Source organism: Mesorhizobium salmacidum (SeqCode), from assembly GCF_037179605.1.
Classification (GTDB): Bacteria; Pseudomonadota; Alphaproteobacteria; order Rhizobiales; family Rhizobiaceae; genus Mesorhizobium; species Mesorhizobium salmacidum.
The window spans coordinates 1-54291 of sequence record NZ_JAPYKS010000027.1; the positions used below are offsets into that span (position 1 = coordinate 1).

The 54291-nt window shown below is 63.4% G+C and carries 59 protein-coding genes and 2 pseudogenes; 33 read left to right on the forward strand and 28 right to left on the reverse strand.

Annotated features, from left to right (window positions below):
* Positions 1-6: 6 nt before the first annotated feature.
* From O7A60_RS26825 to O7A60_RS26835, 3 genes and pseudogenes are all read left to right on the forward strand, one after another.
* A pseudogene (locus tag O7A60_RS26825) lies at positions 7-2037 on the forward strand (SAM-dependent methyltransferase); the annotation flags it as partial.
* Entirely contained in the window at positions 2034-3023 is a 990-nt protein-coding gene (locus O7A60_RS26830) for a glycosyltransferase family 2 protein (protein ID WP_337108756.1), read from the forward strand. The pseudogene O7A60_RS26825 and the gene O7A60_RS26830, both read left to right, overlap by 4 nt.
* Entirely contained in the window at positions 3020-4834 is a 1815-nt protein-coding gene (locus O7A60_RS26835) for an ABC transporter ATP-binding protein (protein WP_337108757.1), read from the forward strand. Before O7A60_RS26830 ends, O7A60_RS26835 begins: the two co-directional genes overlap by 4 nt.
* A gap of 62 nt (positions 4835-4896) precedes the next feature.
* Here the strand turns inward: O7A60_RS26835 and galE are convergent, their stop codons facing one another.
* Together galE and O7A60_RS26845 are read right to left on the reverse strand one after the other, a co-directional pair.
* Positions 4897-5868, reverse strand: a complete 972-nt coding sequence (galE, locus tag O7A60_RS26840; protein ID WP_337108758.1) for a UDP-glucose 4-epimerase GalE — start codon at positions 5866-5868, stop codon at positions 4897-4899.
* Entirely contained in the window at positions 5865-6839 is a 975-nt protein-coding gene (locus O7A60_RS26845; protein WP_337108759.1) for a UDP-glucuronic acid decarboxylase family protein, read from the reverse strand. The genes galE and O7A60_RS26845 overlap by 4 nt, the downstream gene beginning before the upstream one ends.
* 371 nt (positions 6840-7210) lie before the next feature.
* Between O7A60_RS26845 and O7A60_RS26850 the strand changes: the two genes are divergently transcribed.
* On the forward strand, positions 7211-8707 hold the full coding sequence (locus tag O7A60_RS26850) for an aldehyde dehydrogenase family protein (RefSeq protein ID WP_337108760.1): 1497 nt from the start codon (positions 7211-7213) through the stop codon (positions 8705-8707).
* A gap of 133 nt (positions 8708-8840) precedes the next feature.
* The gene (locus O7A60_RS26855) at positions 8841-9119 is read left to right on the forward strand and encodes a hypothetical protein (protein ID WP_337108761.1); all 279 of its coding nucleotides are present in this window, start codon (positions 8841-8843) and stop codon (positions 9117-9119) included.
* A gap of 78 nt (positions 9120-9197) precedes the next feature.
* On the opposite strand, the gene O7A60_RS26860 is transcribed toward O7A60_RS26855, so the two are convergent.
* Both O7A60_RS26860 and O7A60_RS26865 read right to left on the reverse strand, forming a co-directional pair.
* A complete protein-coding gene (locus O7A60_RS26860) occupies positions 9198-9698 on the reverse strand; it encodes a peptide deformylase (RefSeq protein WP_337108762.1) in 501 nt (166 codons plus the stop codon).
* 84 nt (positions 9699-9782) lie between these two features.
* Positions 9783-10868 carry a CaiB/BaiF CoA transferase family protein gene (locus O7A60_RS26865; RefSeq protein WP_337108763.1) on the reverse strand — a complete coding sequence of 362 codons (1086 nt, stop codon included), beginning with the start codon at positions 10866-10868 and terminating at the stop codon, positions 9783-9785.
* 118 nt (positions 10869-10986) lie between these two features.
* Here O7A60_RS26865 and O7A60_RS26870 point away from each other — a divergent pair, with 118 nt between their 5' ends.
* The 3 genes from O7A60_RS26870 (at position 10987) to O7A60_RS26880 (ending at position 13100) form a co-directional block, all read left to right on the forward strand.
* On the forward strand, positions 10987-12009 hold the full coding sequence (locus O7A60_RS26870) for an LLM class flavin-dependent oxidoreductase (RefSeq protein ID WP_337108764.1): 1023 nt from the start codon (positions 10987-10989) through the stop codon (positions 12007-12009).
* 49 nt (positions 12010-12058) lie between these two features.
* On the forward strand, positions 12059-12703 hold the full coding sequence (locus tag O7A60_RS26875) for a ThuA domain-containing protein (protein WP_337108765.1): 645 nt from the start codon (positions 12059-12061) through the stop codon (positions 12701-12703).
* 61 nt (positions 12704-12764) lie between these two features.
* A complete protein-coding gene (locus tag O7A60_RS26880) occupies positions 12765-13100 on the forward strand; it encodes a hypothetical protein (protein ID WP_027145624.1) in 336 nt (111 codons plus the stop codon).
* 14 nt (positions 13101-13114) lie between these two features.
* Here O7A60_RS26880 and O7A60_RS26885 read toward each other — a convergent pair whose 3' ends face one another.
* From O7A60_RS26885 to O7A60_RS26895, 3 genes are all read right to left on the reverse strand, one after another.
* A complete protein-coding gene (locus tag O7A60_RS26885; protein ID WP_337108766.1) occupies positions 13115-13534 on the reverse strand; it encodes a VOC family protein in 420 nt (139 codons plus the stop codon).
* A gap of 52 nt (positions 13535-13586) precedes the next feature.
* Positions 13587-15614 (reverse strand): amidase, encoded by a 2028-nt coding sequence (locus tag O7A60_RS26890; RefSeq protein WP_337108767.1) that lies wholly within the window; start codon positions 15612-15614, stop codon positions 13587-13589.
* Positions 15615-15722: 108 nt separating this feature from the next.
* The gene (locus O7A60_RS26895; protein ID WP_337108768.1) at positions 15723-16649 is read right to left on the reverse strand and encodes a LysR substrate-binding domain-containing protein; all 927 of its coding nucleotides are present in this window, start codon (positions 16647-16649) and stop codon (positions 15723-15725) included.
* An 84-nt stretch (positions 16650-16733) separates the two neighbouring features.
* Here O7A60_RS26895 and O7A60_RS26900 point away from each other — a divergent pair, with 84 nt between their 5' ends.
* The 5 genes from O7A60_RS26900 (at position 16734) to O7A60_RS26920 (ending at position 20607) form a co-directional block, all read left to right on the forward strand.
* Entirely contained in the window at positions 16734-17564 is an 831-nt protein-coding gene (locus O7A60_RS26900; protein ID WP_337108769.1) for a class I SAM-dependent methyltransferase, read from the forward strand.
* 11 nt (positions 17565-17575) lie between these two features.
* A complete protein-coding gene (locus tag O7A60_RS26905; protein ID WP_337108770.1) occupies positions 17576-18088 on the forward strand; it encodes a hypothetical protein in 513 nt (170 codons plus the stop codon).
* Positions 18089-18110: 22 nt separating this feature from the next.
* Positions 18111-18473 carry a hypothetical protein gene (locus O7A60_RS26910; protein ID WP_337108771.1) on the forward strand — a complete coding sequence of 121 codons (363 nt, stop codon included), beginning with the start codon at positions 18111-18113 and terminating at the stop codon, positions 18471-18473.
* A gap of 79 nt (positions 18474-18552) precedes the next feature.
* Entirely contained in the window at positions 18553-18753 is a 201-nt protein-coding gene (locus O7A60_RS26915) for a hypothetical protein (protein ID WP_337108772.1), read from the forward strand.
* Positions 18754-18903: 150 nt separating this feature from the next.
* A complete protein-coding gene (locus tag O7A60_RS26920) occupies positions 18904-20607 on the forward strand; it encodes a phospholipase D-like domain-containing protein (RefSeq protein WP_337108773.1) in 1704 nt (567 codons plus the stop codon).
* A 58-nt stretch (positions 20608-20665) separates the two neighbouring features.
* On the opposite strand, the pseudogene O7A60_RS26925 reads toward O7A60_RS26920, so the two are convergent.
* Together O7A60_RS26925 and O7A60_RS26930 are read right to left on the reverse strand one after the other, a co-directional pair.
* A pseudogene (locus tag O7A60_RS26925) lies at positions 20666-21084 on the reverse strand (amidohydrolase family protein); the annotation flags it as partial.
* A gap of 127 nt (positions 21085-21211) precedes the next feature.
* Positions 21212-21517 carry a hypothetical protein gene (locus O7A60_RS26930; RefSeq protein WP_337108774.1) on the reverse strand — a complete coding sequence of 102 codons (306 nt, stop codon included), beginning with the start codon at positions 21515-21517 and terminating at the stop codon, positions 21212-21214.
* Between the two features lie 224 nt (positions 21518-21741).
* Here O7A60_RS26930 and O7A60_RS26935 point away from each other — a divergent pair, with 224 nt between their 5' ends.
* Positions 21742-22248, forward strand: coding sequence for a GNAT family N-acetyltransferase (locus O7A60_RS26935; protein WP_337108775.1), 507 nt, complete (start codon positions 21742-21744; stop codon positions 22246-22248).
* A gap of 66 nt (positions 22249-22314) precedes the next feature.
* Here O7A60_RS26935 and O7A60_RS26940 read toward each other — a convergent pair whose 3' ends face one another.
* Entirely contained in the window at positions 22315-23337 is a 1023-nt protein-coding gene (locus O7A60_RS26940) for an aminopeptidase (RefSeq protein ID WP_337108810.1), read from the reverse strand.
* Positions 23338-23629: 292 nt separating this feature from the next.
* On the opposite strand from O7A60_RS26940, the gene O7A60_RS26945 reads away from it, so the two are divergent.
* Both O7A60_RS26945 and O7A60_RS26950 read left to right on the forward strand, forming a co-directional pair.
* On the forward strand, positions 23630-24382 hold the full coding sequence (locus O7A60_RS26945) for an SDR family NAD(P)-dependent oxidoreductase (RefSeq protein WP_337108776.1): 753 nt from the start codon (positions 23630-23632) through the stop codon (positions 24380-24382).
* Positions 24379-25305 carry a sigma-70 family RNA polymerase sigma factor gene (locus O7A60_RS26950; RefSeq protein ID WP_337108777.1) on the forward strand — a complete coding sequence of 309 codons (927 nt, stop codon included), beginning with the start codon at positions 24379-24381 and terminating at the stop codon, positions 25303-25305. Before O7A60_RS26945 ends, O7A60_RS26950 begins: the two co-directional genes overlap by 4 nt.
* 80 nt (positions 25306-25385) lie before the next feature.
* On the opposite strand, the gene O7A60_RS26955 is transcribed toward O7A60_RS26950, so the two are convergent.
* The 3 genes from O7A60_RS26955 to O7A60_RS26965 form a co-directional block, all read right to left on the reverse strand.
* On the reverse strand, positions 25386-26009 hold the full coding sequence (locus O7A60_RS26955) for an FMN-binding negative transcriptional regulator (protein ID WP_337108778.1): 624 nt from the start codon (positions 26007-26009) through the stop codon (positions 25386-25388).
* Positions 26010-26138: 129 nt separating this feature from the next.
* A complete protein-coding gene (locus O7A60_RS26960) occupies positions 26139-27287 on the reverse strand; it encodes an amidohydrolase (RefSeq protein WP_337108779.1) in 1149 nt (382 codons plus the stop codon).
* A 98-nt stretch (positions 27288-27385) separates the two neighbouring features.
* Positions 27386-27616: a hypothetical protein gene (locus tag O7A60_RS26965; protein ID WP_337108780.1), complete on the reverse strand. Its 231-nt coding sequence runs from the start codon at positions 27614-27616 to the stop codon at positions 27386-27388.
* A 439-nt stretch (positions 27617-28055) separates the two neighbouring features.
* Between O7A60_RS26965 and O7A60_RS26970 the strand changes: the two genes are divergently transcribed.
* From O7A60_RS26970 to O7A60_RS26985, 4 genes are read left to right on the forward strand one after another with little or no spacing between them, the layout of a single operon-like run.
* Positions 28056-28916, forward strand: coding sequence for an FAD binding domain-containing protein (locus O7A60_RS26970; protein ID WP_337108781.1), 861 nt, complete (start codon positions 28056-28058; stop codon positions 28914-28916).
* A complete protein-coding gene (locus O7A60_RS26975; protein WP_337108782.1) occupies positions 28916-29392 on the forward strand; it encodes a (2Fe-2S)-binding protein in 477 nt (158 codons plus the stop codon). Before O7A60_RS26970 ends, O7A60_RS26975 begins: the two co-directional genes overlap by 1 nt.
* A gap of 10 nt (positions 29393-29402) precedes the next feature.
* Positions 29403-31667 carry a xanthine dehydrogenase family protein molybdopterin-binding subunit gene (locus O7A60_RS26980; protein ID WP_337108783.1) on the forward strand — a complete coding sequence of 755 codons (2265 nt, stop codon included), beginning with the start codon at positions 29403-29405 and terminating at the stop codon, positions 31665-31667.
* A 17-nt stretch (positions 31668-31684) separates the two neighbouring features.
* Positions 31685-31930: a MoaD/ThiS family protein gene (locus O7A60_RS26985; protein ID WP_337108784.1), complete on the forward strand. Its 246-nt coding sequence runs from the start codon at positions 31685-31687 to the stop codon at positions 31928-31930.
* Positions 31931-32090: 160 nt separating this feature from the next.
* Here the strand turns inward: O7A60_RS26985 and O7A60_RS26990 are convergent, their stop codons facing one another.
* Positions 32091-32993 carry a hypothetical protein gene (locus O7A60_RS26990; protein WP_337108785.1) on the reverse strand — a complete coding sequence of 301 codons (903 nt, stop codon included), beginning with the start codon at positions 32991-32993 and terminating at the stop codon, positions 32091-32093.
* Positions 32994-33406: 413 nt separating this feature from the next.
* On the opposite strand from O7A60_RS26990, the gene O7A60_RS26995 reads away from it, so the two are divergent.
* A complete protein-coding gene (locus O7A60_RS26995; RefSeq protein ID WP_337108786.1) occupies positions 33407-34486 on the forward strand; it encodes a thymidylate synthase in 1080 nt (359 codons plus the stop codon).
* Complete coding sequence (locus tag O7A60_RS27000) at positions 34467-35405, forward strand: alpha-glutamyl/putrescinyl thymine pyrophosphorylase clade 3 protein (protein WP_337108787.1); 939 nt, start codon at positions 34467-34469, stop codon at positions 35403-35405. Before O7A60_RS26995 ends, O7A60_RS27000 begins: the two co-directional genes overlap by 20 nt.
* Here the strand turns inward: O7A60_RS27000 and O7A60_RS27005 are convergent.
* From O7A60_RS27005 to O7A60_RS27025, 5 genes are all read right to left on the reverse strand, one after another.
* A complete protein-coding gene (locus O7A60_RS27005; RefSeq protein WP_337108788.1) occupies positions 35402-36514 on the reverse strand; it encodes an ImmA/IrrE family metallo-endopeptidase in 1113 nt (370 codons plus the stop codon). The genes O7A60_RS27000 and O7A60_RS27005 overlap by 4 nt on opposite strands.
* Entirely contained in the window at positions 36511-36834 is a 324-nt protein-coding gene (locus O7A60_RS27010) for a hypothetical protein (RefSeq protein ID WP_337108789.1), read from the reverse strand. The genes O7A60_RS27005 and O7A60_RS27010 overlap by 4 nt, the downstream gene beginning before the upstream one ends.
* A 102-nt stretch (positions 36835-36936) precedes the next feature.
* Entirely contained in the window at positions 36937-37125 is a 189-nt protein-coding gene (locus O7A60_RS27015; protein ID WP_337108790.1) for a hypothetical protein, read from the reverse strand.
* Positions 37126-37267: 142 nt separating this feature from the next.
* Positions 37268-38233, reverse strand: coding sequence for an ornithine cyclodeaminase family protein (locus tag O7A60_RS27020; RefSeq protein ID WP_337108791.1), 966 nt, complete (start codon positions 38231-38233; stop codon positions 37268-37270).
* 66 nt (positions 38234-38299) lie between these two features.
* Positions 38300-38746 (reverse strand): DOPA 4,5-dioxygenase family protein, encoded by a 447-nt coding sequence (locus tag O7A60_RS27025; protein WP_337108792.1) that lies wholly within the window; start codon positions 38744-38746, stop codon positions 38300-38302.
* A gap of 212 nt (positions 38747-38958) precedes the next feature.
* On the opposite strand from O7A60_RS27025, the gene O7A60_RS27030 reads away from it, so the two are divergent.
* Positions 38959-39102 carry a hypothetical protein gene (locus O7A60_RS27030; RefSeq protein ID WP_337108793.1) on the forward strand — a complete coding sequence of 48 codons (144 nt, stop codon included), beginning with the start codon at positions 38959-38961 and terminating at the stop codon, positions 39100-39102.
* 12 nt (positions 39103-39114) lie between these two features.
* Here O7A60_RS27030 and O7A60_RS27035 read toward each other — a convergent pair whose 3' ends face one another.
* Together O7A60_RS27035 and O7A60_RS27040 are read right to left on the reverse strand one after the other, a co-directional pair.
* On the reverse strand, positions 39115-41328 hold the full coding sequence (locus O7A60_RS27035) for a cation:proton antiporter domain-containing protein (RefSeq protein WP_415926862.1): 2214 nt from the start codon (positions 41326-41328) through the stop codon (positions 39115-39117).
* Between the two features lie 216 nt (positions 41329-41544).
* Complete coding sequence (locus O7A60_RS27040; protein ID WP_337108795.1) at positions 41545-42237, reverse strand: DUF2270 domain-containing protein; 693 nt, start codon at positions 42235-42237, stop codon at positions 41545-41547.
* A 280-nt stretch (positions 42238-42517) separates the two neighbouring features.
* Here O7A60_RS27040 and O7A60_RS27045 point away from each other — a divergent pair, with 280 nt between their 5' ends.
* The 7 genes from O7A60_RS27045 (at position 42518) to O7A60_RS27075 (ending at position 45996) form a co-directional block, all read left to right on the forward strand.
* Complete coding sequence (locus O7A60_RS27045; protein WP_337108796.1) at positions 42518-43246, forward strand: gamma-glutamylcyclotransferase; 729 nt, start codon at positions 42518-42520, stop codon at positions 43244-43246.
* 375 nt (positions 43247-43621) lie between these two features.
* Positions 43622-43945 carry an ArsR/SmtB family transcription factor gene (locus O7A60_RS27050; RefSeq protein ID WP_027146469.1) on the forward strand — a complete coding sequence of 108 codons (324 nt, stop codon included), beginning with the start codon at positions 43622-43624 and terminating at the stop codon, positions 43943-43945.
* A complete protein-coding gene (locus O7A60_RS27055) occupies positions 43942-44373 on the forward strand; it encodes an SRPBCC family protein (RefSeq protein WP_337108797.1) in 432 nt (143 codons plus the stop codon). Before O7A60_RS27050 ends, O7A60_RS27055 begins: the two co-directional genes overlap by 4 nt.
* Positions 44374-44451: 78 nt before the next feature.
* Positions 44452-44844, forward strand: coding sequence for a VOC family protein (locus O7A60_RS27060; protein ID WP_337108798.1), 393 nt, complete (start codon positions 44452-44454; stop codon positions 44842-44844).
* Positions 44845-44885: 41 nt separating this feature from the next.
* The gene (locus O7A60_RS27065; protein WP_337108799.1) at positions 44886-45107 is read left to right on the forward strand and encodes a hypothetical protein; all 222 of its coding nucleotides are present in this window, start codon (positions 44886-44888) and stop codon (positions 45105-45107) included.
* Positions 45108-45119: 12 nt separating this feature from the next.
* Positions 45120-45563 (forward strand): DUF1801 domain-containing protein, encoded by a 444-nt coding sequence (locus O7A60_RS27070; RefSeq protein WP_337108800.1) that lies wholly within the window; start codon positions 45120-45122, stop codon positions 45561-45563.
* Positions 45564-45597: 34 nt separating this feature from the next.
* Positions 45598-45996, forward strand: a complete 399-nt coding sequence (locus O7A60_RS27075; RefSeq protein ID WP_027146464.1) for a DUF1801 domain-containing protein — start codon at positions 45598-45600, stop codon at positions 45994-45996.
* A gap of 188 nt (positions 45997-46184) precedes the next feature.
* Here the strand turns inward: O7A60_RS27075 and O7A60_RS27080 are convergent, their stop codons facing one another.
* From O7A60_RS27080 to O7A60_RS27100, 5 genes are all read right to left on the reverse strand, one after another.
* The gene (locus O7A60_RS27080; protein ID WP_337108801.1) at positions 46185-48167 is read right to left on the reverse strand and encodes a glycoside hydrolase family 127 protein; all 1983 of its coding nucleotides are present in this window, start codon (positions 48165-48167) and stop codon (positions 46185-46187) included.
* 22 nt (positions 48168-48189) lie between these two features.
* On the reverse strand, positions 48190-49047 hold the full coding sequence (locus O7A60_RS27085; protein ID WP_337108802.1) for a carbohydrate ABC transporter permease: 858 nt from the start codon (positions 49045-49047) through the stop codon (positions 48190-48192).
* On the reverse strand, positions 49047-49973 hold the full coding sequence (locus O7A60_RS27090; protein ID WP_140508459.1) for a carbohydrate ABC transporter permease: 927 nt from the start codon (positions 49971-49973) through the stop codon (positions 49047-49049). The genes O7A60_RS27085 and O7A60_RS27090 overlap by 1 nt, the downstream gene beginning before the upstream one ends.
* Before the next feature lie 376 nt (positions 49974-50349).
* A complete protein-coding gene (locus tag O7A60_RS27095; RefSeq protein WP_140718433.1) occupies positions 50350-51597 on the reverse strand; it encodes an ABC transporter substrate-binding protein in 1248 nt (415 codons plus the stop codon).
* A 75-nt stretch (positions 51598-51672) separates the two neighbouring features.
* The gene (locus tag O7A60_RS27100) at positions 51673-52716 is read right to left on the reverse strand and encodes a LacI family DNA-binding transcriptional regulator (RefSeq protein WP_337108803.1); all 1044 of its coding nucleotides are present in this window, start codon (positions 52714-52716) and stop codon (positions 51673-51675) included.
* 361 nt (positions 52717-53077) lie between these two features.
* Between O7A60_RS27100 and O7A60_RS27105 the strand changes: the two genes are divergently transcribed.
* From O7A60_RS27105 to O7A60_RS27115, 3 genes are all read left to right on the forward strand, one after another.
* Complete coding sequence (locus O7A60_RS27105; RefSeq protein ID WP_337108804.1) at positions 53078-53284, forward strand: hypothetical protein; 207 nt, start codon at positions 53078-53080, stop codon at positions 53282-53284.
* A gap of 4 nt (positions 53285-53288) precedes the next feature.
* Entirely contained in the window at positions 53289-53480 is a 192-nt protein-coding gene (locus tag O7A60_RS27110; protein ID WP_337108805.1) for a hypothetical protein, read from the forward strand.
* A 73-nt stretch (positions 53481-53553) separates the two neighbouring features.
* A complete protein-coding gene (locus O7A60_RS27115) occupies positions 53554-53772 on the forward strand; it encodes a DUF6500 family protein (RefSeq protein WP_337108806.1) in 219 nt (72 codons plus the stop codon).
* Here the strand turns inward: O7A60_RS27115 and O7A60_RS27120 are convergent, their stop codons facing one another.
* Positions 53773-54039 carry a DUF1488 family protein gene (locus tag O7A60_RS27120; RefSeq protein ID WP_337108807.1) on the reverse strand — a complete coding sequence of 89 codons (267 nt, stop codon included), beginning with the start codon at positions 54037-54039 and terminating at the stop codon, positions 53773-53775. It abuts the gene before it with no gap.
* Positions 54036-54290 (reverse strand): hypothetical protein, encoded by a 255-nt coding sequence (locus tag O7A60_RS27125; protein ID WP_337108808.1) that lies wholly within the window; start codon positions 54288-54290, stop codon positions 54036-54038. The genes O7A60_RS27120 and O7A60_RS27125 overlap by 4 nt, the downstream gene beginning before the upstream one ends.
* Position 54291: the final 1 nt, after the last annotated feature.

Here is a 54291-nt window from a genome sequence, read left to right on the forward strand (position 1 = left end):
AGCGGGCTGATCATCGAACTCGGCCAAGTCTGGGGCGATCCCTTGGCGGGTCGTCGCGTCCAGTATCATCTTGAGCAAATGCTTCTCGATTTCGACGATCTTGCCGCGCCGCGCCCGCTGGCGCTAACGCTCGGCATTCGCGTCGATGCTCGAAATCCGACCTCGACCGAATTGCCGGAAGGGATCGATCAAATCTACGCCTACCTGATGATCGACGGCAAGATCGAGGCTCTGGTGCAGTTCGGTGCGCTCGGGAGAGTGACAAGGCGTCATTGGATTGAACTGCTTCTGAATTTCGTGCCTCCTGAGAAGGTCATACGCGGCCTGTCCGGCTATCAGCGCATGGCGTTTCGCCTCTGGAAGGGCGCCGCGCGGCTGGCGGGCCGATCGCCTGTACCAGGTCTGCAACAGAACGGTGGAGCCGACAAGACGGATAGGTTCGCAGCGAAGGCATTGCTGTCGGCGGCGGGACGCCGGTCTGATCCGGGCAGCCACTACGACAGACTGGCGCGGTTAGCAGCGGAAGCCGAAGAACTGGTGCGTTCGAGTGCCGAGGCGATAGAACCTCTTGCGCCGCCGCGCCGTGTCCGGGCCGAGGGTGGGCGCGACAATGATCGCGCGTCGTTCTGGGATCGCCATTTCGCGACTGAGGATCCCTGGAACTACGGTTCGGCCTATGAGCAGGAAAAATACGAGCGGCAGCTCGAAATTCTGCCGGCCGGTCCCATAGGGCGGGCGCTTGAACTGGCCTGCGCGGAGGGCCACTTCACGCGGCAACTGGCGCCGCTGGTGGGTCATTTGACCGCAACCGACATTTCCGCCGTCGCCATCGAACGGGCGCGCGCGCGCTGCTCGGATCAACTGAATGTCGAGTTCGCCGTGCTGGATTTCGCCGCGGATATCCTGCCGGGTGGAATGGACCTGATCATTTGCTCGGAGGTGCTTTATTTCCTGGACGATCCCGCCGAATTGCGGCACCTCGCCTCAAAACTCGTCGCGGCGTTGGCGCCTGGCGGCAGTCTTGTCAGCGCAAACGCATTCGTGCTTCGGGACAATTTGGAACGGACGGGCTTCGATTGGGATAACAAATTCGGCGCACAAGTGATCTCGGAGACGTTGGCAGCGACGGAGGGCCTCATCCTCGAGCGATCGATCCAGACCGATCTCTACCGCATCGACCGCTTCCGCCGCGTGTCACCTGAGGATGTGGCAACGGAATCGACGATCGACCATGTCCCAATCCGCGCGCCGATCGAAATGGAGGTCGCGCGAAATATCGTCTGGGGCGGGGCGCGGGCGCTGCGCCGCGAGGTCGCGCGCAGCGAGCGGCGGCAACGCATCCCCGTTCTCATGTATCACAGCATCTGCGATGACGGTCCGGCCGCGCTCGCCCGTTATCGGTTGACGCCCGCCGCGTTTGCCGACCAGATGGCATGGCTGCGCGCCAATGGCTTTCACACGATCATTTCCGATCAGCTGGAATGGTTCGTCGCCAACCGCCATCCTTTCGTTGGCCGCCCGGTACTCATCACCTTCGATGATGGTTTCCAGAACTTTGCCGACCAAACCTGGCCGATCTTGCGAGCGAACGACTTGACCGCGGAGGTCTTCCTGGTGACGGACCTGGTGGGGGAAAGCGCGCGGTGGGATGCCGACTTTGGTCCACCGGCGCCGCTCATGGACGCCGGGACGGTGCGTCGCCTCGCCACCGAAGGTGTGTTCTTCGGAAGCCATCTGGCTACGCATCGCGCGATCGATGGTCTTTCGAGCTCCGATCTGGCCGGTGAGCTGTTACGCTCACGGATGTTCATCGAACGGTGGACCGGCCGGCCGACGAAGGCGTTCGCGGCACCTTTCTCGGTCACCGACCGACGGCTTGGCCGGCTGGCCAAGGAGTGCGGCTATCGGATCGGCTTTGGCGGCGGACATGGGCCGGCGGACCTCGATTGCGATCCGATCGACCTTCCCCGCATCGAGATTCGCGGCGATCGTTCGCTCGATGACTTTGTTGCCATTATAGAGGCCGTCCTTCAATGAACGGCGAACCGGTCAGCGTCATCATCCCCGCCTATAACGCGCAAGATACGATCGACGAGACGCTCCGCAGCGTTCGCTCGCAGTCCTACAAGGCGCTTGAGATCATTGTCGTCGACGATGGCTCGCGCGACCAGACTGTTGCCATTGCCCGGCGTCACATGGAGATCGACCCCCGCGTGCGGCTGATCGAGCAGGCAAACGCCGGCGTGGCCGCTGCCCGCAACAGGGGATGGCAAGCGGCGCGATCTGATATGATCGCATTTGTCGATGCCGACGATCTCTGGGCGCCGACCAAGATCGAGCGGCAGATGGCTGTGTTCGATCGGACGGACGAGACAGTAGGGCTCGTCTACTGCTGGTATCTGGTGGTCGATGCCCAGGGTGCGGTAACCGATGACCGGCATCGGCCAAACTGGCGGGGCGATGTGCTTGAACGCCTCTTCCACGGCAATTTCGTTGGCAACGGCAGCGCCGCCCTGGTACGCCGACAGGCACTGATAGACGCCGGCGGTTTCGAGAGCGGGCTGCGCGAGGCCGGCGCGCAGGGTTGTGAAGATATCCTCTTCTACTGCCGCGTCGCCGAAGGGTACCACTTCGAAGTCGTCGAAGAGCCGCTGGTCGGGTATCGCTATCTGCCGGGAAATATGTCGAGCGACATGACTCGCATGCTGCGATCCTGGATGCTCGTGGTGGACGAGATGCTCGGCCGCCACCAGGATGCGGCACCGACGCTGCGTGAGGGCCTGCATTTCTATTCGGCCTGGCTCCTGGAGCGAACGTTGCTCCAGAGGCAACCGCGCTATGTGCTCCCGATCCTGTCACTGTTGCTGCGCCACCATCCGGTGATCGCCATGCGGATAATCGCCTTCGATTTGCCGTGGATCGGTACGCGTCTGGCCAAGCGCGTCGTGACGAGGCTGGCGCGCGGTCGGGGGCCGATCCGCCCGCAGGTGACCACGCGCTTCCCGATCGGGGACCTGAAATGAGCGACGCCAAGGACGCCATACGCCGCGGTGCGGTCCGTGCTTCGTTGCGCGATCTTTCACACCTGCTTCGCATCGTTGGAAAGCCGCGCTGGGCGACCCCCGTGCTGCTGGCGCTTGGTTTTCTGTCGTCCTTGGCCGAGACGCTCGGCATCACCCTGATCCTGCTGTTCCTCTATCTGGTGTCCAACCGGATCACGGAGGCAGGAGGTGGCCTTCAAGGTCGAGCGCTGGGCCTGGCAGTCGCCTGGTTCGGTAGTCCTACCCGGCTCGCCTTGGCGATCCTGCTGCTCATCCTCGTGCGTGGTGCACTGGCGCTGGTATATTCGTTGATCAGCTCCAGCATTGGCGAACGGATCAGCGAACGGTCGCGAAACCTCGTCCACCAACAATATCTCAGGGTCGCTTTCGGAACCATCCAGCAGCACGAGCAATCGCAACTCATGGAGGTGCTCGGGACGGAATCGTGGTTGGTCGCGCAGGCTTATGGCGCGGTCACCCGGCTCATCATAAATAGCTGCTCGATCGTCGTGTTCGCTGTCTTCCTGCTCACGATCTCCTGGAAGATCCTGCTGATCGCAGCCCTCGGCTCAATCGCGATCTCCGCGATCTTGCGCATCTTTTCGCGGCCCGCGCGAGACCTGGGCCATCAGGTGAAGAAGATCCACCAATTGCTCGGCGAGCACATGCTCATGACGCTCCAGGCGTTGCGCACCATCCGCGCCTACGGACAGGAGGCGCTTCATCAGCGCCGCTTCGTGCAATCGTCGGCGGCCGCGCGCAACGCTTCGTTGTCCATGATCCGCCTGTCGTCATGGATCGGGCCAACCACCGAGATCGGCTATCTCGGAATGTTGGGCTCCATCGTTCTGGTCTCGGGGTGGTGGCACATCAGCTTCGAGGTGACGCTGGCCGCGGTCGCGCTGCTGTATCGATTGCAACCGCATACCCAGGAATTCGAAAGCAACCTGCTGTTTCTGGCGCAGATGCAGCCGCAACTGCGCTCGGTGCTGGAGATGATCCAGTCCGAAGACAAGGAATATCCATCGCAGGGAACGATCGCGCTCAGGAATTTGGACGCGAGTATCGTCTTCGAGCGCGTCACCTTCGGATATGATCCAAACGCGCCGGTGCTCACGGACCTGTCGCTCGAGATTCCAGCCGGAGTAACCACGGCCCTGATCGGCGCAAGTGGCGCCGGCAAGACCACGATCGTCAATCTCCTCCTGCGGCTGTACGAACCAACCTCCGGAGAGATCAAGATCGACGGTACCCGGCTCCAGGATATCAGGCGGGACGATTGGCTTTCCAAGATCGCGGTGACCGGGCAGGACGTCGACCTGGTCGAGGGCACGGTGACGGAGAACATCCGAATGGCCAAAGCCGATGCGACCGAAGAAGAGATCCTTGCCGCCGCCCGCAGTGCGGGTGTCGCGGCATTCGTCGAGGACCTTCCCGACGGTTACGACACCTGGATCGGACAGGAAGGACTGCGATTTTCCGGTGGCCAGCGGCAGCGCATCGGCCTCGCGCGAGCTGTACTGCGCGATCCGGACTTCCTGATCCTGGATGAGGCGATGAACGCGCTCGATACCGCGCTCGAGGACCAGGTGCGGCGTGCGATTGATAGAAAGCTTGGCAACAGGACCATTTTGCTGATCACGCACCGCATCGAAACGGCGCGTGACGCCGCAAACGTCATTTGGATAGAGGACGGCAGAGTGAACAGCCAAGGGCCCGCTTCTCTCGTCGTTCCTCAATATCAACGTCGCCAGCACGAAATCGTATGTGCCTCCGAGGCCGAGGGTAAGTGATCCCTCCTCGAAGACGCCGCTTTCTGGATGGTGGCGTAGGGCCACCCGGCCGTCTGGCGTAGCTATCGGCTGCGATACCAAGCCAATGCCGTCTCGACGATCCTGTCGATTCCAGATTGCTCGGGCACCCAGCCGAGTTCCCGGTACGCCTTGCCGGCCGCGGCCACGAGCGCTGGCGGGTCACCAGCCCTGCGCGGACCGTAGGCCACCGGAACGCGCGATCCCGAAGCCCGGTTCACCGCATCGACCAATTCCTTCACCGTCGTTCCGGTTCCGGTTCCGAGATTGTAGACGTCGACACCCTTGTCGCGGAGAAGCTTCTCCCCTGCCAGGACGTGGGCACGCGCGAGATCGGTGACATGGACATAGTCCCGCACCGCGGTTCCATCGCGGGTGTCGAAGTCGGTGCCGTTGACGGTAAAGATCCGGCCCGGCCTGACCGCCGCCTCGATAGCGAGCGGTATGACGTGTGTTTCCGGTTCATGCCGTTCACCGATCTCGCCGTCGGGATCGCATCCGGCCGCGTTGAAATACCGGAGCACGACCGCGTTCAGACCATGGGCGAACGACAGGCTGTCCACCATCCGTTCTATGATGAATTTCGACCATCCATAGGGATTGATGGGCGACTGCGGATGCATTTCGTCAATCGGCGAGCGAACCGGTACGCCATAGGACGCGCAAGTGCTGGAAAAGATCAGCTTGTCGGCGCCGACCTTCAGCATTTCCTCGAACAGAACCAGCGAGCCGAAACTGTTGTTTCGGTAATAGAGTTCCGGGCGCTCGACAGACTCGCCCACATAGGCGTAGGCGGCGAAATGCGCCACCACATCGGGCTTGTATTGCCGCAGCGCCGCCGACACGGCCGCGGCGTCGCAAATATCGCCCTCGACGAGCGGCCCCCATTTGACCGCGTCGCGCCAACCGCGCGAGAGATTGTCATATGCAATGACGGACCAACCGGCTTCGGCGAAAGCCTTGCAACAATGTGATCCGATATAGCCGGCCCCGCCGGTGACCAGGACTGTCTTCATTCGGCGGCCGCGGGCCGCAAATGCCCAGACGAAGCCAAGCCTTCGAAATAGGCGATGGTCTTGGCAAGACCATCTCGCAATGCGGTTTCCGGCCTCCAATTCAACTCGTGCAAGGCTGTCCCGATATCGGGTTGTCGCTGTTTTGGATCGTCGATCGGCAGCGGCATAAATTCGATAGTCGACCGGCTTCCAGTGAGCTCGATCACAAGATTCGCGAGTTCGAGCATCGTAAATTCGACCGGATTGCCAAGGTTGATCGGACCGGTAACATCGTCAGCCGTCTGCATCATGCGAACCAGACCTTCGATGAGATCGTCGACATAACAAAATGAACGTGTTTGCTGGCCCGTGCCGTACACTGTTATCGGCTCGTTCTGCAGTGCTTGCACGATGAAGTTGGAAATGACGCGGCCGTCGTCCGGACGCATCCTCGGGCCGTATGTGTTGAAGATGCGCGCGACTTTGATCCGCAGCCTGTGCTGTCGCCAATAGTCGAAAAACAGAGTTTCGGCACATCTTTTGCCTTCGTCGTAACAGGAACGAGGTCCTACCGGGTTTACCCGGCCCCAATAGTCCTCGGTCTGCGGGTGAATTTCGGGGTCGCCGTAAACTTCCGACGTGGACGCCTGAAGAATTTTTGCGTAAACGCGCTTGGCGAGGCCCAGCATGTTGATTGCCCCGTGGACGCTGGTCTTGGTCGTCTGGACCGGATCGAACTGGTAGTGAACCGGGCTCGCAGGGCAGGCGAGATTGTATATCTCATCAACTTCTACGTAGAGTGGAAACGTGACATCGTGGCGGATGATCTCGAAGGACCTGTTGTCGAGCAAATGCGAGACGTTTCTTCGGCTTCCGGTGAAGAAATTGTCGACACATATAACCTCGTGACCTTCGCCAAGCAGTCGCTCGCACAAGAACGATCCCAGGAAACCCGCGCCTCCAGTGACCAGGATTCGTTTTGCCACCTGCATTTTGGGATCTCCAGGCCGATTTAGGACAGGTCAGGAACTAGCCTGACAGTTGGGCGACTTTCCAGCCTACCGCTTTCAATTTACATTACCGACAAGACATGTTGCCTAAGTGCGCGCCCAGCGGTGACTCGGCATTGTTCGGATCACATGAAGGGCATGGGTTGGCTAACTGCCTGCTAGCCCATTGATTTTCCAAGGGCTTCCCGCCCCGCGGGTCCACCATCAGCCTTGACTTAAGAGGCCCGCGCGGGCCGATGCGGATGCGCTGCGTCCCCCCGGTCATGGCCGCCAAAACGCCTTTTCAGCTTTCCTTGTTTGAGGTCGCCCGCGCCGGGAGTATTAGTCGCCACGGAATTCGTGAGGAGGAAGAGATGACGCCGAATTTCGACCCGAGGGCGAAGGCCACGACGCTCTATCATGGCGAATTCAGGCCGATGTTCATCGGCGGCATGTGGGTCGCGGCGCAGTCCGGCGAGGAGATGCAGGCGCTGAACCCGGCGACCGGCGAAGTGCTGGCGACGGTGCCGCGTGGCGGAGCTGCCGATGTCGACGCGGCGGTGGCGGCGGCGCGCGCGGCGTTCGAAGGTCCCTGGTCCAAGTTCTCGCCCTACGAGCGGCAGTGCGTGCTGCTCAGGATCGCCGACCTGTTCGAGGTACATTGGGAGGAGCTCAGCGTCTCCGACACGCTCGACATGGGGCTGCCGATCACGCGCACGCTTGCCAACCGGCGCCGCGTCATCGGCATGCTGCGCTTCTATGGCGGCATGGCGACCGCGCTGCATGGCGAGGCGATCGACAATTCCATTCCCGGCGAGATCGTCACCTTCACAAGGCGCGAACCGGTCGGCGTCGTTGGCGCGATCATTCCCTGGAATGCGCCGACCGCGGCCTCGATCTGGAAGATCGCGCCGGCGCTCGCCACGGGCTGCACTGTCGTGCTGAAACCTTCGGAGGATGCATCGCTGACGCCGCTGCTGATCGCCCGGCTGATGCAGGAAGCGGGCGTACCCGACGGCGTCGTCAACATCGTCACCGGAACCGGCGCCGAAGCGGGTGCGCGGCTCGCCGAACACCCCGACGTCAACAAGATCGTCTTCACCGGCTCGACGCTGACAGGCCAAGCGATCGCGCGGGCTGGGGTGACCAATCTCAAGCGGGTTTCGCTGGAGCTGGGCGGCAAGTCACCGATCATCGTCTGCCGCGACGCCGATATCGACAAGGCCGTTCCGATCGCGGCGATGGCGGTGTTCGTGCATTCGGGCCAGATCTGCATTGCCGGCTCGCGCCTGTTCGTGGCGCGCGAAATCCATGACGAATTCGTGCGCCGGCTGGCCGAGTTCGCCGGCAGGCTGCGCGTCGGCCACGGCATCGAGGCGGAAACCGAAATCGGACCTCTCATCAATGCCAGGCAAGCCGGCAAGGTGGACGGCTACATCAAGGCCGGCAGCGACGAAGGCGCCGAACTGGTCGCCGGCGGCTCGCGGCTGACAGGCGAACTCTATGATGGCGGCAACTTCATCGCGCCGACCGTGTTCGGCGCGGTGTCGGACACCATGACCATCGCGCGCGAAGAGATTTTTGGGCCGGTCATTTCGGCGATGCCGTTCGATACGCTCGACGAGGCCGTCACCCGCGCCAACGCAACGCCTTACGGTCTGGCCGCCGGCATCTTCACAAGCCATCTCGGCACCGCCCACAAGCTGGCGCGCCGCATCAAGGCCGGCTCGGTCTGGGTCAACATGTACCATGCCATCGACCCGGCGGTGCCGTTCGGTGGCATGAAGATGTCCGGCTATGGTCGCGAAGGCGGCGTCGAGCATCTGCACGAGTATCTGGAGACCAAATCGGTCTGGATCCAGACCGACTAGGTCTCCCGACATTCAGGTGAGGCCGGGCGGCATTGCGTCCGGCCGCAAATCGCTGGCAACGCCCTGGTCCAGGAACTTCTCGTCATCTGAGGATTTGAATATAAGATGGAATCCAAACAGAAGGGTGCTTGCGATGACGACCAAACGGTTAGCGATCTGCGCTCTTGCCCTCGCAATGGGCTTCGGCATGTCTCCGTCGGCATTCGCGGGGGCCAAGCACCGTCATTACCAACGGGGCGAACAGGAACGCTACGTTCCCGCGAACGACGATCTCATCGATTTCCTGTTCGGCGGCCCGCGCTATTACGACCAGCAGTTGTTCACGACGGCTGCGGGGGCCTGCTCCTACCACCGGACTGGTCCGGACGGGTTTGCGATAAACAAGATCAACGATCACCACTGCGGGAAATAGTCGGCTGCCGGCCATCAGGCCAGCACGGCGGGAACGTGACACGATCCGCCGGTGCCGCTTCTCGTGCGGGTACGGCGCCTACGAGGCTCGCATCAGCTTGCCGTAGCGCTTGATCAGCCGGTCGCGCTTGAGGCGCGTCAGCCTGTGCGTCCAGAACAGCCCGTCGAGCTGATCGATCTCATGCTGGTGGCAAACCGCCAGCAGGCCCTCGGCATCCTCGAACCGCTCATTGCCATCCAGATCCTGATAGCCGACGCGTATGCGGGCGTGCCGCTCGATGTCCTCGGTGACGCCGGGCATCGAAACGCTGCCTTCCGCGTGACGGATCATCTCGGTGGAGGCCTGGATGACAGATGGATTTACATAGATTCCCGGCTTTGCGGCGGAAGGAAGCTGGATCACGACCAGGCGTTTCAAGAGGCCGATATGCGGGCCGGTGATGCCGATCCCGGGAGCCGCGTGCATGGTGTCGATGAGATCGCCGGCCAAACCGTGCAGGTCCCTGTCGAACAGCTCTACAGGCTCTGCGACGGCACGGAGGAGGGGATTGGGGAACTTTATGATCGGTCGAACCGCCACGGACCTCGTCCTATCTGCCAATTATCTTCGCCCGGTGAGACCGTAGGCGACCGGCGAACACAGGCATAGCCTGGCACGGCGCCATCACGGTTCCGCCAGGCCCGCACGGATTTCGGCATCGTGCTCGCCGCGCGCCGGGCTCTTGGTCGGTGTCCACGGCGCGCCTGCGGAAAAGCGCGGCGCGGCCGCAGTCTGAAGCGCGCCGTCCACCGTCTGCCATGTGCCACGGGCCGCCATGTGCGGATGCCGGGCGGCTTCATGGGGGCTGAGGACTGGACCGACGCAGGCGTCGGACCCTTCGAACAGTTTGGCCCATTCATCGCGAGGTCTCGTGGCAAAAATCGCTGCAAGCCGGTCGCCGAGCGCCGGCCAGAGATCGCGATCGAACTGGTTGGCGAATTGCGAATCGGCGGCGAGGCCAAGCCTGGCGAGGAAGAGCGCGTAGAATTTCGGCTCGATGCACTGGACGCTGATGAAGCCGTCATCCGATGTCCGGTAGACGCGGCACCAATGCGGTCCATCGAGCAGGCTTTGACCGCGCTCGGCTGCGAGCGCGCCGGACTGGCCGAGCGACATCAGCAGGTTCATCATGTGGGCCGAGCCGTCGACGATCGCGGCATCGACGATGGTGCCTTTGCCGCCGGCGCGGGCATTCATGATGCCGGCCAGCATGCCGATCACCAGGTAGAGCCCGCCGCCGCCTATGTCGCCGACCAGCGTCGGCGGCGCCATGGGCGGTTCTCCCGGCAAGGAGGCGTACCAGAGCGCGCCCGACAGGCCGATATAGTTCATGTCATGCCCTGCGGTGGAGGCCAGCGGTCCGTCCTGGCCCCAGCCGGTCATGCGGCCGTAGACCAGGCGCGGGTTGGCCGCGAGGCAGGCCTCCGGGCCGAGCCCGAGACGCTCCATCACGCCGGGCCGGAACCCCTCGATCAGCCCGTCGGCGGTGGCGATGAGGCGCATCAGCACGGCCGCGTCGTCATCATTCTTCAGGTCGAGCGCGATGGAGCGCTTGCCGCGATCGAGCAGCGAGCGCTCAGGCTGACCAGGTACAGCTGGGTGCTTGCGGTGGACGACGATGACGTCGGCGCCGTGATCGGCGAGCAGCATGCCGGCGAAAGGCGCCGGCCCCAGCGCCTCGATCTCGACGATGCGGATTCCCCTGAGCATCCCATCCTCCACAGCGTTGGTGCTTGGTATTGCGAACTTTTGGCACCGAGAGGGCGACGGTGTGTAACCCCGCTCTTTTGCCATTGAAGCACGTGCCGCTCGCATATACTTCACGGCGATGAAGAAAATCGGTTTCCTGTCATTCGGGCACTGGACGCCCTCGTCGCAATCGCAGGTGCGTTCAGCTTCGGACGCGCTGCTGCAATCCATCGATCTCGCGGTCGCGGCCGAGCAGCTCGGCGCGGACGGCGCCTATTTCCGCGTGCATCACTTCGCCCGCCAGCTCGCATCGCCATTCCCGCTGCTGGCGGCCGTCGGCGCCAAGACCAGCCGCATCGAGATCGGTACGGCGGTCATCGATATGCGCTACGAAAATCCGCTTTACATGGCCGAGGATGCGGGTGCCGCCGACATCATCGCCGGCGGACGCCTGCAGCTCGGCATCAGCCGCGGCTCGCCCGAGCAGGTGATCGATGGCTGGCGTTACTTCGGCTACGTGCCGCAGGAAGGCAAAAGCGACGCCGACATGGCCCGCCACCACGCCGAGGTTTTTCTCGATACGCTGCGTGGCGAAGGCTTCGCCCAACCTAATCCAAGGCCGATGTTTCCCAATCCGCCCGGCCTGCTCAGGCTCGAGCCGCATTCGGAGGGCTTGCGCGAGCGCATCTGGTGGGGCGCGGCCACCAACGCAACCTCGCAATGGGCGGCGAAGCTCGGCATGAATTTGCAGAGCTCGACGTTGAAATTCGACGAGAGCGGCAAGCCGTTCCATGTCCAACAGGCCGAGCAGATCCGCATCTATCGCGAGGCGTGGAAGGCGGCCGGACATGAACGCGAACCGCGCGTCTCGGTCAGCCGCAGCATCTTCGCGCTGGTCGACGATCGCGACCGCGCCTATTTCGGCCGCGGTAATGAGAGCCGCGACCAGATCGGCTTCATCGAGGAGAATACGCGGGCAATCTTCGGCCGCAGCTACGCCGCGGAGCCGGACGTGCTGATCAAGGAGCTTGCGCAGGACGAGGCGATCGCCGAGGCCGATACGCTGCTGCTCACGGTTCCCAACCAGCTCGGCGTCGACTACAACGCCCATGTCATCGAGGCGATCCTCACCCATGTCGCGCCGGCGCTCGGCTGGCGCTGACCCATGCGGCGAGCGGTCGTCGGTCTAATGGATCGAGGGAGGTTGCCGCATGTCGAAGAAAGCCCTGATTGCCTGGGGCGGCTGGGAAGGCCACACACCGGAGCGCAGCGCCAACGTCGTGCGCGATATGCTCGAGCGTAACGGGTTCGCGGTCACGCTCGGCCACGGCACGGCGATGTTCGCCGATCCGGACCTCGCTTCATTCGATCTCATCGTGCCTGTCATCACCATGTCGACGATCGAAAAAGCGGAACTGAAGAACCTGACGCAGGCGGTTCGCCAAGGGAGCGGGCTCGGCGGTTTTCACGGCACGATGGGCGACAGCTTTAGAAATGAGCCGGACTACCAGTTCATGACCGGCGGCCAATGGGTCGCGCATCCCGGCGACATCATCGACTATCGTGTCTTCATCGCCCGGCCGGACGACCCGATCACCAGCGGCGTCAGTGGCTTCGCCTACCGGTCGGAGCAATATTACATGCATGTCGACCCGGCCAACGAGGTGCTGGCGACGACCACCTTCACCGACGCGCATTTCCCCGGGATTGGCGGTGTCGTCATGCCGGTCGTCTGGAAGCGCCGCTATGGCGCCGGCAAGGTCTTTTACAGTTCGCTTGGCCACACGGCGGACGAGTTCGCGGTGCCGGAAATGGCGCTGATTGCCGAGCGCGGTTTGCTGTGGGCCGCGCGCTAGCCGTAAGCGCGGTTTCATGAAATCCTGGGCTTAGGGTCGGAGGAGATGCGCGGAGACGGTGATGGACACCCGGGATAGCTGGTCAGCGTCCGAAAAGAAGATCGCGCGCCGGGCGTTCGATGCGGCGTTGGAGGTGGCGCTGGCAAAGACGATGGCCGAGTTCAAGAGCAAGGCCAGTGCAGCTACGCAACCTTCCGAGATGTGGGAGGTCGAGGATTTTTTGCGGGAACAGCGACGGGAGATCGACTGGATGTTCGACTACCGTTACTCCCAGCTTCTGGACGTGTTTACCCGTCTCATTCTCGCAGGGCATATGGACGAAGCTCTCATCTCCGGCTTGTCGCAAGACAAGCTGGAAACGATCCGCTCGTACCTTGCCTATGCCGCAAAGCGTTAAATCTTGATCAGGCTCTACCAGTCGGCGACCCGATCGCCGCCGGTAAATTGCGCGCTTTTGCCGGTGTATTCGAACAGTTCGATCTTCACGCCGTTGGGGTCGCGCAGCCAGGCCTGGTAGGTGTCATCGCAGGCGAGTTTCTTGGCGGTGACGTCGACGTCCATGGACGTGATGTGGGCGATCGCTGCATCGATGTTCTCGACCTCCAGGCAGAAATGGTTGATCTGGTCCGTCTCGCTGAAACACGCCCCATCCTTCTGGAAAACCTCGACATGGCTGCGGCCGCCACAATTGAGGTAGAACCCGGAAACCGCTCCGTCGCGCAGGAAGTTGAACTGGATTTTCATGCCCAGGACATCGCGATAGAAGCGCCGCGTCTCCTCGAGGTCGTTGGCGAAGATGCAGACATGGGCGAGTTGCTTGACTTTGATCATGGCTGGGTCCTGTGGTCTGGCCGGTTGCGCAGGCGGCCCGTACAGCGCATCATCACCCGATTCCGCCGGTAACCGCATAGGCGCCGGCGGTGCTCCCATCCGGCAGCCGCACCACAGCGCTCACGATCGAGCCGTAGGAGCCGCGCCAGACACTGTGGAGCCGCTGGTGCTCGGCGGTCGGGACGAGCGTATGCCCGGTGAAGCGCGCACCGCTGCGTTGCATCGCGACGGGCTCTCCGTTGACATGGACGTTGATGACGGCGTCCCCGGTTTCGCGTTCGTCGACAGGCAGGTCAATCGTGACGGTGATCTCATCCTGATCGCCAGAATTGATCGTCTCGGCCGCAAGCTTGATGGTGAGCGCAGGCGCCTTGCCGTTGCCGGCCCGGACGGGTCGGCCTGAAAACAGGTCCTCGGCCAGCTCGGGCGTGCGCGGCGGGCGGGTGCGGCGCTGGGTCGATTGTTCGAAATCGCCGGCCATGCGCAGCAGCCTTTCGTCGTCATAGGCCTTGCCGGCGAAGGTCAGGCCGACCGGCATGCCGGTGTCGGCCATGGTGCCCATCGGCACGGTGACGGTCGGGATGCCGAAATGGCGCCAGACCAGATTGCCGTTGGCGACCCAGGTGCCGTTGCGCCAGGCAAGATCGGCGGACGCTTCGTTGACGTCGGCCTCGGCCGGGCCGACATCGGCGGCGGCCGGCAGCACCACGGCGTCGAGGCGGTTGGCGTCGAGCCAGTCCTCGAAATCGATGCGCCTTGTCATCTCCAGCCCCTTGATGCCGTCCTCCAGCGTGGGAATGTCGGCCAACGGCGTGACGCCCGATCTCGCGCGCTCGACATACTGCGCCAAGTCGAAGCCGCCGTCATAACGGTCTGGCAGCGTGCCGGGCGGCTGCGGGAAAATCCTGGGGCCGTCGACCGCGGCGAGATCGGGTAAAGCGGGGTCGGCATTGGCGCGCAGGAAATCGTCCCAGCCCCAGATGCTGAGGTCCCAGAGTTCGCGCTCGGCGAAATCCCGCGGCACCAGTCCGCGCTCGACCATGGTTCGCGCGCCGGGGCGGTCGCGCTCATAGTTGGAGACGACGGGAAAATCGACCTCGACCACCTCGGCGGCGAGCCGCCGCAAATCCGCAGCCGCTTGCTCCCATAGGGCGAGCACCGAGGCGCGGGTTTCGATCGGCCGGTCGGCCTCGCCGTCGCGGCCGATATACATTCTGGGCACGCCGAGCCGCATGCCTTTCAGCGATCCGGCAAGCGCTAGATTCGTATAGCGGGGCGGGCGTAGCTCGGAACTCTTGGGCAGCGCGACCCAGGGCTGCGCGCGCCAGAAATCGCCTCGCGTTTCCGGATCGTCGGCGACGATGACATCGAGCAGTTCCAGCATGTCGGGTACGCTGCGCGTGTGCGGCACCACCACGTCCATGGTCGGCACCAAGGGCCAGTTGCCGCGCACCGAGATGACACCGCGCGAGGGCGTGTAGGCGACGAGCGCATTGTTGGTTGCCGGCGCGCGGCCGGACGACCAGGTCTCCTCGCCGAGCCCGAAGGCGCAGAAGCTGGCCGCCGTCGCCGTGCCCGAGCCATTGGAGGAGCCCGACGCGAAGGCGGCGGTCAGGTAATCGGCATTGTAGGGGCTTTCGGCGCGGCCATAGACGCCGCGCTGCATGCCGCCATTGGCCATCGGCGGCATGTTGGTGAGGCCGATCAGCACCGCGCCGCCGGCACGCAGCCGGGCGATGGTGAAGGCGTCGTCGTTGGCGACGAGATGCTCGAAGGCCGGCGAGCCGGCGGCGACCGTCAGGCCCTTGACCTTGTAGCTGTCCTTGGCGGTGTAGGGGATGCCGTCGAGCGGCCCGAGCGTCTTTCCTTGCCGGCGCCGCTCGTCGGAAGCGGCGGCTTCCTCGAACATGGCAGGGTTGATCACCGGCACTGCGTTCAGCGCGATGCCGTGCCGGTCGAAATACGCGATGCGCCTGAGATAGGCCGCGACCAGCTCGATGCTGGTGACGAGGCCGTCATCGAGCGCGCGCCGCAGTTGGTCGATCGTTGCTTCGACGAGGTGAAGGCTGGCGTCGGTCATCATTGGTCCCGGGCGGTTGTTTGTTCGCCATGTGTCTGTACGCCATGGATGGGCGAGGCCGCCGGCTTCGGCAAGCGCCAATCGCAAATCGTTGCGGGCCAGGTGGGCTCAGGCGCGTGCCTCGGCGTCGCCTCGGTGCCTGACATGGTCGATGAACGCGCGCAGCTTGGGCAAGACCTGGCGCTTTCCCGGATAGTACAGGAAAAGCCCAGGCAAGGTCACGGCAAAGGATCTCAGCACCTCCTGCAACCGGCCGTCAGCGACCGGCACGCTGGCGAGCGGCTGGGGCACCTGAGCAAGGCCGGCCCCTTGCATCGCCGCGCCCAGAAGCGTCGGATAATCATGCGCGATCAGCGGCCCGGAGACGATGGCCTCGACCGACTTGTTGCCGTCGACAAAGGGCCAGGGCGCGATCGATCCGTTTGACCGGCGCATGCGCAGGCAGGCATGGCTGCGCAGATCCTCGATGCGTTGCGGCACGTTCCGCTGGCGCAGATAATCAGGGCTGCCGACGACCACGAATGGCAGCGGCGGCGTCAAGCGCACCGCGATCATGTCGGCGGCGACAAATTCGCCGGGCCGGATGCCGGCGTCGAAGCCCTCGGCGGCAAGATCGACGAGTTCTCCACTGGCGACGATCTCCAGCTCGATTTCCGGATAGGCCTGGCAGAAGGATGCGATGAGCGGCTCCAGCAGGATCGGCACCACCGACGGCGGTACCGAGAGGCGCAGCAGCCCGGTCGGCCGCTGGCCGAGGTCGCGCGCCACCTCGCTCGCGGCGACCAGTTCCTCGAATGCAGGTCCGGCACGTGACAGAAAGCGCTCCCCGGCTTCGGTCAGGCCGACGCTGCGCGTCGTGCGGATGAAGAGCGCGGCGCCGATGCGGGCCTCGAGCGTGCGGATCGCCTGGCTCATCGCCGACGGCGTTACCTTGAGCTCGGCCGCCGCCTTGCGGAAATTACGATGCCGGGCCACGCTCAGGAAGGCCTCGACGCCGTCGAGCGCTCCCTGCCTGACTGTGAAGTTCTGCTTCATGGCGCATCGATATTATCGCGGATAGTCGCGGTTCGAAAGCGCCTCTATCTCTGCGGCAACGACGGAAATCCAGAGGAAACCGCAATGACGGATAATCTCGACGCAGTGCGCGCTCACTACCGCGCGAGCGGCCTGACCGAGCGTCTCAAGACGGCGCTGGCCGCTTTGGGACCAGAGGGCCAACGGCTCATGCCGGAGCAGTTGGCGGGGCTCGACCAATTCCACACCCGCGGGCTGGCGGCGACCGCCGAGCTTGCCGGGTTGGCCGGAATTGGCCCGGAAACGATCGTCCTCGATGTCGGATCGGGGCTCGGTGGGCCGGCCCGTTTCCTGGCGGCGACCCATGGCTGCCGGGTGACAGGCGTAGACCTCAGCGAGCCGTTCGTCGAGGCCGCGCACTATCTGACCGAACGAATGGGGCTGGGCGAACAGGTGACGTTCGAGGGCGCCAGCGCACTGGCGCTTCCCTTCGACGACAGCCATTTCGATGTCGTATTGCTGCAGCACGTGGCGATGAACATCACCGAGCGCGGACGGCTCTATGACGAGATCAGGCGGGTGCTTAAGCCGGGCGGCAGGTTTGCCACCTACGACGTCGTGTTGAACGGCGGCGATCCGCATTATCCCGTTCCCTGGGCACGAAGCCCGGCGGAGAGTTTCTTGCTCACCGCGGCTGAAACGCTAGCGCGGATCGAGCAGGCAGGCTTTGAAACGCTGGTATGGCAAGACGACACCGAGGCAGCCAAGGCGTGGTTTTCGCAATTGCGGGCGTCCGGACCGCCCCCTTTGCTCAATCTCGGCCTCGTCATGGGGCCGGACTTCGCGGGAGTTGCCGCCAACCTCGGACGCAATCTCGGGGAAGGCCGGCTGGGCATTCTGACCGCCGTCTTCGAAGCCATTCCGGGCAAGGCTTGAAGGAGGCAGGAATGTCGCCGGCCATGATCTTCGACATCCATCTCGCTCTGGGCTACGTGCCATGGTTGCTGTGCTTCGGCGCCTATGCCTGGCCCAGGCTCAAAGCGATGGACCGCCTCGAGGCGCAACGCGCCATCGCCACGCTGCACAGCTTCCGCTTCTTCGGACTTGTCTTCATGCTTCCAGGTGTCGTCGGGCCCAATCTGCCGGCTGGTTTCGCCATCCTTGCGGCCTATGGTGACTTCGCCACCGGCCTGCTGGCCATGCTGGCGCTTCTCACGGCACGCAGACATCAGCTATTCTGGCCGCTTGTCATCGCCTTCAATCTCGTGGGAGCCGTCGACCTCGTCGTCGACTATTATCAAGGGGTCCAACTCGGCCTTCCCGATCTGGCAGGGGAACTGGGGGCGGCCTACGCGATCCCGATCCTCTATGTGCCGCTTCTGATGATCACGCACATCGCCGCGTTCTATCTGCTGATGCGTCGCCGGCCTGAGGCGGTTCAGGGCTCCCACCCCCGATGAGGAGGGACGGCGTCGGCCTCAGTTGCCGCCTGCCTCCTTCATCTTCTCGATGATTTCGGCCATCAGCGGCGGCCCTCGGGAAAAATCGATTTTTTATGCAACCTCTGATGGGCGCGTGCGTTACACGGCTTCCGGGGGAAGTGAGGTTTGCGATTTGGAGCGTTTCGAGATCCTGTACGAGCCGACAGGCACGTTTTCCATTTTCGACAGATACACCGAATTGCCGGTTGCGGTGGAAGGCAGGGCTTTGATCGGGCTCTGTCGGCACGAAGTGCCGCTGGCCCTGCTCGCCGCCATGGAACCCGACGACAGCGGGGTGCCGTCGCTCTCGCTGTTGAGCGGCTGTCGACCATACGAATATCAACGAGACGACTTGCAAGCGTGAATGAATGCTCGCATAAGTTGCGACAAGGCATACAGCATGAAAGAAAATGGTGCCGTTGTCATAGCATGAAGGGGGAATCATGCCCGATCAGAATGCGCTTATCCGCGCAGCTATCGCACGGCTGCTCTCGGAGAAAACCGGGGTCGCCGTGATTTCGATGAAGGAGAGTATCGAGGAACTGCCGGCGACAGCCCGCAAGGCCCAGACCATTGAAAACCTGCAGGATCTGCTGCTGGAAATGGCAGAGGAGCGTGGAATGATGGTGGAGCTCGATCTTTAGCTCCGAACCCAATCGACATTCAAAACGCAATGTCGTCCGCGCTTCGGATCGGGCGGGAGGATTCAATCGCGGTCGTCTCGACGCTTCCCATGCGATCCATCGTGCGCAGCGGAGGGACAAGAAGCCCTGACAGCGGCGAGGGAGGCTTATGTGGCCGATATCATCTTGAAAGTGTTTGCAAATGCCGACGATGTGCATCTCGTCTGGTCGCATCAGGAGGACATTGAGGGATGTCTGGGATTTGCCATCCAGTGCCGCCGCGGCGCCTCCGCCCCCAACTATCTGTCGAACCGCGTCGGGTTCGAGGACGATACGGAGGTCGACAAGGACGGCAACCGGATCGCCTCGCGTTCCTCGCGGATCTGGCCATTCCAACGCTATGACTGGACGGACCACGCCGCCGACCTTGGCGACGTCATTGCCTATCGTATCGTCGCGAGGGTCAAGGGTGCCGCCGGCGCGCTGGAAGACGGGCCGGCGAGCGAATGGTCCGAAATGCTGACACTTTCCGCCGATTGCGGCGACGGTGCCAGTGTCCACTTCAACCGGGGTTATGTGCTGTCGCAGTTCATGGCGCGTTACATGAAGCGCAAGGGGATCACGCTCAAGGAGTTGAAGGAAACCGCCGTCATCGTCAGCAAGAATGTCGACCGTGAGGCGAGGGCCTTTCTGGGCGGCACTTTGCGCGAAACGATGCTGAAGATGATGGCCGAGGTCGCGGCCGATGACGAGCTGGAGCTGCATGCCGCGCTCTATGAGCTCAGCGACGAGGAACTCATCGACGGGCTCCGCGCCATCGGCAAACGGGCGAAGATCGTCCTGGTGAATGGAAGCGTCGATGCCGAGGGCGAGGATGAAAACGCCGATGCGCGGGCGCGTCTGCGCGGCGCGGATGTTGTCGTGCACGACCGCTTCCTCGCACCGAAAGCACTGGCCCACAACAAGTTCCTGGTCATCGGTCGCGCTGCGAACGACAAGTTCGAGCCGGCCAAGGTGTGGACCGGGAGCACGAACTGGACACCGACCGGTCTCTGCACGCAGCTCAACAATGGCATCATGCTCGAGCATCCGGTGCTGGCAGAGCGGTATGAAGCGCAGTTCAACCTGCTGGTCGACGCAAAGAGCGCGGTTTCCGACGACCTGCTGCGATCCAACAATTCGCCCGAGCAAGGCATCGCTTTCGGTGCCGGCACCATCGACAGCTGGTTCTCGAGCTTGAGCGATGAAATCGACATCAAGGAACTCGTCAAACTGGTGGAAGGTGCGCAGCATGGGGTCTTTTTCGTGATGTTTCAGCCGGGCAACGAGCCGGTGCGAACATTGCTCAGACTTCAAAAGGAGAAGAAGCTCTATGTGCGCGGCGTCGCGACCCGATTCACCGGCAAGGGTCTCGAGGAGTTCAAGCTGCTGAAGGCGAAGCCCGAGGATTTTTTCCTCGATGCGGCGCAGGACACCGGGGTTGAGAAACCGGTCGGGCAATGGGCCGTGGAAGGTACGGCTGCCGACTTCGAATCGGCCATAGGTCACGCCATCACGCATTCAAAAGTGCTGGTGATCGATCCATTCAGCGACGATCCCATCATCGTCACGGGCTCACATAATTTTTCGCACTCGGCGAGTGCCGCAAACGACGAGAACTTCATCGTCATTCGGGGCCACAAGAAGATCGCCATGCACTACGCCATCAACGCCATGCAGACCTACAGCCACTATCGCTGGCGTGCCTATCTCGCGGAGGCGGCCAAGGAGAGGAAGGATCCCTTCCAATATCTGTCGCGTGACCCGGGCTGGCAAAAGCGCCGGACCACCGGCGAGACCAAGCGCATGCTGGCGTTCTGGATGGCAGGCACCTAGTCTAGAGCAATTCCGGGAAAGGCGCGTCGCCTTTCCCGGCAGTTGTAAAAACAAAGGGTTAGAGCCGTTTGCCGTTAGCGGGAGACGGCGAGCGGCTCAGCGTACCGTCGCCGTAGATCATGCGGCGGCGCGGAAGGTTGCGCGCACACGTGGCACCGGCTGGCGGTCGGCGACGACGAGATCGGCCAGAAGCCCGGCTTCGATGGCGCCTCGATCGGTGAGCCCGAGCGCCGCGGCCGGATTGGCGCTTGCCAGCGCCGCAGCCTTCGCCAGGCCACTGTCGCGCAGTTCCGCCAGGCCGAGCACGGCCGGCAGGATCGAGGCCGGGTGATAGTCGCTGGCCAGCATGTCGAGCAGCCCGGCCTCATAGGCCTGGCGGGCGGAAAGATTGCCCGAATAGGATTCTCCACGCAGCGCGTTGGGCGCGCCCATGGCCGTATACATGCCCAGCCGGCGGGCTTCCCGCGCCGCCTCCAGCGCGCCGGTCTGGCTCGGGATGGCGTGCGGCCGCGAATACTGTCGGTCTTCGACCTGACACGGATCTTGGTGCCGGACTATCGCCCGCTCGCCAGCCAGTATCCATTCGTGGTTCGGGGTTCGCTAACTACTGGGCGCCGGGCGTCCATTCGGGCAGCGGCGCCAGGCTGCGGTTGAACTGCTTCCACCACATCGCCTCATCTATCTCGCAGCAGGCTCGAAGCATGGCGTGTGCCTTCTCGAAAGCCTGAGTCGCGAGATCGTCGAACGTCATCTGCGCGTCGTACGGCACCGACACCACCAGTTCCTGACCGGTCTGTGTACCCCCTTCGTCGACCTGAAGATAAAGCCAGACGACGAAATGCGCGCCTTGGCCGCTCGCGTCCGCATTGCCGATTTTAATGCGGTCGATGCCTGCTGCGGTGACTCTCATGCTGGGACCTCTTCCATCGAGCTCAGAATGCCTCCAGAAGTCCGTCGCGATCAGGAAGGTTCCGTCACCGCTGTCGCTATGGTGAAGTAATGATAAAGAGCCGATTGGGCCAGCGTTGCTTAGCTACAGCCGCAGCGGCCCTACTAGCGCCGTTGCCTTGGCGCTACCCCAGGTCGAAAATGCCTCCGATGAAAGCAGTCCCCAGGCTCATCACTCCAAGGCTCGTGCTGCGGGCGCCGCGCCAACGGGATATCCCGGCATGGTTTGCGCGCGCCACCGATGTCGAATCCGCCTCCCTTGCCGGCGATCCCGTTCCCGACGACATGAGCGCGGGCGAGCGATGGTTAGCCCGCTCGCGTCAGCGCTTGGCTGACGGCAAGGCGATCCAGTGGTCCATAGACCGGGCATCGGAGGCGATCGGGACGATAACCCTGTCTTTCGCAACCGACGCCAAGGCAGCCGCATTGGGATTTGTGCTGGCGCGTGCGCATTGGGGACAGGGACTGGGCAGCGAGGCCGCGCGCGAAGTCATTCGCTATGCTTTTGAGACCTTGGCGCTTGACCAGCTAACGGCCGAGGCGGTGACGCGCAATGTCGCGTCGCTGCGAATCCTGGCGAAGCTCGGCTTCAAACATGTCGAGAGCTTCGTCGATGAGTCCGACGGCGAGCACTGCGAGCGTTTTGCGCTCGACGCAGACGCCGGAACGTCACTGTTGGCGAGCCAGGCTTAGAGTCATCCGCTCGCGGTCCCGGGCTGACATCGGGGCACTCCAAAGAACAGCCCGTGCTTGTTCAAGTCAATCACAGGTAGTCGCAGCCTTAAGCGCTTCGGCACGGGCAGGTTCGGGCAAATTCGCGATCCTTCGAACGGAAGCGTAGAATTTCGGATAATCGCCGGAGCACAGGTCGAACAGGCGAAGAAACGCCGGAACCTGTTCGCCGTAGACAGAAGTCGCGGCGAGCTTTGCATTGTTGATCGGGGCGTTGAACCAGGCGTCGTAGCCCCGGTATCCGGCCCAGCGTCTGTCGCGCATTTGCCGGTAGCGCATCCGCAGCCTGTCGAGCGTGGCTGCCTTGGCAGCCGCCATCTCATCCGGGGTACGGGAGCTTTCATAGACCTGCCTCAATTCGTCGCGCGTTTTCGACACCAGTCCGAGAAAATCGGCGCTGCGCTTGCGATCGGCTTCGTAGCGGCGCAAGCCGGCGCGATCGCCGGCCGCGCGGAGCCATTTTCTTGTGCCGGTGGTTTCGACGGCAACCGCGAAAGCCTCATTGAATGCGGAATCGCCGTTCACATAGAGGCGCTGATGCGCCAGTTCATGAAAGATGAGGCTCGCGAGATAGGTGTCGTCCTGACGCAGCATGGTGCTGAGCAGCGGGTCACTGGACCAGCCCAGCGTGGAATACGCGGTGATGCCGGTGACATAGACGTCCAACCCCTGTCCATGAAGTGCGACGGCGCTTTCGGTTGCGGATTTGCGATCGAAGTAACCCCGGTACGGAACGCAGCCGAAAACCGGAAAGCACCATGTTTTTGGCGTGAGCGAGAACTGCGGCGCGGCAAAAACGGCCCAGGTCACTGCATCCCGGTGGATGTCGACATAGCTGTGATAGCTGCTGTTTTCGGGCAGCGCCAGCTCGTCTGTCGCAAACCGCCTTATAGCGCTCGCCGACGTCAATTTGGTTCGCAATGCCGCAGGTGTCGAAGGGGCCTTGATCAGTTTTCCGACGTCTTCGCGCGCGGCCATGATCCGGACATGGCCCTCCAGCGATTGCGCGTAGTAGGAAATGCTGGTGCAACCGCTCATGGCGGACGCCATGACCACCGCAGCAAACAATCGAAAAACGCGCTTCACTTCTTCCCCACCGCTTCGTCACCTGCCCATGGAGCACATGTCCGGCGGACCGTCCACTGGGCATGCCCTCGAAGCTGCCGGTCTGCCGCCGGCTCCATATTGGCCGGGTGCATGTCTATCGCGAACCTCACCACCACGAACCTCTCCAACACACCACGACCCGGCAGGCCGGGGCAGATGCCAAATCTCGCCCACCGCTGACTCTTTCCCCGATCCTCAAACGTCTTAGCTACAGTGAAACACTGGAGCAGGGTCAATGAGCCTCAGGGATAAGAAAATCGTGGTCACCGGCGGCAGCCGGGGGCTTGGCCTCGGCCTGGTCGAAGCGCTGGTCGAGCAGGGTGCAAGCGTGACCGTGGTCGCGCGGGGCGCCGAGGCATTGCAAGCGGTCGGTGCGCGGCTTGGGGTCGCCACCATTGCCGCCGATGTCACGGACGAGGACGCGGCCTATCGCATTCTTGGCGAGGTCCGCCCAGACATAGTGGTGCTGAACGCCGGTGCCACGCCCCGGATGGGGCGGCTGGACCAGTTGAAGTGGGCGGATTTCTCCGTCGCCTGGGAGACCGACGTCAAGGCCGGGCTCTACTGGCTGCAGGCGGCGCTGAACCTGCCGCTCAAGCCGGGCAGCCGGGTGCTGGTCGGGTCGAGCGGTGCCGCCGTCACCGGGTCGCAGATGTCGGGCGGCTATGGCGGCTCCAAGCGGATGCTGTGGTTCATGGCCAAATACGCCAATGGCGTGGCGCGGGAGAAGGGCCTCGGCATACGCTTCCAGGCGATCGTGCCGCGGCAGATGATCCTCGGCACCGGGATCGGCGACGCGGCGGCCGGCGCCTATGCCGGCTCGATGGGCATCACGCCGGAAGAATTCATCACCCGCTTCGGCGCGCCTATGCCGCCCCGGGCTTTCGGCGACAGGGTGGTTTGCGTGCTGGAAGACCCGCAATATGCCGAGGGCGTCGTCTTCGGCCTCAGCGGCGACGCGGGCGTGACGATCATGGAGGGCCCTTGAGCGAGGGAAAGCCAGCCGTGGAGCGCGACCGGCAGGAGGGGCTGCTTGCCCTTGCCGCAGCGCTGCGGCCGGAGCTGCACCGCTATTGTTCGCGGCTGATGGGCTCGGTCATCGACGGCGAGGATGTGGTGCAGGATACGTTCGCGCGCGCCTTCGTTGCCCTGGACGAGTTGCGCGAGGTGCCGCAGCTCAGGCCCTGGCTGTTCCGGATCGCCCACAACCGCGCGCTGGACCTTTTGCGCAGCCGCGCGATCCGCGCCGCCGAGCCCATCGAGGCGGCGCTTGAGATTGCCGACGAGGCCGACCCGGTGGAGATGCTGATGCGCAGGCAAGCCGTGCAAACCGCCGTGTCGCGCTTCGCGGAGCTTCCGGTGCCGCAACGCAGCGTGATCATCCTGAGGGATGTGCTCGACGAGCCACTGGCCGACATCGCCGCCTTGCTTGATATCACGGTCGATGCGGTGAAGGCGCATCTTGCGCGCGGCCGCGCCCGGCTTCGGCGGATCAACGCCGAGCCCAGGCCGCTCCCCGATGCGCGCATCGCATCCGCGGCGACCGTGCGCTACGTCACTCTGTTCAACCGACGCGACTGGGACGGCTTGCGCGCGCTGCTGGCCGACGATGTGCGGCTCCACCAGTCCATGCATCCGCCGCGCGCGGGCGCCGCCGACGTCGGCATGTTCTTCACGATCTACGCCAAGAGCGACGGCTTGTGGCTCAGGCCGGCATGGGTCGAGGGCCGCGAGGTGATCGCGGTGTTCGAAGACCGGGCCGCCGCGAAGCCAAGTCATTTCATGTGGCTGGAATGGCGCGAAGGCCGGATCAGCTTCATTCGCGACTACCGCTATGTCCACTACGTTCTCGACGACGCGGACCTGGTGCTGGCGAGGGAAGCCGGCTCTGGTGGCAATGGACGCCGATAGGCGACAGCAGGTGGCGGGCCGGATCGACTCCCGACGGCGGCGGGCGCGGGCCGCCGAATCAAGGCGAGGCGTCGTGTGCTTTACGACGGGATCAAGGACGAGACCTCGCGGTCGGACGGCCGCTCACTCGTCGCCAGCCCAGTGGCCACGCCGGCGCGGTCGGCGGCGTTGCGGTTCTGGCTCATCTTGCGCTTGCCCTCGAGCCTGATGACCGGCATGCGCAGGCCGACAATGCCGCGAAGCTGCGACTGGATGAAGTCGGGCGGCGCGTCCGACACCGCCCAGGGCGCGGCGCGCGCGCCCTCATGCAGGTTCGTCAGCCGGGTGACGACCTCCAGCAGCCTGTCCGCATCGTCGAAGAACTCGACCGGCCCATAGGCGTGGACGGCGGCGTAGTTCCAGGTCGGCACGACCTTGCCGGTTTCCTGCTTGGTCGGGTACCAGGCCGGCGTCACATAGGCATCCGGCCCCATGAAGATGGCAAGTCCGTCGCCGATCGCAGGAACACGCCACTGCGGGTTGGCCCTGGCCAGATGGCCATGGATGACGCCATGCTCGCCCTCGGTTTCGTCGAGAAAGAGGGGCAGGGGCGTGGCGAGCGGCCCGTCCGCCGTGGCGGTGACGAGGTTGGCCAGCCGCGCGGCGCGGATCGTCGCCATCAGGCTGTCCTTGTCGTCGTCGCGGAAGGCGGGCGGCGTGTACATTTTGAACTCCTTGCGTTGGCCTGACAGATGCCACACAATCCGCCCCGTTGGAAATGTCCCAGTTTCGAAGAGTCCAGGTGGCCAGTTGATCGGGGATGGAGCCGCCGTGCTGGCCGGGTCGCGCTGAAATCAGCCGAGCAGGTTGCGCGCCGTGCGCATGAAGATCCTCGAGCCGATCGGGATCAGGTCGTCGGGAAAGTCGTAATCGGAATTGTGCAGCGCCGGGTGGTGTTCGCCGGCACCAAGGAAGAACATCGCCGATGAGGCGCTGTGGCCGAACAGGCCGAAATCCTCCGAGGCACGCATCGGCAAGGCTTCCTCGCCATGCGCGACGCTCTCTTCGTCGAGGGCGCGCCGCAGATGCTCGACCGCGTCCGGCGCGTTGACGCTGGCGACGAAGATCTCGTGATAGTCTGAGCGTGCGGAGAGGCCGTGGCGGCCGGCGATCTCCTTGACCAGCGCCTCGGCGGCCGCACAGAGGTCGGCCATGCGCTCGTCGCGGCGGGTGCGCAGCGTCGCCCAGACCTCGGCGTGGGCGGGCGCGATGCCGAACACGGCTTCGCCCATCCGCGCATGGGTGACGGTGATCATGGAGAAATCGTCATCGGCGAAGGTCGCGCGGCCGAGCGCGGGCAAAGCCGGCATCAGCTCACTGATCGCGAGCATGGGCGAGGTTCCGGTCTCGGGCATGGAGGAATGCGCGGTCTTGCCCTCCAGCACGATGCGCATGCCGCGCGAGGCGCAGTTGACCACGCCGGGCTTGAGCCTGACCTCGCCGAACGGCACGCCGGGCAGATTGTGCAGCGAGAAGGCGAAATCGGGCGCGATCTCGCCGAAGCGGGGATCGGCGACGACGCCGGCCGCGCCATTGCCGGTTTCCTCCGCCGGCTGGAACATCAGCACGACGCGGCCGCTGGCGGGCCGTTCGCGGCCGAACTGGCGGCCAAGCGAGGCCAGGATCGCGGTGTGTCCGTCATGGCCGCACATATGCGACTTGCCCGGCACTTGCGATGCATGCGGCACGCCGGACAGTTCCTCGATCGGCAGCGCATCGAGTTCGGACCGAAACAGGACGGTCGGTCCGTTTTTGCCGCTGTCGTAGATGGCGGCGACGCCGTGGCCGCCGAGACCGGTCAGCACCTTGTCGGGCCCAGTGTCGGCGAGAAAGGCGACGACCTCTTTCGCCGTCTTCTCCTCCTCGTTCGAGATTTCCGGCTGGCGGTGCAGCTTGCGCCGCCACTCGGTCAGTTCGACAATGTCGCGATTGGTCAGGGTCATGGTTTTTCGCCTCCACTGCAGTCCTGTGCTAGCGATAAACGGCCGTGCCTGCCACGGTCCAACTCCCAGGCTTCGGCGGGCCAGGCCTCCCGACGGACTTACTTCACGCGGTTGGGGCAGAGCGCCTTGAACTGGTCGAGTGTGTAGTCGTAGCCCGAGGCGCCGGAGCCATCCAGCACCACGTTCTCGTCGACGGCGGTGATCCGGTAATCGGTCGTCACATCCGTGCCCTTGTTGCGGCCCTGGAACAGCATGGCGGCGCCATAGAAGGTGGTGAACTCGCCGGTCTTGCAGTTGGCGGTGATCTCGAAGTGCAGCGGCGCCTTCATTTCCGCGTCGACGCACTCCTGGGTGAAATCGTGGCCATATTCGCGGCAGTAGACGCGGGCGTTCCGCCTGTCGTGTCTGGCCAGGATGCTGGCGTGCGTGGAGCCGATGCCCCGACTTCTTGACGATGGTGAGCTCCATTCCGACCCTGGAGCCGTAATAGAGCGTCGCGGCGCCAGCCGGCGCGGCCAGCAGCATGGCGCAAGGCACAGCCAAGAGACGTCGCATGGAAACTCCTCCCCCGGGACAGAGGATTGACGCGCGGCATCTTCCGGTCAAGCCTTAATGTGGCCCTGCACTTACGCTTCCCTGGACGGGCTTCAGGTCAGGTGGACCGCATTTTGCCGCACCTGGCCCAATCGCCTCGGCCCGGGAAACGGATGGTCATTATGAGACGATTGTTTATAACGGTCGCTGAAATCGCGATACCAAGGGGAGACGATGCGCTACATACGTCCGCTTTCAATCGAAGATGCCGTCGGCCAACTGGCCGGATCGGCCGGCCCCGCCGCAATCCTTGCCGGGGGCAGTGACCTTCTGGTGAGGATGAAGGGCGGCTTTGTCGAACCCGAACTGATCATCGACATCAAGTCGATCGCCGGCTTGCGCGACATCAGGGAAACCGCCGACGGCTTCAGCATCGGCGCCGCCGTGCCCTGCGCCGTGCTGGGCGAGAACGCCGCCTTGAAGAAGGCCTGGCCTGGCGTCGTCGAAGCGGCGAAGTTGATCGGCTCCAAGCAGGTGCAGGGACGCTGCACCATTGTTGGCAATCTCTGCAACGCCTCGCCGGCGGCCGACAGCGTGCCGGCGCTGGTGGCGGCTGGCGCTCGCGCCGTGGTCGTCGGCCCATCGGGCAAGCGCACCATCGCCGTGGAGGCCGTGCCGACCGCGCCGGGCCGGACATCGCTCGCCAAGGGTGAGATCATCGAGGCGATCCTGCTCGACAAGCGCGCGCCGCGCTCGGCCGATGCGTATCTCAGGTTCATTCCGCGCACCGAGATGGACATCGCCGTGGTCAGCGCCGGCGTGAACCTGACGCTGGACGCAGCCGGCATCGTGACGGCGGCCCGCGTGGCGATCGGCGCCGCCGCGCCGACCGTGCTTTTGGTGGAAGAAGGGGCGCAGGCCCTGATCGGCCGCAAGCTCGACGAAGCGGCGCTGGAGCGGCTGGCCAAGGTCTGCGCCGGGGCCTGCCGGCCCATCGACGACAAGCGAGGCACAATCGAATTCAGACGCAAGGTTGCGGGCGTGCTGGCGAGGCGAGCCGCACAGACCACCTATGCACGCGCAGGAGGCAAATGATGGCTGGTGTAGCTGTTTCAACCACAATCAACGGCGACAGCGTCGAATATCTTTGCCAGCCCGACGAGACGCTGCTCGAGGTGCTGCGCGACCGGCTCGGTCTGACCGGCGCCAAGGAAGGCTGCGGCACGGGCGACTGCGGCGCCTGCAGCGTCATCGTCGACGACCGGCTGGTGTGTTCGTGCCTGGTGCTCGGCGCGGAAGCGGAAGGCCGCCGCATCGAGACCGTCGAGGGCATGGCGCATGGCGACACGCTGCACCCGCTGCAGCAGAAATTCCTGGAGCACGCGGCCCTGCAATGCGGCATCTGCACGCCCGGCTTCCTGATCGCGGCCAAGGACCTGCTCGCCAAAAACCCCGACCCGACCGAGGAGGAAATCCGCTTCGGGCTGGCCGGCAATCTCTGCCGCTGCACCGGCTATGACAAGATCGTGCGCGCCGTCCAGGAGGCCGCAATCGTCATGAAACAAGCGTAGGAGCGTGACCATGAATTTCGATCCACGGTACTCCAACCGCAATTTCGCGTCGGTAGGCACCCGCCCGATCCGTCCCGACGGCGTCGACAAGGTGACCGGCCGCGCCCGCTACGGCGCCGACTTCAACATGGCCGGCCAGCTGGTCGGCCGCGTGCTGCGCAGCCCGCACGCGCATGCCAAGATCAGGAAGATCGACACCTCGAAAGCGGAAGCGCTTCCCGGCGTCAAGGCGGTGATCACCGCCGCCGACCTGCCCGATCTCACCGATGGCGACGCCGCCATGTACGACATCCTCGACAATTGCATGGCGCGCACCAAGGCGCTCTATGACGGCCACGCGGTGGCCGCCGTGGCCGCGATCGATGCCCACACGGCCAGGCAAGCGCTGAAGCTGATCGTGGTCGACTACGAGGTGCTGCCGCATGTCACCGACGTCGACGAGGCGATGCAGCACCACGCGCCCCTGATCAACGACACGGTCTTCACCGAGGGGCTGGAGGAAAAGCCGGCAAAACCGTCCAACGTCACCAAGCGCTCGCAGTTCGGCCATGGCGACGTCCATCAGGGCTTCGGCCACGCCGATTTCATCGTCGAGCGCTCGTTCAAGACCGAGCAGACGCACCAGGGCTATATCGAGCCGCATGCCTGCGTGGCCAATGTCAGCTCCGACGGCACGGCGGACCTCTGGGTGTGCACGCAGGGCCATTTCGTCTACCGCCAGCACTGCGCGCAGCTGCTTGGCATGGAAGCCTCGAAGCTGCGCGTCACCTCCTCGGAGATCGGCGGCGGTTTCGGCGGCAAGACCCATGTCTGGGCCGAGCCGGTGGCGCTCGCGCTGTCGCGCAAGGCCGGACGCCCGGTGAAGCTGGTGATGACCCGCGACGAGGTGTTCCGCGCCTCAGGGCCAACCAGCGCCACCTCGATCGACGTCAAGATCGGCGCCCGCAAGGACGGCACGATCACCGCCGCCGAAGCGACGCTGCGCTACACAAGCGGCCCCTATGCCGGCACCTGGGCCGAGATCGGCGCCATGACGGCGTTCGCCTGCTACAAGCTCGATAACGTCAAGACGGTGGGCTTCGAAGTGCTGGTCAACCGGCCGAAGACCGCCGCCTATCGCGCGCCGTCGGCCCCGATGGCGGCCTTCGCGGTGGAGAGCACCGTCGATGAGCTCGCCAAGGAGCTCGGCATGGATCCGGTCGAGTTTCGCATCAAGAACGCCGCCCAGGAAGGCACGCGCTCGTCCTACGGCCCGGTCTACGGCCCGATCGGCATCGGCCCGACGCTGGAAGCGGTGAAGAACCATGCGCACATGAAGGCGCCGCTCAAGGCAAATCAGGGGCGCGGCATGGCCTGCGGCTTCTGGTTCAATTTCGGCGGCCAGACCTGCACCGACCTGAACATCGGCATGGACGGCTCGGTGTCGCTCGCCGTCGGCACGGTGGATGTCGGCGGGTCCCGCGCCTCGCTGTCGCTGGTGGCGGCGGAGGAGCTCGGCATCGCCTATGAACAGGTCAAGGCCATCGTCGCCGATACGTCGAGCCTCGGCTACAACGACATGACCGATGGCAGCCGGGGCACCTTCTCGTCCTCGATGGCGACGATCTCGGCCGCCCGCAACGCGATCAAGATCCTGCGCGAGCGCGCCGCGCAGATGTGGGATATTTCCGTCGACGACGTCGTCTGGGAACAGGGCCACGCGGTCGCCAAGGGCGAGAAGCACGGCAATCTCGGCAAGCTGTCGCTGAAGGAGATCGCGGCCAAATCGGGCACCACCGGCGGGCCGATCGCCGGCCATAGCGAGCTCGTCGCCGACGGCGCCGGCGTGTCCTTCGCCACCCATATATGCGATGTCGAGGTCGACCCCGAGACGGGTGCGACCAGGGTGATCCGCTACACGGTGGTGCAGGATGCCGGCAAGGCGGTGCACCCGACCTATGTCGAGGGCCAGTACCAGGGCGGTGCGGCGCAAGGCATCGGCTGGGCGCTCAACGAGGAGTATATTTACGGCAAGGACGGCCGGCTGCAGAACGCCGGCTTCCTCGACTACCGCATCCCGGTTTGCTCCGACCTGCCGATGATCGACACGATGATCCTGGAAATCCCCAACCCCAACCACCCCTATGGCGTGCGCGGCGTCGGCGAAACCTCGATCGTGCCGCCGCTGGCGGCGATCGCCAACGCGGTCTCGAACGCGGCGGGCGTGCGCATGACCCACATCCCGATGTCGCCGCCGCGCATCCTGGCGGCGATCGAGGCGGAACGGGAAGGCTAGGGCCAGATGAGGTTCTGATGGTCGAAGTCACGCTCTGGGGCGCGCTGGCCACGACCGCCGGAGGCAACAGCAAGGTCGAGGTCGAGGCCAAGGACATAAGGGAGCTGTTCAGGAAACTCGCTGAACAGTATCCCGGCCTGGAGCCATGGATCGACCGCGGGATTGCGGTGGCGATCGACGGGACGATTTACCGGGATACGTGGAGTAAGGAGCTGCCGCCGGGGGCGGAGATTTTTTTGCTGCCGAGGTTGGCTGGGGGGTGAGGGGGGCGAGGCGAGGACGCGAGGTATGTTGAACGGCCAGCTTTGCGCCGGATTTTGGTCATTCAGGGACCCTTCGTCATTTCCGTACCCGGCTCACGCCAACTTGTTGCCAAGCTTGCTCAACTTCCTGGTCATCCTTCGCCCGAAGTTCCAGAAGTCTTCAGCTCGAAAGATGGTGGTTGGCTGCCTCCGCTCTAAGAAATTGCTCTACCTCGCCAGTTGGCAATGACACGAAGCGTTCTATGAAGGCGCTCGGTACTTCTCGGCCCGAGATGCTCTCCGACTCGGACACGCCGGCAAGTCGAAGAAGTCGCAAAGTTTTGGCTTCACGCTTAGGGCTATCCCAAACTCGTGTTATAGGCTTGCCCAAATCCGATCCGCCTTGCTCAAGCAGCATTAGAACAGCGTCACTAACATATCGCGTCACATGCAGCTGATCTAGGATCTTAGCATCATATATTCTAACCGCTTCATGGCAGAGTTTGATGATGCTAGCAGCTTCTTTGAATGTAGGAGATGAGGCGGAGTCAAAGTGTGACAATAGTTCTTTGACATCAAGTCCACTATGATTCTCGTTGAAATAGGTCCCATCACTAAGGAGCGTTTTGCGCTTTGCGTTATCGATGCGATCGTCGGATAGCGAATGGACGCGACGGTTGCGCCACTCGATAGCCACTTCCAAAGCGGCCTTGTGACTCTCCCGAAGCTGAGGCAGATGCTTGTCAAAGACGTTCAAACGTTTTGCGACACTGCGCCCCGTACCATCCATCGCAGAGACAAAGCATGATGGTAGCGCACAAGGCTTGCGTACCGACAACATGAAATACGTGTCGAGCGCGTCTATCGCCCTAACTAGGGATAGGTCTAATGCGAAAACTCTGCTTCGCTCAGCTGAACGCAGCGAGTCTTTAGGATTCCATGAAGTACGGAATTCCTCATCAAGCGCTATCTTGTTTTTCCTGATGCCGTTTAGGCCGACCAGAATAGTGATGAGGAAGTGGTTTGCTTGTCCAAGCAGGTCTTTGAAAGCCCATCTAGCATGGGTTCTGTTTAGTACGAACATGCGCCCCTCTGTGGTGCCGCGCGCGAATCGAACGCACCCGTCCGCTTTGAGAGAGCATTCAGAGCTCTTTGAAGGCGGGACTCCCATGAGCTTGCGGCGACACACCGCATAAAGCAATGTAGGCGCGACTTCAATAAGGTCGCGTATACCGTCTCGGCGTTCTCCGACGGCGACTCTGCACTGTCGGCACCACCACAATCATATTGCGGAGCGCAGGCAAGGTCGAGGTCGAGGCCAAGGACATCAAACTGCGGTGGAGCGGCTGAAGCGATGTTGGCGCCGTAATTCTGCGCCGAACCGTGCCTTGGCTCCGGAGTCGTAATCATTAACGTTGTGGAATAATCCTTCACGACTCCTTGCCAAAGGAGTCGAATTGGCGGCAGTTTTCATGCTTGTTCTATTTAAGGATTCGCGTGTTTCATCTCTCCTCCGACAATCTTGACGACTTGATGAGGCGGACCTTCATCCGCCTATTGTCTGGCAGCAAGCGAAACAACCGTGTAAGTTCGCGCAAGGGCAAAAGTACAGAGATATTTGGGGCGCTCCTGGAACTAACGAACTCCCGTGCACGCCTTGGGCGATCTGAAGCCCGCGCCAGGGTGTTCAGCCCGCTTGGTGAGTTGCTTTGGTACCTTTCGGGCAGCAATGGGCTAGAGCAGATCAACTATTACGTGCCTGGTTACCACGAGTTCTCCGACGACGGCTTGATCCTCAATGGCGCCTACGGTCGACGCATGTTCGGAGAGGCTCGCCGAAACGCAGACACCGAAATCAATGACGAGTGGCAGCGCGTGATTGATACCTTGAAGGCCGAACCGGGATCCCGGAATGCAATAATCCAAATTTACGCCAACGCTGACGGGGCACGAAAGGGTCCGGAGGGCAAGAGGAGCAAGGATATTCCGTGCACCTGCACAATCCATTTTGTCATTAGGAAGAAGCGATTGCATTTGCATGTGCATATGCGGTCAAATGACGTCTTCCTGGGTTTGCCCCATGATGTATTTGCGTTCACCATGCTACAAGAGATCGCGGCCCGCGAACTCGGCGTTGAGGTGGGCACATACCAACATTCGGTGGCGAGCCTGCATCTCTACGACGATACCGACACACAGACGGCACGAACCGACGCCCTTAGCTACGTAAACGAGGGGCTACACGACATTGTGCCCATGCCGCCCATGCCCCTGGGAGATCCGTGGCCGGCCATACGACAGGTTTTGCGTGCAGAGGGCGAGATCAGAGCCGGCAATCCGGATTATGAACCGCCCATTGGTATGGACCAATACTGGCAGGACATAATTCTACTGTTGCGCGTCTTTGCTCTAGGGAAGTACCGGGATGGCGAAGGTGCGGAAGAACTACTCGGTCGATTGCACCATGGCGGGTTCAGGCTCTACGTGCTCGACCGCATCGCCAAGAAGAAGGTGGCCGAGCCGGCCATCAAGGACCTATTCGAAACGAAAGAATTAGATGCCAAAGGGGAACCATAAGAACCGCCAAGCCGAACTTTTGGCTGGGCTTGCTGCTTACGAAGCGGAATTTGGCCCACTGCCCGGCATCGTTGAGCCCGCAGCGCGGGCGACGCTTGTCGAACAGATGATTTCAAGCTTGAGACGCATCCATTATGTCCGCGGATTTCGTGATCGGCCGATTATGTCGCCGGAGCGAATAGACCCGCACTCGCCACTCTTCGATCCGCTGAAGGGAGCCTACTATCTCGATAGAAAGGGGGCGCGCGATGAAGCGATATGGATTGCTTTTATCGGCACTCATTTTGGCAAGCATGCACGAGACGGCTGGAAACTGGCGGCCAACGTTATGGGTTCATTCGGCCAGGGTCCTGTGTGGACGCTGAAGCAATACGGCGCTCATACCGCCCAGTTTGAAGCCATGCTGGCAGCTCATGAAGCAGATTTGAAGTCAAAGACCGTATCCGGCCGGTTCTCCAATCATCGCCAATATCAGAGCAAAAAGATCGACAAGATCGCCTTGGTCTTCTCGACCTTTCACGAATGGCTGAGCGGCTCTGGTGGTGTCAATGCCAGGGTCCGATTGGTTCATAAAAGCGTAGGGCAGAATCCGACGGCTGTGTTCAAGGAACTCTATCGATCAATGAAGGAAGTCTACGGCTTCGGCCGCTTAGGGAGTTTTGATTTCCTGACCATGATCGGCAAGCTTGATCTTGCTCCCATCGAAGCCGACAGCGTGCATTTTACAGGTGCAACAGGCCCGCTATCTGGCGCCAAACTGCTCGTCTTGGGTGACAAGGACGCCAATGGTCCGACCAAGACCATCGAAAATGCAGTCGATACTCTCGACGCCTACCTTAATGTCGGTAAGCAAGTGCTTGAGGACAGCCTTTGCAATTGGCAGAAGAGCCCGACGACCTACGTATATTTCAGAGGCTAATCGATCAAGTCTGGCACGTGGGCGTCGTCATTCCAGCGATACCGTCGCTTAAGGAAGTTCATCTTACTGTGGTCTAAATACTTTGCCCGCTGTAACTGGCCCACTATGATACCAGGCGTCACGTCGGCCTGGCGGGCAATCGCAATAATCGACCTAGGTCGGACTCCACTGTGTCGCAGGTCCTCCCGAAGCTCCATTGGGAAAAGAACGTCCTGAGCGAATTCGTTGGCTTCAGATTCCTGCCGTTCGGTGTCGGTGCCCATGGCGACAGTGCCCTCGCCATCGATATGGCTCTTACCGTGGAGGACGACATGGCCCGCTTCATGGAAGAACGTGAACCAGAAGTGATCTTCCGACATATGCCTGAAGCTGAGCAGGATCACCGGATTGCCGTCCGCGTTGAACCACGATGCACCGCTCGCTCGACACCCGTCAGGTGTCCGCGCGGTTGCCACAGCTACGCCAACAGTGCGACAGGCCTCTACGAGGCGTGGAAGAAAGACGGAAGGACGCTTGTAGGCTGATAGCTTCTTGAGGCCCGGAAGGATGCGCTTAAATGCTGCGCGATCGAACTTGGGTATATCTCGATCAATAACCGTCAACTCGCCGGCTCTGAGCCAAACCAGAGTGGCCATGCCATCGGAGGCCAGAGATAGAGACGTGCGAAACGCGACCGCCCCAACGCCTGAGGAGTATCGTTGTCCCCACTCTTGGAGAGTCCCGCAGCCGAAGAAGGCGAGAATTTCGCCCATCAGCTTGTCCTTGGCCCGAGCGCCTCTCTGCGTCCAGCCATACTTGCGCATGGAGGCAACAGGCATAGATGCAAGCCAAGTCTCTTCTGAGGTTTGTGAGTTTCGCTCATCGAGTCGAGCCATGTCAAGGACGTACGCCTTATCGCGGGCAAGCCAAAAGCGCGCGGTTGAACCAAGATTATCAGCAAGAACGGCCGCGTCGCTTTCGGTCAGTCGACGACGACCGGTGATAACTGCGTCGAAATCTTTGCTCGATATGCCCATGGCGTCAGCGAGTTCAGCGGCATCAATTTCTCTGCTGGTCATCAGCCGGAAAATTGTATCGCCCGGCGGGGAAGACCAATTGGATTCAGTCATACCAGCACCTTCCCATCCTGAACGATCCGCAGAAGTCTGACGCGATGAACCTGGCGCCAGTTGTGCACGTCATTCGGAGCAGAGCCTATTGGCTCTACTTCCAATACAGCCAAATGTCCTAGCAAATAGTTTAACCCTATTTTGCCGTCGGCAAGCTCGATTTCCTGCGTGCCGGGCACTTCCCCCATGTACATCGCGTCACGTATATCGGCGACTATGCTGTGAAACGAACGAGCCAAGTCTTCGCCGAGCATCTTACGCGCCGCCTTTCCATCCGTAGCCGCCGATCTGATTTTCGACGTGAGATAGCTTAATTCCAAGGGAAGCGTCCGCAGGTAGACCCCAGGGACAGCTGCCGCCACTATTTCGCTGATGCGAGTAGCGAGCGTTAGACCGGGGAAATGGACAAGTCGAATCATTCATCAGAAAAGAGCATGAGGATATCGCGCAACGACTGATGTATCAACGCGACTTTCGGTCCGCAGTTCACCACCTTCAATAATTGATCTTTTGACCATAGTCGTATCATCGTTGAGCTGGCGACGTCTCATGTCCGCCTCCAGATGGTCGCGCTTAGGGTTGGTGGTGTTGCGGTGGATCAGGATGCTCACGCCGCCGTGGTTCGGCTGCAGGAACCAGCGAGGCGAAAATTTCGGTGGCGAAGGAGACCTGGGAGATGGTCTGCTCGTGCGGGCCGACCGGCTCGTCGCGCCAAGTGCCAGGCACACGCGGAAACGGTCTCCCGCAACCGCCCTACGCTCCAAACACCCCAGCCACCTTTGCCCGCCCATACGCCAGCGCCGCAATCGCCAGATCCCCCACCGCCAGCCCCCGAAAAACAAACGCCGTGGTCTCGCCTGCGCCCTCTCGCCCCACAAAATCCCCGCAGACCAGGCCTGTCAGGTCGCCGGCGACCATCGTGGGATCGATCATCGGCTTGGGCATTTTCGCTTCCTGCTCCAGGTCGTCGACGATGATGCGGTCGAAGCGGCGCATCGTCTGCGGCAGCCAGGGCAGGGCCTGGTCGGTCATCACGGTGAAGCTTCCCGGCTTCAGCCAGTTCGCGTCGACGAATGGCGCGGGCCTGGGCACCAGGGTCACCGTCGTCACCACCATGTCGGCGCCTTCGATCGCCGCTCTTGCGGTATCGCATGGGATGGCTTGCAGCCCTCGCGAGCGCGCCATTTGGCACAGCGCGTCGCGATTGGCCGTGCCGCGGCCGAAGGCGCGGATTTCGCGCAAGGGGAAGAGGTCGGCGAATGTCTCTAAATGTCCACGCGCTTGCACCCCGCAGCCGATGAAGGCCAGGGATGACGCGTCGCCGCTGGCCATGCGCCTGGCGGCGACGGCGCTCAAGGCGGCCGTGCGCTTCTCCGTCACCCAATTGCCGTCGACCAGGGCCAGCGGCAGGCCGGTTTCGGCGTCGAGCAGCGTGATCAGGGAATTCAGCGTGGCCAGTCCGCGTCCGGCGTTGCGCGGATTGACGACCAGCGACTTCGTCGCCAGCACGGGCGGCGTGGACGCAACGCCGAGCGTGGCCATGATGTAGCGGTCGTCGCCCGGCAGCACCACCGCTTTCGGCGCGCACCAGACCTCGCCGCGCCTCTGGCTGACGATCTGGCGTTCGATCTCGTCGACCATGTCGGCCGTGGAAATCGACAGGCGGTCGAGCAGCGCGGATGACAGATAGGGCAAGGTTTCGGCGGCCAAGGGTTTCATCCTGTCATGCCCTATGGGATCATCAAACCCCGCGACAGGGCTAAACAGCCCGCTCATCGCGGGCACTCAAGCCTCCAGCGTCGGCTCGGTATTCACCTCCAGCGCCTCTTCCGCCTCATGCTCCTCGCCCAGAACTTCCCCATGCACCTCCAGCGGGTGCCCGATCCAGATCGGGTCGACCAGATGGTCGCGCTTGGGGTTGGTGGTGTTGGGGTGGATGAGGATGCTCAGGCCCTGGTGGTTCAGCATCAGCCAGGGAACCAGCGTAGCGAAAATCCCGGGGGCGAAGGAGACCTGGTACATGGCCTGCCCATGCGGGCCGACTGGTCCGTCGTGCCAATTTCCCAGGCGCACGCGGAAGCGTTCCGCAATGCGCTGGCGCAGCCATTCGGCGTGCTGCCGCTCGGCCTGTCCGTCATAGTAGATATGGGCGTGGTAGCTGGCGATCTCGGCGAGTTGTCTTGGATTGGGGGGGCTCGGCTGCCCGGCCGGCGTTGAACTGGCTTTGCTCATCTCGGTTCTCCCCCTGGTGACGCGTCCGGCGGAACTTTAACCGAAGCGCTTGTATCTTGTCTGTAGCCGGGGCGGCGTGCGCCGGGATCAGCGACAAACAGGCTGTGGGCGCCGCGCAATGGTCGGCTATTCGATCGAATTTCTTTGCAACCCGTTAATTCGGCCATGCGTCAATAAGCATCTGCTAATTATCCGATGGCGTGGGGTACGCAATGACCAAAAATCTTGGCAATGGACGCTATGTGCCGCCCAGGGACACAAGCGTCTCCTTCCTCGGCAAGGTCGCGCCGGCGCTGTTCCCGCTCGTCGTGGCGGCGCTGGGCTATGCGATCGGGCGGCAGTTCTTCGGCCTCTAGGCCGACAAGGCATCAGGCCCCGGTCTCGGCTGCCGCCTCCTCGACGCCGGCTTCCGCTCGCCTGGCGCGGTCGCTGGCCAGAAGCACGACGGGACAAGCGACGGCGGCCAGCACCGCGGTCGCCGTGTCGCCGAAGAACAGCTCTTCGCCTGGCCGCTGCGTGACGCCCATCACCACCATGGCGGCGCCCTTGCCCGCCTCCCTGGCGATCGCCCTGTCCGGCGTGGCGCGCGTCCTGATCGCGGTTTCGACGGCAACGCCATAGCGGTCGGCGAGATCGGCGACATCCTTGAGCACGGCCTCCTCGCGGCGGTGCGAAACCGAGCTTGGCGGGCTGCCCTTGCGGGCCTGCGAGACATAGAGGGCTTTCACGCGGGCCCGGTGCGGCCGCGCCAGGGCGAGCGCGAAATCGGCCGCGCGCCGCGCGACCTCGGTGCCGTTGACGGGAACCAGAATGGTCGCGCCGGCGCGCAGCAACGGCATCTTGCCGCTGGATTTGGCGCCGTTCAGCACCAGGCAGAGCGGGCCGTCGAAGCCGCTGGTGATATCCTTCAGGGTACCGCTGAAGGTGCCTTTGTCGGTCATCGCGTCGTCCAGCCCGGCCAGCAGAAGGCCGTAGCCCTTGCGGGCTTCGGCGGCGATCGTTTCGGTGGTGGCCTGAAGCTCGGTGCGGGCCGTGAGGTGGACCTTGTCTACGGGCGTATCCTCGGCCTTGCGGACAGCCCTGGCGCTTCTGGCCGCCCCCTTCTTGACCTGCTGCGAGGCCCGCTCGGGACCTTTGTCGCGGGCAGGGCCGGGCAGTTGCCCGCCCTCCAGGTGGAGCAGCGTGGTCGGCATGCCGCTGCCGCCGCCGACGAGGCCGCCGAGATAGGCGGTGAACTTGCCGACCGGGCTGTCGTCGACGAGCAGTAGCAACCGCTCCAGCTTGGAGACGAAGCCGCGCTCGTCGAGCAGTTCGCGGTCGACGCGCTGCTTTTCCGCATCGCCGACCGGCAGCCGGCCGAGCGCCCAGCGCAGCATCGGCGGCATGGCCAGCGTGGTGATGACGGCCATGGTGACGATCATCGTGAACAGATTGTGGGAGAGGATGTTCATCGACAGGCCGATCGAGGCGACGATGACCTCGGTCGAGCCGCGCGCGTTCATAGCGCTGCCGATGGCGGTGGACTCCTTCAGCGACATGCCGGCCAGCCGGCCGCCGAGGAAGGCGCCCGAGAATTTGCCGATGCTGGCGATCAGCACCAGCGCCAGCGTCAGCAGCGCCAGCGTGGGGTCGGCAAGCACGGTCAGGTCCGCGGACAGGCCGGCCATGCCGAAGAACACCGGCATGAACAGCGCCGTGATGACGCCGCGCAACTGGCTCTCTATGTGGTTGGACAGGATCGGCGATTCCCCGACCAGTATGCCGGCGACAAAGGCGCCGAGCACGGTGTGCACGCCGATCAGGTTGGTGATCAGCGCCATCACGCCCATGATGATGAGGATGACCGATATGACGGCGTATTCGCTGCGGAAACTATCATTGCTCCAGCGGATCAGGGTGAACACCACGCGGCGGCCGATGGTGAAGGAAAACACCATGAACAGCGCCACTTCGGCCACCGTCGTGATGAGCGGCACCACTTGCAGGCTGCCATTGGTGGCGATGCCGAAGGTGACGGCGATGATCAGCCAGCCGAACGTGTCCTCGATGATCGCCGAGGAGACGATGATCTGGCCGAGGTTGCGGCGCATGAAGTTCATCTCGCGCACCACCATGGCGACGATCTTGACCGAGGAGATCGACAGCGCCGTGCCAAGGAACAGTCCGGCCACGATGCGCTCGGTCGGCTCGGGCAGAAGGGAATCCGGCAGCACCTGCGCCAGCGCGAAGCCGCAGGCAAAAGGCACGACGACGCCGGTGATCGAGATCGAAAAGCAGGCCGCACCCACCCGCCGCACGAGGCGCAGGTCCGTCTCCATGCCGGTCAGCAGCAGGAGCAGCAGGATGCCGAGCTGCGAGACGGCATCGATCATGCTTTTCTGCGCTGGGTCGGTGGAAAAGATCAGGTGCTGCGCGTCGGGCCAGAGCCAGCCGAACAGCGACGGCCCGAGCAGGATGCCGCCAATCAGCTGGCCCATGATCGCCGGCTGGCGATAGCGCTGGAAGATCTCGCCAAGGCCACGGCCGACCAGAAGCAGGAGCACGATCTCGGCGACGAACAGCCCTTCGGCCGAGCCGCCCATGCCAGAGGCGTGACCGCCCTGGGCGGCCAGCGCGTGGCTTGCCGGTGCCAGAAGGAGAATGGCCAGCGAAAAGGCGACCGCGGCGCCGTGCGACCTCGTTGCCGTTAGGTGGATCATGGGTCCCTTCAAGACGCCGCCGCGGACTGACCATAATAACGCGCGGCTGACCTTTGCGTTGCAGCCATCCGTCGCGAGTTATTGCGTCAGATATCGAACTCAGACGTGGACGTCGCCGAAGGAGAGCTCGCCGTCATCGCCCGGCGTCAGGAAGGCGGCCGCCACCAGTCCGGCATAGAGGAAGGCAACCACGGCGACGATGGCCGCGCCTGGAACGGGACCGAGCGCCGCCGCGCCGACGGCCTCGCGCAATGTGCCGACAAAGCCGACCGGCGCGCCCTGGTTGATCAGGCTCGGCGTCGACAGTTTGAGGATCCAGGCGAGCAGCAGGATCAGCATCATGTGCAGGTAGTTGCGGCGCAAACGGCGCGCCAGCGCCACTCGCTGCGAGACCAGGAATTTCGGCGTGCGCAGGCTCTCGCCGAGGATCAGCAGCCAGTCGGAAGCAAAATCGGGCTGCGGCGAGAAGATCTGCGCGAAATAATGGCGCTCGAACTGGCGCACGCGGGCGCGGTAGACATCGAAGAAGCGGTAGCGGCGCGCCTCGATCCACAACAAGAGCAGCACCAGCAGCATGGCGAACAGCAGCACGCCGTGATGGGCGCTGGCCGTCGACAGCGACACCGACAGCATCGCCGCGACAACCGTGATCGCCCAATTGCTGGTGCGGTCCAGGCGGTCGCGCCAGCCGGCCATGCGGGCGATCTCGGCGCGATGGAAATGGGACATCACGGTGACCAGTTCGCCTGGCAAAAGCGTCCTGCCGACGGGGGTTGCCGGCGCATCGTTCATGACTTCCTCCCAACCTGATCAAACGTTCCGGGAGCGATGTCGTTCCATGGCGCCGTGGCCCCGCGCCAAATGGGGCGGTGTTCCCCGCGCAGTAAGTTGCCTTCGGATGTCGCGGCGGGGCGGAACTCATTCAGGCGCCGGCGGGACAGCGCCCCCCTCTGTCCTGCCGGACATCTCCCCCGCTTGGGGGAGATTGGCAGCGTCGGCTCCGGCGCCCAGGGCAGCCTCTTGAGTATCTGTCTCCGCTGAGCAACATAGCGGCCATGGCCGAGGCACGAAAATGAACAAGCCGATTTCCGCCGCACCGCGCAGATCCGCGCTTCGCAAATCGCCGATGGCGCTGACCGAGGCGCTGGTGGCGCGCACCTTGCGCGCGGTCCAGGATGCCGGGCCGACGCCGGGCATGGTCTATATGACTGACCAGGATTATGCGCGGTTTCGCGACGAGATCCTGGCCAGCGCGCCGGCCGGGCCGCTGAAGCTGTTCGCCTATGGCTCGCTGCTGTGGAAGCCGGCAGGGGAGGTGCGGGGTGGCGAACGGGCGGTGGCGCGCGGCTGGCACCGGTCGTTCTGCTTCACCGTGCAGCGCTTTCGCGGCACGCTCGATCAGCCCGGCCTGATGATGGCGCTCGACCGTGGCGGCCAGTGCCAGGGCATGGTGTTCGAGATCGCCGAACCGGTAGCCGACAATCTGGAAGCGCTGCTGCGCCGCGAGATGACCATCCTGCCCGCCGTCAACGTGCCGCGCTGGCTGCGGGTCAGCACCGAAGGCGGGATGGGCCAGGCGCTCGGCTTCGTCGTCGATCCCGCCAATCCACGCTATGCCGGCAAGCTCGACAAGCCCGCGGTCGCGGCGACGCTGGCCAGAGCCGTCGGCCACTGGGGCTCGGGCGCGCAATATCTGTTCGAGACGATCCGCCACCTCGACGCCTGCGGCATCCGCGATCGCAACCTGTGGCAATTGCAGGAACTGGTGGCGCGGGAGATCGGGCGGAGCCACGTCCGCTGAGAAACCGGAAGCCGGCGCCGCGCGAATGCGCCTGCGTGAACAGGAAATAGCTGACGACCGCCGAAGGGCGGGGGGCGGGGTATCGACGGTCGCCTGAGCGGAAGGGGCCATGGATTGAGCAAACTGCGTTGCGGCAGGCCCTAACCTATAATAGCTGATTCGGCCAAGATGAACAGTCTGTTCGTCCGGTTGGGACGAAGCCGCTGTCAACGGGTGAAGGCGATCGCGTCCAGGGGTGAAGGCGATCGCGTCCAGCGCCGAAGGAACTATGTTGCCGTCCATCTCACCGATATTCCTGTCGCTCCATGTTCCGGCTTGACATACATATCCCGGCGGTTATACGTAAACCAATAGCCAACGGGTTATTGATTGCACATGACCGATGCTCACGATGCGCTGTTCAGGACGCTTGCCGACCCAACGCGGCGCGCCATCTTCGAACGATTATGCCGCCAGGGAGAGCAGACCGTGGGCGCGCTGACAATCCAGTCCGGCGTCTCGCAGCCGGCGGTGTCTAAGCATCTCGGCTTGCTGAAGCAGGCCGGGCTGGTGCGCGACCGCCATGAAGGCCGCCAGACGCATTACAGCGCGCAGCTCGCCGCGCTGGCGCCGCTGATGGACTGGACACGCCATATGGCGGGGTTCTGGGAAAGCCGGTTCGACGACCTCGAGGATTTGCTCAAGAGGATGGACCAGTGAACGATAGTGCCCAGGAGACCCGCACTGTCGTCGTCGAGCGGGAAATCTCTCATCCGCCGGAGAAACTCTGGCGCGCGCTGACGCAACCGCATCTGATCGAGGAGTGGCTGATGAAGAACGATTTCAATCCGGTCGTGGGCCATCGCTTCAACATCAGCGCTGACTGGGGCGGCGTGCTGGACTGCGAGGTGCTTGCCGTCGAGCCGCACAAGACGCTGTCCTACACCTGGAACCTGGCGCACCAGGATCCGGCCTTCGATCTCAGGAGCGTGGTGACTTTCACGCTCACCCCGACGTCAACGGGAACCCATCTGCGCATGGAGCAGGCCGGTTTCCGGCCCGACCAGAGACGGGCCTATGGCGGCGCCAAGGTGGGGTGGCCGCAATTCCTGGAGAAGCTGGAAGAGCTTCTGGCGCGAACGGACTGAGGTCTCCGGCCAGGCCGAAAGCCACACAGCACTGTTAAAGGGCGGTTCTCCGCCAGCAAAACCCATGGAGAGAAAGCGATGAAACTCAAACTGACCAGCATTTATGTCGACGATCAGGAAAAGGCGCTGGCCTTCTATACCGATGTGCTGGGCTTCACCAAGAAAGCCGATTTCAGCAACGGGCCGTTCCGCTGGCTGACGGTCGTCTCGGCCGAAGAGCCCGACGGGACCGAATTGCAGCTGGCGCTGAATGAGAACCCGGCGGCCAAGGCCTACCAGCAGGCGATCTTCAAACAGGGCCAGCCGGCGCTGATGCTGTTCACCGACGACATCAAGGCCGACCATGAGCGCATCAAGGCGAATGGCGGTGCCTTCGCCATGGCGCCGACCGCAGTCACCGGCTCGACCATCGCGCAGGTGAATGATGGCTGCGGCAATCTCGTCCAGATCACGGAGCTGGCGCGCTGGTAAGGGGCGCCGGGTTTCAACGCATAGTGCAAGAGGAGGTAGCATTGGACTGGAGCAAATGGATCAGGCAAACGCATCGCTGGCTGTCGATCATCTTTACGGCAACCGTCGCCGCGAACTTTATCACCATGGCGTTCGGGCAGCCTCCCGCCTGGGTGGTCTATTCGCCACTCGTGCCGCTCTTTCTTTTGCTGTTCAGCGGCCTCTATATGTTCGTGTTGCCCTATATTTCCAGGGGACGCAGCGTCCAGCGGGCCAACGGATAGGAAGGAAGCCGCATGGCCAAGACCGAGCGGAAATCGAGCAAGCCCGCCAACGCCGAGCCGAAGCTGCTTTCCGGCGGCAACCCGCAGATCGCCAAAGGCTATGGCGATGCCTCGGTGCAGGCCTATATCGAGGCCATGCCGGGCTGGAAACGCGAGGTCGGCCAGCGCCTCGACGCGCTCATAGAGCGCGCCGTGCCCGGTGTCCACAAGGCGGTCAAATGGAACTCGCCCTTCTACGGCGTCGAAGGCGAGGGCTGGTTCCTCGGCATCCATTGCTTCACCAAGTACATCAAGGTGGCTTTCTTTCGCGGCCAGTCGCTGGACCCGGTGCCGCCGGTCGCGTCCAAGAGCAGGGATACGCGCTATGTCCACATCCATGAGGACGAGGCGTTCGACGAGGCGCAGTTCAGCGCCTGGGTGAAGCAGGCCAGCCAATTGCCTGGCGAGCGCATGTGAGCGCGCTATTTCCAGCGTTTGAAGGAGAAACGGAATGACGACCACCGGACTGCAGGACAGCAAATCTCCCTCCGAGCTGATCGACGGCAGGATCAGGGAACTCGGCGACTGGCGCGGCGAGATGCTGGGGCGGCTCCGCGCGCTGATCCATCAAGCCGATCCCGACGTGGTCGAGACGTGGAAATGGCGCGGTGTGCCGGTGTGGGAGGATGCCGGCATGATCTGCACGGGCGAGACCTACAAGGCCGTCGTCAAGCTGACCTTCGCCAAGGGTGCCGCGCTGCCCGATCCGGCACGGCTGTTCAACTCCAGCCTCGAAGGCAATACGCGCCGCGCCATCGACTTCCAGAAGGGCGAAGAGATCGACGAGGAGGCCTTCAAGGCGCTGGTGCACGCCGCCGTGGCTTTGAACAAATCGAAGGCCAGGCGTTAGATCCGCTGTGTCACAGTCCTGTCGATAGAGACCGGCGTCGGCGCTGCCCCTCACTGTCCTGCCGGACATCTCTCCCCGTAAACGGGGCGAGATGGGCTGGCCGCAACGCCGGCGCCCGGTCGTTCTCTTTCATCGTCCGGCGCATCGGCTTCGGCATGTTCCTGTTCGAGCGGCCAAGGCGTCTGCGGTCAGCCGTCCCGCAGCCAGACCAGCATCTCGCCGGGCTCGCGGTTGTCCCAGGCGAAATAGGGGATGGCGGTCAGGCGCGTCTCGACCTTAGCCGGCGGTTCGGAGCGATAGAGCCCGTCCCGCCAGCCGTCGCCGGCATCGGCTTGCGCCGTGGCTGAAAGCGTCACCACACCGCCGAGCAGGTCCGGCTCGTCATGCGCCTCTATGCCGGCCGTACGCGGCAGGGTCAGGCGATGCAGGCTGGTGTCATTGTCGGTCGCCTCGACGCAGTAGATCAGCGGCCCGCGCGACAGCGCGACGCGGCCGGCATCCTGCCGGACCTCGGGATTGGCGTAGAGCCGCTCGATCGGCATTTCGAGATCGAGCCGGACACGGTCGCCCTTTGTCCAGTTGCGCCGGATGGCGGCGTAGCCGTCGCTGGTCAGTTCCTCGAGGTCGACCGCTTCACCGTTGATTTCCAGCCTGGCACCGGAACTCCAGCCCGGCACCCGCAAATGCAGCGTGAACGCCACCGGCGCCTGCGGCTCGACCGTGATCTCGAGCGCGCCATCCCAGGGATAGCGGCTCGCCTGCGTCAGCGTGACCGGCACGCCCGATATGTCGAAGCGGGCGGTGGAGTCGCCGTAGAGGTGAACCGCAAGGGCGTCGTCGGCCAGGCTGTAGAAATAGCTGCCGATGGAGGCCACCATGCGCCCGACATTGGGCGGGCAGCAGGGGCAGCGGTGCCATTTCCATCTGTTGTGCTTGCCCCGGCTTTCCAGCGGGTTCTCGTAGAAGAACAGCGAGCCGTCGAGCGACAGGCCGGAGATGGAACCATTGTAGAGCGCGCGTTCCATCATGTCGGCGTAGCGGGCGTTCGGCCCCATGCCGAGCATGCGGCTCGCCCAGAACACCAGCCCGACCGAGGCGCAGGTCTCGGCATAAGCGGTTTCGTTGGGCAGGTCGTAGTCGCTGGTGAAACCCTCATTGTGCGCCGACGGACCGAGCCCGCCGGTGATGTAGAGGTTCTTGGTGGTGAGGTCGTCCCAGAGGCGGTCGAGCGCCACCCGCAGCGTGTCGTCGCCATATTCGGTGGCGATGTCGGCCATGCCCGAATAGAGATACATGGCCCGCACCGCATGGCCGACGACCTTGTCCTGCTCGCGCACCGGAATGTGCGACTGGCTGTATTCGTAGGTCTTGAAGTGATAGGCCTTCGGGTCGGCGCCTCGGGCGCGCGCCTCCTCGTCGAAATAATGCGGCTGCTGGCCGCGCTGGTCGATGAAGTATTTGGCCAGCACCATGTACTTTTGTTCGCCCGTCACCCGCGCCAGCTTGACCAGCGCCAGCTCGATCTCCTCATGGCCGCAATAGCCCTTCTTCTTGCCGGGCTCGGGCCCGAGCACCGAAGCGATGTGGTCGGCGTAGCGGCACATGATGTCGAGCAGCTTGCGCTTGCCCGTCGCCTGGTAGTAGGCGACCGCACCCTCGATCAGGTGGCCGGCACAATAGAGCTCGTGGCAATCGCGCAGATTGGTCCAGCGCTTGCCGGGCTGGATGCGCTGATACCAGCTGGAGAGATAGCCGTCCTCCTGCTGCAGCCTGCCGTACATGTCGATGACGGCGTCGATCTTGTTCTCCAGTTCGGGGTTCTTGCGCCGGTAGAGCGAATAGGCCGCGGTCTCGATCGTCTTGCCGAGATCGGAATCCCAGAACATCTGCGTGGTCACCGTCGAGCCGGTGAAGCCGGGGGAGGCCGCCTCGTCGGGCGACGGCGAATGGAAGGGAATGACAATTCCCGGCGAGGGGCGGTCGGGGTCGATCTGCTCCAGCATGCGCGCCTCCACGCAGCGGTCGTAGAGGATATCGGCGGTGCGTGTCGCGACCGCCTCGGCGCGGTCGCCCCAGAAGCCGCGCACGTCGACCTGCGGCACCGGCAGCGGGCGGAAGGCGAGCTTGGGCTTGCCCGTTCTAGCCGTTCTTGCGGTTTGCGATGCGGTCATGAACTCACTCCAATTCGGTCTGTTATTTGACGGCCCCGGCCATCAGGCCGCGGATGTAGAAGCGCTGCAAAGCGAGGAACAGGATCAGGCACGGCACCATCATCACGGTGACGCCCGCCTGCACGGCGCCCCAGTCGATGGCGCCGAAGCGGCCCGATTGAAGCGCGGTCATCATCACCGGCAGCGTGAATTTGGACTGGTCGGTCATCAGCACCAGGGCGGCGAGGAACTCGTTCCAGGCGCCGAGGAAGGCAAACAGCGCGATGGTGACGACGCCAGGCCAGACCAGCGGCAGCATGACCTTTATGAGCATGGTGGCGTTGCCGGCGCCGTCCATGCGCGCGGCCTCCTCGATCTCGCGCGGCACCGCGTCGAAGGCGTTGCGCATCATGAAGATCGAGAACGGCAGCTGCAGCGTCACATAGACGCCGACCAGCCCGGTCAGCGTATTGTGCAGGCCAAGCTTGGTCAGCACCAGGAAGATCGGCGTCAGGATCGACTGGAACGGAATCATGATCGTCGACAGGATGAGGACGAAGAACAGATCCTTCAGGGGAAACCGAAAGCGCGAAAAACCGTAGCCGGCGAGCACGCTGACGATGACCGACAATATGACCGTCATCACCGAGACATAGATGCTGTTCTGCGCCGAGACCCACAGCCCGTCGCCGAAGCTGTTCAACGTGGCGTAGTTTTCCAGCGAGAACCCGGACGTCGGCCAGGGCGGCAGCGGCGGCAGGCGGGCCTCCTGCGCCGGCTTGAAGGCCGACAGCACCGTCCACACGATCGGCGCCACGAACAGCACCGAGGCGATGATGCCGGTGGAGTGCCTGGCCAAGCGCGCGGCGAGCTTGCCTCTGCCTGACATCGCCTGCGCCATCAGTCGAGCCCCTCGGGCTTGCGCAGCAGCCAGAGCTGGACGAGGCTGAGCGCCACAAGGATGACCAGCAGCACCATGGAAAGCGCGGCGCCGTAACCCAGCTTGAACGAGACGAAGGACTGGTTGAAGATCCAGTAGACCGCCGTCAGCGTCTGGTTGCGAGGGCCGCCGCGCAGGATGATGTAGAACTGGTCGAAGGCAAGGATGGAACCGGCCACCGAGAGGATGAGCGCCAGCGCCAGCGTGCGGCGCATCAGCGGCAGGGTGATCGCCCGGAACCGCGCGAACGGTCCGGCGCCGTCGATGACGGCTGCCTCCTGCAGGTCCTGCGGGATCGATTGCAGGCCGGTCATCAGGATGATCATGGTGAAGCCGGCGACCTTCCACACCACCATGGCGATGATCGACCAGAAGGCCGGCTGGAAGGTGGCGAGCAGGTTGAATTTTCTGTCGATTAGGCCGAGGTCGTAGGCGGCGGGGCTGAACAGGCCGGAATCGACGTTGAGGAGCCATGACCAGAGCAGGCTCGCCGAGGCAAAGCCGACCACCGCCGGCATGAAGAACATGGTGCGGTAGAGGTTGGTGAACGGGCGCGGCCGCTCGATGAAGATCGCCAGCGGAAAGGCGACGGCGAAAATCGCGATGGTGACGACCAGCGTGTAGTAGCCGGTGAATCTCAGCGCGTTCCAGAACCTGGTGTCGCGCAGGATCGCCCAGTAATTGCCGAGGCCGATGAAGGAGTGCTCGCCCATCAGCGGCCAGTTGTGCAGCGACATCCAGGCCGTCATGCCAAGCGGTATGACGAAGAACAGCATGACCAGCGCCACCGCCGGCGCGACATAAAGCAGGCCGATCCATTGCCGGCGCCCGGCACCGACGAGTTTTCGGGCGCGAGGCGGGGCGGTGGTTGTGGTGATGGCGGTCATGGGTTGCCCTTTCCTTCTCCCCTTGTGGGGTGAGCGGCCGGTTCGCCGAAGGCGAATTCATCGTGCCAGTGGCACGATGAAAGGCCAGCGAACGCCGGGACGCTGCGAAGCAGCGGGGACCCGGCAGGGTGGATCGGCCACCCCCCGGCCCTTCGCAGGCTCAGGGCGTTCGAAGCTCGAAAAGCCAAGCAGTTGGCTTTTCGTCCGCTGCGCGGACCGCTTCTCACCCCACAAGGGGAGAAGGGGGAGCGAGCCTTGCCACGCACCGAATTCGTGATAAAAGTGAGGTTTCTCAATGCGATAGCCTGCTATTTGAATCAAAACAATTTCCGGCCACCCGCCCAGGGAGACAGGCGGGCGGCCGGCAGGCGTGCATTTACTTCTGCGGCGCCTGGTCGATGATCGACTGCATGGTCTCCTGGGCGTTAGCGATCGCGCCGTCGACGTCGTCGCCGAAGAAGACCTCGTTGATCATCTGCGTCCACGGGCCGTTGGCGGAGTTGATCAGGTCGTTGAAGACCACCGAATAGGGCGTCTTGCCCTTGGCCATCGCCTCGGCGGCGATCTGGTAGCGCGGATCGAGATCCTTGAGCGCGTCCTTGGCGATGTCGCCGCGCACCGGCAGGCTGCCGTATTTGGCGAGGATCGTCTGGCCTTCGAGCGAATAGGCGAAGTCCAGGAACTCCTTCACCACGGCGAGTTTCTTGGTGCCCTTGGTGACGACGAAATTGTCGCCGCCGGCAAAGGACGACCAGTTGCCATCCTTGCCCGGCAGGAAGGTGACGCCGTAGTCGACATTGGGATACTGCGTGTTGAGCGCGCCGATGGCGAAGGCGCCGGATGGCGAGATGCCGATATTGCCGGCGGCGAAGGCGGCAAAGAAATTGGCGCCGGTGTCGGTCTGCGCGCCCGCCGGCACCAGGTCCTTCTTGACCATGGAGCGGTAGAGATCGATGGCGCCACGCAGCTGCGGGCTGTCCAGCGTCGCCTTCGAGCCGTCCTCCGACAGGATGTCGCCGCCCGAGGCCCAGATCAGCGGCGTGAAGGTGAAGATGTTGCAGCCGCCGCAATTGCCGGAGAAGTAGAAGCCCTTGATGTTGCCGCCAAGCGCATTGACCTTCTCGGCGTCGGCTTCGATCTCGGCCCAGTTGGCGGGACCTTTCTCGGGGTCGAGGCCTGCCTGCTTGAACAGCTTCTTGTTCCAGATCAGCACCGAGGCGTCGGCCGAGAAGGGCAAGCCGTAAATATGGTCCTTGTAAGTGCCGGTCTTCACATGCGCCGGCGACAGGCTGGAAAAATAGGGCAGGGACTTCGCCCAGTCGGTGATGTCCTCCAGCTGGCCGGCGGCGGCGAAGGAGGGCGTGTAGATCAGGTCGAGCGACAGCGCGTCGGGCGCCGTACCGCCGGCGGCCGCCGCGCCATATTTCGGGATGATCTCGGCATTGGGGATGATGTCGAGCTTGACCTGATCCTTGTTCGCCTTGTTGAAGGCGTCGACGATCCTTGGCATGAAGTTCGAGCCGTCGGCGCGTACCCAGATATTGGCGGTATCGGCGGCGGCAAATTGCAGGCCGCAGCCCAGAACGGCGGCCGTAAGGCCCAGTTTGGCAATCAAAGTCCTCATGTTCTCCTCCTCCACATTTGGCCGCGATCCGCGGCTTGCCGCCGATTGCGGCGCTTCGTTTGTCAGCCGTCTTTCTCAACCATCCGGCAGGCGGCCGCAGGACTGCCGCACCACCAGCCGGCACGGCAGTTTTCTGATACCTGGCGTGGCGGATTTGCCGCCGACCAGGGAAAGCAGGGTCAGCCCGGCCTCGCGGCCGAGTGCTGCCAGGTTCATGTCGACCGAGGTCAGCGGCGGGCGGGTCGCCTCCGCCACGATCTCCCAATTGTCGAAGCCGATGACGCCGACATCATTAGGCACGCCGAGGCCTCGTTCGCGCAACGCATCGATGACGCCGCGCGCGATCTGATCGTTGCCACAGAAGACGGCGTCCGGCTTTTTTCCTCTGCCGTCGAAGAGCCGCGCCACCGCCTCATGCCCCCAGGCTTCCGACCAGGAGCCGAGCAGCGGCTCGATCACCGGCAGGCCGTTTTCCGTCAACACGGCGCGGTAAGCCTGCGCCCGTTCGTGCACCACGGCAAAGCTCGCCGGCCCGCTGACATGGGCGATGCGCTTGCGGCCGAGCCGGCAGAAATGCTCGATCGCCAGCCGCGCTCCGTCGCCGTCGTCGGAGACGAAGGCAACGGCGTCGGGATCGGGCTGGGTGAAGGCGTAGATCACCGGGACGCGCAGATTGGCGAGGTCGACCGGCAAATGGCGGTCGATGCGTTTGCCGGTGGCGATGATGCCGTCGACGCGCTTGTCGAGCATGGCCTCGACATGGAGCTGGCCGAGGCGCTGATCCTCCTCGACATTGCACAGGAACACCGAAACGCCGGCATCGACCAGCGCGTCCGATATGCCCGACATCAGCGGCAGCGAGAAACGGCCATAGGTATCGTTGGTGAGCAGGCCGACGGTGAAGGAGCGGCGTCTGAGCAGGCTCTGCGCCAGGCCGTTGGGACGAAAACCCAGGCTGCGCGCCGTCTCACGGATGCGCTCGCGGGTCTCGGCCGTCATGCGCCCCTGGTCGTTGAGCGCTTTCGAGGCGGTGGCGACGCTGACGCCGGCCTGCGCGGCCACGTCACGCAAGGTGACGGGCTTGGGAAAGACCGGAACTGGCAGGTCGTCCAATGCCATCGCGGCAAGAATCCTTAGTTGGGAAAAGGTTTTCCCTTACCGATCGGAACAAGGCCCGGCCAGTGGCCGAGCCTGATCGGGAACATCTGGAAAAACCTTTTCTCAACTCAAGGCTAGGCCAGATCGAAGGGCTGATCAAGGGGAAAAGTTGTGGTCGCTGGCGAGATCGAATTTCGCGACGGGTGCCGCCAATCGGGGGTCACCGTTGGCCGCGCGCGCCAGCTGAAAGGATCCGACATCTCCCGGACCGATCGGCAGGCGGCGCCGATTTGGTATGCAAGGAGTTCGCGAAAGGGTGCTATGGAGGGGCCGGGCATCCCTTTGCCGGGGAGCCCATCTCGCGACATTCGAGGTCAGTTTCGTGCGTGAACCGTCGCTCTTGCCCGTCTTTGGAAAACTTGGCGTCAAGGCACCGGTCGCCGTCCTTCCGGTGCCGGTCCGGCCGGCGGGTCTTGCGGCGCGACTGCGGCAGGCCCTGGCCTCGCATGGCGCCACGGCGCTGCAACTGTCGGTCGTCGTATGGACAGTCGCTATCCTCGGCGCCGCATTTCTCTTCGCGCGAGGCTAGCCGCATGGCCAACCGTTACGCACTGCGCATGGACTTGCCTCAAAGCTGGGCCATCATCGATGTCTTTACCGGCCAGCCCGCGGTGGTCAGGCAAAGGGTGATGGTCGGCATGAGCCCGCAGGATGCCAACGCGCTGGTCGATCAGATGAATATCCGCGACGTCAAGCGACGGGAGAGGGCCGAGCGTAAGTCCTGACCTGGCCAACGTTTGCAGAGGGCGGCACTTGGCGCGGGCAAGATCCCGCCGCACCGCAAATCAGAGGATTCCCGTGAGAGCCAGCCTGAAGCAGAAGATACTGGAGGTCTGTGACCGCAGGATTTCCGAAAAAGGGCCCAGCGTCGGCGTGTCGTTCTATGCGTTCTTCGCCAACAAGAACGACGACCCCGAGTTGCTGATGGAAGTCGCCGAATGGTGGATCAGAACCCACCGCCTCGACCATTTTGAAAAGGCTGCGAAGATACGCACGATGGTCGCGGACCTCGGCTGATCAGCCGAAATCGGCGGCCGTCAGCACATACAGGCTCTTGTGGGTGCGGCCGTAGGCCTTGGCGGCGACGTCGTGGATAGTGGAACTCGACCTGTCGAAGGCGGCAAGATAGCCGGCCTCGTCGGCGGCGGTGTTCGGCTGTATCCTGGTCATGGCGTCGGCGGCCACCGAGAAGGAAATCTGGAACATGCCGTCATGGCCGACGAAACGAATGCGTTGGCCAGCCACGTCATAGCTGCGGCTGCTATTGGGAAAGGTCAGGCTCATGTCTTGACCCCCGTTGCGGCGGCCTTCTTCACCACTCGCTTCTTCTTCGGCGTCGGGTTCAGCGCTTCCGCCACGCGGTCGGCTTCTTCCTTGGCCAGCCGCAACTCCCTCAGCCTTGCGGTCTTGATCTCCCTGGCTTTCGCCTCGGACATGTATTCGGCGGTTGCCTTGTTGCGCTCCGCGTTCTTCTTCTGCTTGTCGACAAAGCGGGCTTCAGCTTTTTCCATGATCGTCTGATTGCCGTCGGCCATC

Excerpts from the sequence above, each read along its gene's own strand:
- O7A60_RS26830 (WP_337108756.1), top strand. The coding sequence starts at position 2,034 with ATGAACGGCGAACCGGTCAGCGTCATCATCCCCGCCTATAACGCGCAA.
- O7A60_RS26835 (WP_337108757.1), top strand. The coding sequence starts at position 3,020 with ATGAGCGACGCCAAGGACGCCATACGCCGCGGTGCGGTCCGTGCTTCG.
- galE (WP_337108758.1), bottom strand. The coding sequence starts at position 5,868 with ATGAAGACAGTCCTGGTCACCGGCGGGGCCGGCTATATCGGATCACAT.
- O7A60_RS26845 (WP_337108759.1), bottom strand. The coding sequence starts at position 6,839 with ATGCAGGTGGCAAAACGAATCCTGGTCACTGGAGGCGCGGGTTTCCTG.
- O7A60_RS26850 (WP_337108760.1), top strand. The coding sequence starts at position 7,211 with ATGACGCCGAATTTCGACCCGAGGGCGAAGGCCACGACGCTCTATCAT.
- O7A60_RS26855 (WP_337108761.1), top strand. The coding sequence starts at position 8,841 with ATGACGACCAAACGGTTAGCGATCTGCGCTCTTGCCCTCGCAATGGGC.
- O7A60_RS26865 (WP_337108763.1), bottom strand. The coding sequence starts at position 10,868 with ATGCTCAGGGGAATCCGCATCGTCGAGATCGAGGCGCTGGGGCCGGCG.
- O7A60_RS26870 (WP_337108764.1), top strand. The coding sequence starts at position 10,987 with ATGAAGAAAATCGGTTTCCTGTCATTCGGGCACTGGACGCCCTCGTCG.
- O7A60_RS26875 (WP_337108765.1), top strand. The coding sequence starts at position 12,059 with ATGTCGAAGAAAGCCCTGATTGCCTGGGGCGGCTGGGAAGGCCACACA.
- O7A60_RS26880 (WP_027145624.1), top strand. The coding sequence starts at position 12,765 with ATGGACACCCGGGATAGCTGGTCAGCGTCCGAAAAGAAGATCGCGCGC.
- O7A60_RS26885 (WP_337108766.1), bottom strand. The coding sequence starts at position 13,534 with ATGATCAAAGTCAAGCAACTCGCCCATGTCTGCATCTTCGCCAACGAC.
- O7A60_RS26890 (WP_337108767.1), bottom strand. The coding sequence starts at position 15,614 with ATGACCGACGCCAGCCTTCACCTCGTCGAAGCAACGATCGACCAACTG.
- O7A60_RS26895 (WP_337108768.1), bottom strand. The coding sequence starts at position 16,649 with ATGAAGCAGAACTTCACAGTCAGGCAGGGAGCGCTCGACGGCGTCGAG.
- O7A60_RS26900 (WP_337108769.1), top strand. The coding sequence starts at position 16,734 with ATGACGGATAATCTCGACGCAGTGCGCGCTCACTACCGCGCGAGCGGC.
- O7A60_RS26905 (WP_337108770.1), top strand. The coding sequence starts at position 17,576 with ATGTCGCCGGCCATGATCTTCGACATCCATCTCGCTCTGGGCTACGTG.
- O7A60_RS26915 (WP_337108772.1), top strand. The coding sequence starts at position 18,553 with ATGCCCGATCAGAATGCGCTTATCCGCGCAGCTATCGCACGGCTGCTC.
- O7A60_RS26930 (WP_337108774.1), bottom strand. The coding sequence starts at position 21,517 with ATGAGAGTCACCGCAGCAGGCATCGACCGCATTAAAATCGGCAATGCG.
- O7A60_RS26940 (WP_337108810.1), bottom strand. The coding sequence starts at position 23,337 with ATGGCGTCCGCCATGAGCGGTTGCACCAGCATTTCCTACTACGCGCAA.
- O7A60_RS26945 (WP_337108776.1), top strand. The coding sequence starts at position 23,630 with ATGAGCCTCAGGGATAAGAAAATCGTGGTCACCGGCGGCAGCCGGGGG.
- O7A60_RS26955 (WP_337108778.1), bottom strand. The coding sequence starts at position 26,009 with ATGTACACGCCGCCCGCCTTCCGCGACGACGACAAGGACAGCCTGATG.
- O7A60_RS26960 (WP_337108779.1), bottom strand. The coding sequence starts at position 27,287 with ATGACCCTGACCAATCGCGACATTGTCGAACTGACCGAGTGGCGGCGC.
- O7A60_RS26965 (WP_337108780.1), bottom strand. The coding sequence starts at position 27,616 with ATGAAGGCGCCGCTGCACTTCGAGATCACCGCCAACTGCAAGACCGGC.
- O7A60_RS26970 (WP_337108781.1), top strand. The coding sequence starts at position 28,056 with ATGCGCTACATACGTCCGCTTTCAATCGAAGATGCCGTCGGCCAACTG.
- O7A60_RS26975 (WP_337108782.1), top strand. The coding sequence starts at position 28,916 with ATGGCTGGTGTAGCTGTTTCAACCACAATCAACGGCGACAGCGTCGAA.
- O7A60_RS26980 (WP_337108783.1), top strand. The coding sequence starts at position 29,403 with ATGAATTTCGATCCACGGTACTCCAACCGCAATTTCGCGTCGGTAGGC.
- O7A60_RS26985 (WP_337108784.1), top strand. The coding sequence starts at position 31,685 with ATGGTCGAAGTCACGCTCTGGGGCGCGCTGGCCACGACCGCCGGAGGC.
- O7A60_RS26990 (WP_337108785.1), bottom strand. The coding sequence starts at position 32,993 with ATGTTCGTACTAAACAGAACCCATGCTAGATGGGCTTTCAAAGACCTG.
- O7A60_RS27000 (WP_337108787.1), top strand. The coding sequence starts at position 34,467 with ATGCCAAAGGGGAACCATAAGAACCGCCAAGCCGAACTTTTGGCTGGG.
- O7A60_RS27005 (WP_337108788.1), bottom strand. The coding sequence starts at position 36,514 with ATGACTGAATCCAATTGGTCTTCCCCGCCGGGCGATACAATTTTCCGG.
- O7A60_RS27020 (WP_337108791.1), bottom strand. The coding sequence starts at position 38,233 with ATGAAACCCTTGGCCGCCGAAACCTTGCCCTATCTGTCATCCGCGCTG.
- O7A60_RS27025 (WP_337108792.1), bottom strand. The coding sequence starts at position 38,746 with ATGAGCAAAGCCAGTTCAACGCCGGCCGGGCAGCCGAGCCCCCCCAAT.
- O7A60_RS27030 (WP_337108793.1), top strand. The coding sequence starts at position 38,959 with ATGACCAAAAATCTTGGCAATGGACGCTATGTGCCGCCCAGGGACACA.
- O7A60_RS27035 (WP_415926862.1), bottom strand. The coding sequence starts at position 41,328 with ATGGGCGGCTCGGCCGAAGGGCTGTTCGTCGCCGAGATCGTGCTCCTG.
- O7A60_RS27040 (WP_337108795.1), bottom strand. The coding sequence starts at position 42,237 with ATGAACGATGCGCCGGCAACCCCCGTCGGCAGGACGCTTTTGCCAGGC.
- O7A60_RS27045 (WP_337108796.1), top strand. The coding sequence starts at position 42,518 with ATGAACAAGCCGATTTCCGCCGCACCGCGCAGATCCGCGCTTCGCAAA.
- O7A60_RS27050 (WP_027146469.1), top strand. The coding sequence starts at position 43,622 with ATGACCGATGCTCACGATGCGCTGTTCAGGACGCTTGCCGACCCAACG.
- O7A60_RS27060 (WP_337108798.1), top strand. The coding sequence starts at position 44,452 with ATGAAACTCAAACTGACCAGCATTTATGTCGACGATCAGGAAAAGGCG.
- O7A60_RS27070 (WP_337108800.1), top strand. The coding sequence starts at position 45,120 with ATGGCCAAGACCGAGCGGAAATCGAGCAAGCCCGCCAACGCCGAGCCG.
- O7A60_RS27075 (WP_027146464.1), top strand. The coding sequence starts at position 45,598 with ATGACGACCACCGGACTGCAGGACAGCAAATCTCCCTCCGAGCTGATC.
- O7A60_RS27080 (WP_337108801.1), bottom strand. The coding sequence starts at position 48,167 with ATGACCGCATCGCAAACCGCAAGAACGGCTAGAACGGGCAAGCCCAAG.
- O7A60_RS27085 (WP_337108802.1), bottom strand. The coding sequence starts at position 49,047 with ATGGCGCAGGCGATGTCAGGCAGAGGCAAGCTCGCCGCGCGCTTGGCC.
- O7A60_RS27090 (WP_140508459.1), bottom strand. The coding sequence starts at position 49,973 with ATGACCGCCATCACCACAACCACCGCCCCGCCTCGCGCCCGAAAACTC.
- O7A60_RS27095 (WP_140718433.1), bottom strand. The coding sequence starts at position 51,597 with ATGAGGACTTTGATTGCCAAACTGGGCCTTACGGCCGCCGTTCTGGGC.
- O7A60_RS27100 (WP_337108803.1), bottom strand. The coding sequence starts at position 52,716 with ATGGCATTGGACGACCTGCCAGTTCCGGTCTTTCCCAAGCCCGTCACC.
- O7A60_RS27110 (WP_337108805.1), top strand. The coding sequence starts at position 53,289 with ATGGCCAACCGTTACGCACTGCGCATGGACTTGCCTCAAAGCTGGGCC.
- O7A60_RS27120 (WP_337108807.1), bottom strand. The coding sequence starts at position 54,039 with ATGAGCCTGACCTTTCCCAATAGCAGCCGCAGCTATGACGTGGCTGGC.
- O7A60_RS27125 (WP_337108808.1), bottom strand. The coding sequence starts at position 54,290 with ATGGCCGACGGCAATCAGACGATCATGGAAAAAGCTGAAGCCCGCTTT.